Origin of the sequence: Gluconobacter cerinus, assembly GCF_025961355.1 — a bacterium.
In the GTDB taxonomy this organism is placed as follows: domain Bacteria; phylum Pseudomonadota; class Alphaproteobacteria; order Acetobacterales; family Acetobacteraceae; genus Gluconobacter; species Gluconobacter cerinus.
Map to the genome: position 1 here is coordinate 1,608,999 of NZ_JAOQNM010000001.1, position 55,195 is coordinate 1,664,193.

Annotated in this window: 58 protein-coding genes and 1 tRNA gene (2 of these 59 only partly in view); 33 read left to right on the forward strand and 26 right to left on the reverse strand. The window is 56.7% G+C overall.

Translation table 11 applies throughout. The features are described 5' to 3' along the window. Positions 1-331, forward strand: partial view of a C1 family peptidase gene (locus M2305_RS07375; protein WP_264648999.1) — the final stretch only. The gene continues 422 nt to the left of window position 1, outside the view; the window shows 331 of its 753 coding nt (coding positions 423-753); the start codon falls outside the window, past its left edge; the stop codon is at positions 329-331. Then, the gene (locus M2305_RS07380) at positions 328-939 is read left to right on the forward strand and encodes a hypothetical protein (RefSeq protein WP_264649000.1); all 612 of its coding nucleotides are present in this window, start codon (positions 328-330) and stop codon (positions 937-939) included. Before M2305_RS07375 ends, M2305_RS07380 begins: the two co-directional genes overlap by 4 nt. Before the next feature lie 2 nt (positions 940-941). Here M2305_RS07380 and M2305_RS07385 read toward each other — a convergent pair whose 3' ends face one another. From M2305_RS07385 to metK, 8 genes are all read right to left on the reverse strand, one after another. Beyond that, positions 942-1,400, reverse strand: coding sequence for an NUDIX hydrolase (locus tag M2305_RS07385; protein WP_264649001.1), 459 nt, complete (start codon positions 1,398-1,400; stop codon positions 942-944). A 115-nt stretch (positions 1,401-1,515) separates the two neighbouring features. Continuing rightward, a tRNA-Pro gene (locus M2305_RS07390) sits at positions 1,516-1,592 on the reverse strand. A gap of 59 nt (positions 1,593-1,651) precedes the next feature. Then, on the reverse strand, positions 1,652-2,353 hold the full coding sequence (gene lepB, locus M2305_RS07395; protein ID WP_264649002.1) for a signal peptidase I: 702 nt from the start codon (positions 2,351-2,353) through the stop codon (positions 1,652-1,654). 119 nt (positions 2,354-2,472) lie between these two features. Continuing rightward, positions 2,473-3,378: an electron transfer flavoprotein subunit alpha/FixB family protein gene (locus tag M2305_RS07400; protein WP_264649003.1), complete on the reverse strand. Its 906-nt coding sequence runs from the start codon at positions 3,376-3,378 to the stop codon at positions 2,473-2,475. After that, positions 3,378-4,127 carry an electron transfer flavoprotein subunit beta/FixA family protein gene (locus tag M2305_RS07405; protein WP_211500430.1) on the reverse strand — a complete coding sequence of 250 codons (750 nt, stop codon included), beginning with the start codon at positions 4,125-4,127 and terminating at the stop codon, positions 3,378-3,380. Before M2305_RS07405 ends, M2305_RS07400 begins: the two co-directional genes overlap by 1 nt. 106 nt (positions 4,128-4,233) lie before the next feature. Next, entirely contained in the window at positions 4,234-5,874 is a 1,641-nt protein-coding gene (locus M2305_RS07410) for an electron transfer flavoprotein-ubiquinone oxidoreductase (protein WP_264649004.1), read from the reverse strand. 41 nt (positions 5,875-5,915) lie between these two features. Beyond that, positions 5,916-6,611 (reverse strand): tRNA (guanine(46)-N(7))-methyltransferase TrmB, encoded by a 696-nt coding sequence (gene trmB, locus M2305_RS07415; RefSeq protein ID WP_080951434.1) that lies wholly within the window; start codon positions 6,609-6,611, stop codon positions 5,916-5,918. Between the two features lie 4 nt (positions 6,612-6,615). Continuing rightward, the gene (gene metK / locus M2305_RS07420; protein WP_064275660.1) at positions 6,616-7,800 is read right to left on the reverse strand and encodes a methionine adenosyltransferase; all 1,185 of its coding nucleotides are present in this window, start codon (positions 7,798-7,800) and stop codon (positions 6,616-6,618) included. A 287-nt stretch (positions 7,801-8,087) separates the two neighbouring features. Here metK and M2305_RS07425 point away from each other — a divergent pair, with 287 nt between their 5' ends. Next, positions 8,088-8,885: an SDR family NAD(P)-dependent oxidoreductase gene (locus tag M2305_RS07425; protein ID WP_064275659.1), complete on the forward strand. Its 798-nt coding sequence runs from the start codon at positions 8,088-8,090 to the stop codon at positions 8,883-8,885. A 24-nt stretch (positions 8,886-8,909) separates the two neighbouring features. On the opposite strand, the gene dapB is transcribed toward M2305_RS07425, so the two are convergent. Next, positions 8,910-9,656 carry a 4-hydroxy-tetrahydrodipicolinate reductase gene (gene dapB / locus M2305_RS07430; protein ID WP_264649005.1) on the reverse strand — a complete coding sequence of 249 codons (747 nt, stop codon included), beginning with the start codon at positions 9,654-9,656 and terminating at the stop codon, positions 8,910-8,912. A 45-nt stretch (positions 9,657-9,701) separates the two neighbouring features. Next, complete coding sequence (locus tag M2305_RS07435) at positions 9,702-10,082, reverse strand: winged helix-turn-helix transcriptional regulator (RefSeq protein ID WP_064275657.1); 381 nt, start codon at positions 10,080-10,082, stop codon at positions 9,702-9,704. Positions 10,083-10,175: 93 nt separating this feature from the next. On the opposite strand from M2305_RS07435, the gene M2305_RS07440 reads away from it, so the two are divergent. After that, on the forward strand, positions 10,176-10,781 hold the full coding sequence (locus tag M2305_RS07440) for an FMN-dependent NADH-azoreductase (RefSeq protein ID WP_046900573.1): 606 nt from the start codon (positions 10,176-10,178) through the stop codon (positions 10,779-10,781). A gap of 3 nt (positions 10,782-10,784) precedes the next feature. Here the strand turns inward: M2305_RS07440 and M2305_RS07445 are convergent, their stop codons facing one another. After that, the gene (locus M2305_RS07445; RefSeq protein ID WP_264649006.1) at positions 10,785-11,963 is read right to left on the reverse strand and encodes a globin domain-containing protein; all 1,179 of its coding nucleotides are present in this window, start codon (positions 11,961-11,963) and stop codon (positions 10,785-10,787) included. Between the two features lie 79 nt (positions 11,964-12,042). On the opposite strand from M2305_RS07445, the gene M2305_RS07450 reads away from it, so the two are divergent. The 5 genes from M2305_RS07450 (at position 12,043) to M2305_RS07470 (ending at position 16,840) form a co-directional block, all read left to right on the forward strand. Beyond that, positions 12,043-12,513, forward strand: coding sequence for an Rrf2 family transcriptional regulator (locus M2305_RS07450; protein WP_264649007.1), 471 nt, complete (start codon positions 12,043-12,045; stop codon positions 12,511-12,513). A 135-nt stretch (positions 12,514-12,648) separates the two neighbouring features. Beyond that, the gene (locus M2305_RS07455) at positions 12,649-13,545 is read left to right on the forward strand and encodes a fructose bisphosphate aldolase (protein ID WP_264649008.1); all 897 of its coding nucleotides are present in this window, start codon (positions 12,649-12,651) and stop codon (positions 13,543-13,545) included. 133 nt (positions 13,546-13,678) lie between these two features. Then, positions 13,679-14,242 carry a histidine phosphatase family protein gene (locus M2305_RS07460; protein ID WP_211498399.1) on the forward strand — a complete coding sequence of 188 codons (564 nt, stop codon included), beginning with the start codon at positions 13,679-13,681 and terminating at the stop codon, positions 14,240-14,242. A 148-nt stretch (positions 14,243-14,390) separates the two neighbouring features. After that, the gene (gene lldD / locus M2305_RS07465; protein ID WP_264649009.1) at positions 14,391-15,542 is read left to right on the forward strand and encodes an FMN-dependent L-lactate dehydrogenase LldD; all 1,152 of its coding nucleotides are present in this window, start codon (positions 14,391-14,393) and stop codon (positions 15,540-15,542) included. Positions 15,543-15,943: 401 nt separating this feature from the next. Next, positions 15,944-16,840, forward strand: coding sequence for a type 1 glutamine amidotransferase domain-containing protein (locus M2305_RS07470; protein WP_264649010.1), 897 nt, complete (start codon positions 15,944-15,946; stop codon positions 16,838-16,840). A gap of 126 nt (positions 16,841-16,966) precedes the next feature. Here M2305_RS07470 and dnaJ read toward each other — a convergent pair whose 3' ends face one another. Both dnaJ and dnaK read right to left on the reverse strand, forming a co-directional pair. Then, a complete protein-coding gene (gene dnaJ / locus M2305_RS07475) occupies positions 16,967-18,109 on the reverse strand; it encodes a molecular chaperone DnaJ (protein WP_064275651.1) in 1,143 nt (380 codons plus the stop codon). A gap of 118 nt (positions 18,110-18,227) precedes the next feature. Further along, positions 18,228-20,129, reverse strand: a complete 1,902-nt coding sequence (gene dnaK / locus M2305_RS07480; protein ID WP_099211549.1) for a molecular chaperone DnaK — start codon at positions 20,127-20,129, stop codon at positions 18,228-18,230. A 231-nt stretch (positions 20,130-20,360) separates the two neighbouring features. Here dnaK and M2305_RS07485 point away from each other — a divergent pair, with 231 nt between their 5' ends. From M2305_RS07485 to M2305_RS07525, 9 genes are all read left to right on the forward strand, one after another. Then, positions 20,361-21,488, forward strand: a complete 1,128-nt coding sequence (locus tag M2305_RS07485) for a hypothetical protein (RefSeq protein ID WP_264649011.1) — start codon at positions 20,361-20,363, stop codon at positions 21,486-21,488. Positions 21,489-21,647: 159 nt separating this feature from the next. Then, positions 21,648-22,028 (forward strand): glycerol dehydrogenase, encoded by a 381-nt coding sequence (locus tag M2305_RS07490; protein ID WP_086633540.1) that lies wholly within the window; start codon positions 21,648-21,650, stop codon positions 22,026-22,028. Then, positions 22,028-24,247 carry a pyrroloquinoline quinone-dependent dehydrogenase gene (locus M2305_RS07495; protein ID WP_099211551.1) on the forward strand — a complete coding sequence of 740 codons (2,220 nt, stop codon included), beginning with the start codon at positions 22,028-22,030 and terminating at the stop codon, positions 24,245-24,247. Before M2305_RS07490 ends, M2305_RS07495 begins: the two co-directional genes overlap by 1 nt. Positions 24,248-24,442: 195 nt before the next feature. After that, the gene (locus tag M2305_RS07500; RefSeq protein WP_264649012.1) at positions 24,443-25,627 is read left to right on the forward strand and encodes a glycosyltransferase family 4 protein; all 1,185 of its coding nucleotides are present in this window, start codon (positions 24,443-24,445) and stop codon (positions 25,625-25,627) included. Next, on the forward strand, positions 25,617-25,793 hold the full coding sequence (locus M2305_RS07505) for a hypothetical protein (protein ID WP_264649013.1): 177 nt from the start codon (positions 25,617-25,619) through the stop codon (positions 25,791-25,793). The genes M2305_RS07500 and M2305_RS07505 overlap by 11 nt, the downstream gene beginning before the upstream one ends. 6 nt (positions 25,794-25,799) lie before the next feature. Beyond that, the gene (locus M2305_RS07510; protein ID WP_264649014.1) at positions 25,800-26,702 is read left to right on the forward strand and encodes a DMT family transporter; all 903 of its coding nucleotides are present in this window, start codon (positions 25,800-25,802) and stop codon (positions 26,700-26,702) included. Between the two features lie 72 nt (positions 26,703-26,774). Continuing rightward, the gene (gene dcd / locus M2305_RS07515) at positions 26,775-27,326 is read left to right on the forward strand and encodes a dCTP deaminase (RefSeq protein ID WP_064275649.1); all 552 of its coding nucleotides are present in this window, start codon (positions 26,775-26,777) and stop codon (positions 27,324-27,326) included. A 14-nt stretch (positions 27,327-27,340) separates the two neighbouring features. Continuing rightward, complete coding sequence (murA, locus tag M2305_RS07520; protein ID WP_046900589.1) at positions 27,341-28,597, forward strand: UDP-N-acetylglucosamine 1-carboxyvinyltransferase; 1,257 nt, start codon at positions 27,341-27,343, stop codon at positions 28,595-28,597. 197 nt (positions 28,598-28,794) lie between these two features. Then, positions 28,795-29,631 (forward strand): aldo/keto reductase, encoded by an 837-nt coding sequence (locus M2305_RS07525; RefSeq protein ID WP_264649015.1) that lies wholly within the window; start codon positions 28,795-28,797, stop codon positions 29,629-29,631. 37 nt (positions 29,632-29,668) lie between these two features. Here M2305_RS07525 and M2305_RS07530 read toward each other — a convergent pair whose 3' ends face one another. The 3 genes from M2305_RS07530 to M2305_RS07540 all read right to left on the reverse strand — a co-directional run bounded on the left by M2305_RS07530 (position 29,669) and on the right by M2305_RS07540 (position 32,766). Continuing rightward, positions 29,669-30,415, reverse strand: a complete 747-nt coding sequence (locus M2305_RS07530; RefSeq protein ID WP_264649016.1) for a dienelactone hydrolase family protein — start codon at positions 30,413-30,415, stop codon at positions 29,669-29,671. A gap of 137 nt (positions 30,416-30,552) precedes the next feature. After that, the gene (locus M2305_RS07535) at positions 30,553-32,031 is read right to left on the reverse strand and encodes a mannitol dehydrogenase family protein (protein WP_264649017.1); all 1,479 of its coding nucleotides are present in this window, start codon (positions 32,029-32,031) and stop codon (positions 30,553-30,555) included. A 132-nt stretch (positions 32,032-32,163) separates the two neighbouring features. Next, positions 32,164-32,766, reverse strand: coding sequence for a glutathione S-transferase family protein (locus tag M2305_RS07540; RefSeq protein ID WP_264649018.1), 603 nt, complete (start codon positions 32,764-32,766; stop codon positions 32,164-32,166). Between the two features lie 105 nt (positions 32,767-32,871). Here M2305_RS07540 and M2305_RS07545 point away from each other — a divergent pair, with 105 nt between their 5' ends. Beyond that, entirely contained in the window at positions 32,872-33,342 is a 471-nt protein-coding gene (locus tag M2305_RS07545) for a GAF domain-containing protein (protein WP_215749913.1), read from the forward strand. Positions 33,343-33,345: 3 nt separating this feature from the next. Here the strand turns inward: M2305_RS07545 and M2305_RS07550 are convergent, their stop codons facing one another. The 4 genes from M2305_RS07550 to dinB all read right to left on the reverse strand — a co-directional run bounded on the left by M2305_RS07550 (position 33,346) and on the right by dinB (position 36,976). After that, entirely contained in the window at positions 33,346-33,900 is a 555-nt protein-coding gene (locus tag M2305_RS07550; protein ID WP_086633532.1) for an LOG family protein, read from the reverse strand. 35 nt (positions 33,901-33,935) lie between these two features. Beyond that, a complete protein-coding gene (locus M2305_RS07555) occupies positions 33,936-35,132 on the reverse strand; it encodes an MFS transporter (protein WP_046900596.1) in 1,197 nt (398 codons plus the stop codon). A gap of 154 nt (positions 35,133-35,286) precedes the next feature. Further along, positions 35,287-35,772: a DUF2501 domain-containing protein gene (locus tag M2305_RS07560; protein ID WP_046900597.1), complete on the reverse strand. Its 486-nt coding sequence runs from the start codon at positions 35,770-35,772 to the stop codon at positions 35,287-35,289. A 64-nt stretch (positions 35,773-35,836) separates the two neighbouring features. Further along, positions 35,837-36,976 carry a DNA polymerase IV gene (dinB, locus tag M2305_RS07565; protein ID WP_264649019.1) on the reverse strand — a complete coding sequence of 380 codons (1,140 nt, stop codon included), beginning with the start codon at positions 36,974-36,976 and terminating at the stop codon, positions 35,837-35,839. 49 nt (positions 36,977-37,025) lie between these two features. Here dinB and M2305_RS07570 point away from each other — a divergent pair, with 49 nt between their 5' ends. Continuing rightward, positions 37,026-37,592, forward strand: coding sequence for an NUDIX domain-containing protein (locus tag M2305_RS07570; RefSeq protein ID WP_264649020.1), 567 nt, complete (start codon positions 37,026-37,028; stop codon positions 37,590-37,592). 7 nt (positions 37,593-37,599) lie between these two features. On the opposite strand, the gene M2305_RS07575 is transcribed toward M2305_RS07570, so the two are convergent. From M2305_RS07575 to M2305_RS07585, 3 genes are all read right to left on the reverse strand, one after another. Further along, on the reverse strand, positions 37,600-37,893 hold the full coding sequence (locus M2305_RS07575; protein ID WP_264649021.1) for a putative quinol monooxygenase: 294 nt from the start codon (positions 37,891-37,893) through the stop codon (positions 37,600-37,602). An 89-nt stretch (positions 37,894-37,982) separates the two neighbouring features. Beyond that, a complete protein-coding gene (locus tag M2305_RS07580; protein WP_046900601.1) occupies positions 37,983-38,360 on the reverse strand; it encodes a hypothetical protein in 378 nt (125 codons plus the stop codon). A 47-nt stretch (positions 38,361-38,407) separates the two neighbouring features. Then, the gene (locus M2305_RS07585; protein WP_264649022.1) at positions 38,408-39,232 is read right to left on the reverse strand and encodes a PadR family transcriptional regulator; all 825 of its coding nucleotides are present in this window, start codon (positions 39,230-39,232) and stop codon (positions 38,408-38,410) included. Between the two features lie 122 nt (positions 39,233-39,354). Here M2305_RS07585 and M2305_RS07590 point away from each other — a divergent pair, with 122 nt between their 5' ends. The 6 genes from M2305_RS07590 to hrpB all read left to right on the forward strand — a co-directional run bounded on the left by M2305_RS07590 (position 39,355) and on the right by hrpB (position 45,835). Then, positions 39,355-40,047: a TVP38/TMEM64 family protein gene (locus tag M2305_RS07590; protein WP_046900603.1), complete on the forward strand. Its 693-nt coding sequence runs from the start codon at positions 39,355-39,357 to the stop codon at positions 40,045-40,047. 103 nt (positions 40,048-40,150) lie between these two features. Continuing rightward, positions 40,151-41,404, forward strand: a complete 1,254-nt coding sequence (locus M2305_RS07595) for a multidrug effflux MFS transporter (RefSeq protein ID WP_086633529.1) — start codon at positions 40,151-40,153, stop codon at positions 41,402-41,404. 14 nt (positions 41,405-41,418) lie between these two features. Next, the gene (locus tag M2305_RS07600; protein ID WP_064275635.1) at positions 41,419-41,769 is read left to right on the forward strand and encodes a response regulator; all 351 of its coding nucleotides are present in this window, start codon (positions 41,419-41,421) and stop codon (positions 41,767-41,769) included. 65 nt (positions 41,770-41,834) lie between these two features. After that, positions 41,835-42,374, forward strand: a complete 540-nt coding sequence (locus M2305_RS07605) for an adenine phosphoribosyltransferase (protein WP_046900606.1) — start codon at positions 41,835-41,837, stop codon at positions 42,372-42,374. Positions 42,375-42,383: 9 nt separating this feature from the next. Continuing rightward, complete coding sequence (locus tag M2305_RS07610) at positions 42,384-43,199, forward strand: NADPH-dependent oxidoreductase (RefSeq protein WP_264649023.1); 816 nt, start codon at positions 42,384-42,386, stop codon at positions 43,197-43,199. A 149-nt stretch (positions 43,200-43,348) separates the two neighbouring features. Then, complete coding sequence (gene hrpB / locus M2305_RS07615) at positions 43,349-45,835, forward strand: ATP-dependent helicase HrpB (RefSeq protein ID WP_264649950.1); 2,487 nt, start codon at positions 43,349-43,351, stop codon at positions 45,833-45,835. A gap of 6 nt (positions 45,836-45,841) precedes the next feature. Here the strand turns inward: hrpB and M2305_RS07620 are convergent, their stop codons facing one another. Together M2305_RS07620 and M2305_RS07625 are read right to left on the reverse strand one after the other, a co-directional pair. Next, positions 45,842-46,885: a nucleoside hydrolase gene (locus M2305_RS07620; protein ID WP_264649024.1), complete on the reverse strand. Its 1,044-nt coding sequence runs from the start codon at positions 46,883-46,885 to the stop codon at positions 45,842-45,844. 68 nt (positions 46,886-46,953) lie between these two features. Continuing rightward, complete coding sequence (locus M2305_RS07625; protein WP_202207047.1) at positions 46,954-47,361, reverse strand: DoxX family protein; 408 nt, start codon at positions 47,359-47,361, stop codon at positions 46,954-46,956. 221 nt (positions 47,362-47,582) lie between these two features. On the opposite strand from M2305_RS07625, the gene M2305_RS07630 reads away from it, so the two are divergent. The 7 genes from M2305_RS07630 to M2305_RS07660 all read left to right on the forward strand — a co-directional run bounded on the left by M2305_RS07630 (position 47,583) and on the right by M2305_RS07660 (position 53,442). Then, positions 47,583-48,827 carry a S1C family serine protease gene (locus tag M2305_RS07630; protein WP_264649025.1) on the forward strand — a complete coding sequence of 415 codons (1,245 nt, stop codon included), beginning with the start codon at positions 47,583-47,585 and terminating at the stop codon, positions 48,825-48,827. Positions 48,828-48,917: 90 nt separating this feature from the next. Next, positions 48,918-49,598: a winged helix-turn-helix domain-containing protein gene (locus M2305_RS07635; RefSeq protein ID WP_046900612.1), complete on the forward strand. Its 681-nt coding sequence runs from the start codon at positions 48,918-48,920 to the stop codon at positions 49,596-49,598. A gap of 3 nt (positions 49,599-49,601) precedes the next feature. Beyond that, positions 49,602-51,014 carry a HAMP domain-containing sensor histidine kinase gene (locus M2305_RS07640; protein ID WP_264649026.1) on the forward strand — a complete coding sequence of 471 codons (1,413 nt, stop codon included), beginning with the start codon at positions 49,602-49,604 and terminating at the stop codon, positions 51,012-51,014. Between the two features lie 58 nt (positions 51,015-51,072). Continuing rightward, entirely contained in the window at positions 51,073-51,423 is a 351-nt protein-coding gene (locus tag M2305_RS07645; protein WP_211498671.1) for a hypothetical protein, read from the forward strand. Next, positions 51,420-52,121, forward strand: coding sequence for an SIMPL domain-containing protein (locus M2305_RS07650; RefSeq protein WP_264649027.1), 702 nt, complete (start codon positions 51,420-51,422; stop codon positions 52,119-52,121). The genes M2305_RS07645 and M2305_RS07650 overlap by 4 nt, the downstream gene beginning before the upstream one ends. 1 nt (position 52,122) lies before the next feature. Continuing rightward, the gene (locus M2305_RS07655; protein ID WP_264649028.1) at positions 52,123-52,479 is read left to right on the forward strand and encodes a thiol-disulfide oxidoreductase DCC family protein; all 357 of its coding nucleotides are present in this window, start codon (positions 52,123-52,125) and stop codon (positions 52,477-52,479) included. A gap of 99 nt (positions 52,480-52,578) precedes the next feature. Further along, a complete protein-coding gene (locus tag M2305_RS07660; RefSeq protein ID WP_249198376.1) occupies positions 52,579-53,442 on the forward strand; it encodes a hypothetical protein in 864 nt (287 codons plus the stop codon). A gap of 7 nt (positions 53,443-53,449) precedes the next feature. Here the strand turns inward: M2305_RS07660 and putA are convergent, their stop codons facing one another. Next, a protein-coding gene (gene putA / locus M2305_RS07665; protein WP_264649029.1) for a bifunctional proline dehydrogenase/L-glutamate gamma-semialdehyde dehydrogenase PutA crosses the window boundary here: on the reverse strand, positions 53,450-55,195 show its end. It continues 1,911 nt past the right edge of the window; the window shows 1,746 of its 3,657 coding nt (coding positions 1,912-3,657); the start codon falls outside the window, past its right edge; it ends in the stop codon at positions 53,450-53,452.

Here is a 55,195-nt window from a genome sequence, read left to right on the forward strand (position 1 = left end):
ACGCGGTATTTCCTATCTGGGCGGCGTCTTGGCAGGGGTGCAGGTTCCGCGCGGGTTCATGAGTCTCCCATTAGGTACCGATTGGGATTGGGATGCTGTGCAGGACCACGTTTTTGTCGGAGGACATGCTATCGCGCTGACGGGGTACACACCGGACGGTGTATTTTTCAATACATGGGGCAGCCGGACCTTCATGCCGTGGAATACGTTCCTGAAGATTTGTGATGAGGCCTATGGGCTCGTTAGCAGACAGAACTGGCTCACAGTGCAAGGTCTTTCGCCAAAATCTGAAGACGTACAGGCCCTTGTTGCTGAAATGAGCGCAGCATGAAGCCGATATATTTTTTGCCTGTATGGTTGCTGCTTTCAGGATGTGTCTTTGGTTCTGGTGATCAGACTTCGGTGAGTGCAGCCCTGGCCGGTGTTCAGAAGGATCTGGCTAAAGCTGGTGTCGTCAGTGTTTCCGAGGTTCAGGACTGGTCCACAGAGCAGTTTCATCGCTTTGATGGGAACGTGCGTGCGCTACAATGTTCGCAGCACACTCTGGACCCGGTTGTTGCGCTTGTTTCCGGGCCAGTGACAATGCAGCTAAATGGTAGTCTGACGCAGTCTGGTTCATTTTCTGTGTCTGCGCTGACAACTGTGCCTGTCATTGGCATTGCCGCAGATGCCAGCCGTTCAAAGACGCAACAGTTGAGTTTGCCTGTTCAGTTCGTGCCATTGTCTGCTCTTCCTGATGCGGAGATGCAGCGTGAAGTTGAATATGCTGGCGCTCTGCTCGGGCAACCTGGCGATGTTCGCGATAAAGAGGCAGGCAGAATTCTCAATGCGCGGCAGGCCTTGTACACGCATATTCACGGCCTTCAGGCTCCAGAAATTCTAGCGGAATGTCAGTCTAACCAACCCGTGCATCCCTTTGTCGGGCTGAAACCTCTTTGAAATCAGGGGAGGTGGCCTGACAGCGCCGTGGTTAAGAGATCGAGCAGACGTTCCGGAAAAATGATTTCGGTTGTCTGTTCTAGTTCACGTCTAGACCACCAGTGATGGCCCTTGAGAACGTTCTTTTCGTTGGGCGTCCAGCCGGAAGAGGAGAGCGTGGTCTCTGGTGCACGAAAGGCAAAAAAGCGCTCGTCAGCTAAAACAGTTTCACCATTGGCGAGCGTCAGGACGAATGTTCTCTGACCAATTTCAGAGCTGAGAAAGGGCGCGTTTAATCCTGTTTCTTCGTGTAGTTCGCGTTTTGCCGCCTGAACAAAATTTTCTCCATCCTTCAGGCTTCCGCCGGGCGTGGACCAATAACTTCGCCCAGCCAATGCGCCTGAGGAGTGAAAAAACCTGAAGAGAAGGACGCGATCCTGCTGATCCAGAACCAGTAATCGGGCAGCGGGGCGTTGACGCATAGCAAGTCTCCCGAGAACTGTTCGGGCCATGATTTTTGTATATGAAATTAGGACACGGTTAGAGCGTCAAGTAACTACGCTCTGATCAGATTTTTCTGATAATCCGCTTATCGGCTGGTCGGAGTGAGAGGATTCGAACCTCCGGCCCCTGCGTCCCGAACACAGTGCTCTACCAGGCTGAGCTACACTCCGGCCGACGGCGCTTCTCCTACCGGGAATTTGCTTTCGTGGCAAGAGGATGGGGTGAAAAATCAGATGGAAACCAATATTCTTTTGATACTTTTCCAAGAGAACAGAACGGTAATCGCACGACCCTGAAGATTCCAGATTGGAAGAAGGCCTACACCGCCTTCTGCGACTGAAACACGGGAGTCAGCCGAATTGTCTCTGTTGTCTCCCATGACGAATAATCTTTCTGCCGGGACCGTAAATTCGGGGACGTTATCCAGAGGACCATGGGTCGTCAGTTTGATAATGTTATGGTGCATTCCGTCTGGAAGCGTTTCTTCATAACGCTCAGCGGAGTAAGTATGCCCGCGACTGTTCTCTTCTTGATCCGGACCCTTATCTTTCCAAGGCAATATTTTCCCGTTCAAGAGAATTCGACCATTCATTAGCGCAATTCTGTCTCCAGGAAGACCGATGACGCGTTTAACCCATGTTTCATGAAGATTTGCGGGAGCCCGAAACACAGCGATGTCGCCCCGGTGTGGCAAATGCCCAAAGATGCGTTTTGGCGTTATTTGGGCGAACGCGTAGCCGAAGGGTAGAGAGGCTGTGCTTAGGCCATAAGAAGGTGCAGAAACGATAATTTCGTCACCGATCTTTAAGGTCGGTTGCATCGACGCCGATGGAACGATGTAGGCCGCGCCAAGCGCTGTATGAATGAATAGTACACCCAAAACAGGTGGCAGCGCAGGCAGCAGTTTTCGGAAAATCTGAAGATGTTTCATTGCGGTCTCTCCAAGATCGGAGAGTGCCATACGGCAGGCGTTCCGCAACTTAAGCCTTGGACAGGCTATGTCAGGAAAATTGCAGGTGACCTGTCATAATGGTCACCTGCAAAGACGTGTTAGAGAGCTTTTTCGAGGGCCGGGAGCACTTCAAACAGGTCGCCCACGATACCATAATCGGCAACGCGGAAGATCGGGGCTTCAGGGTCTGTGTTGATGGCCACGATAACGCGGCTGTCTTTCATGCCGGCCAGATGCTGGATTGCGCCAGACAACCCGACAGCGATGTAGAGTTCTGGTGCCACGATCTTGCCGGTCTGCCCGACCTGCATTTCGTTCGGAGCAAAACCAGAGTCCACGGCCGAACGGGATGCACCAATTGCGGCATTCAGCTTGTCAGCGATCGGCTCAAGCAGCTTGAAGTTGGCTGCATCCTTCATGCCTTTACCGCCTGAAATAACCACCCGGGCAGATTCCAGTTCCGGACGGTCGGACGCTGACAACTCAACCTTCACGAAAACTGAGTTTTCGCTGGCTGGGGCTTCCAGTGTTTCAACCGCTGCAGAACCGCCATCCTTTGGAGCAGGATCAAAGCTGGAACTGCGAATGGTCAGGACCTTGATGCTGTCAGCAGACCGAACCGTTGCCAGTGCATTGCCCGCGTAGATGGGACGCACGAACGTCTCGGCGTCCTTGATCTCCACAACATCCGGGACAGGTTGCACGTCAAGCAGGCCCGCCAAGCGCGGCAGGATATTCTTTCCACTTGCTGAGGCAGACGCCACGATGTGGCTGTAGTCCTTTGCGATGGACGCCAGCAGGTCGGCGGCAGGCTCAGCCAGATCCGTGGCCAGAGCTGGCACGGACAGAACCCGCTTTACCCCAGGAAGGGCTGCGGCGGCGCTGGCGCCTTCACCAAAAACGATGGCGTCTACATCGCCAAAGCGTGCGGCGGCTGTCAGGGCTGAACGTGACGCCTGACGAACTTCACCATTCTCGACTTCGAGCAGAACAAGAGCGGTCATCAGATCACCTTCGCTTCTGTCTTGAGCTTTTCGACCAGTTCGGCCGCACTGCCCAGCTTGATACCTTCCTTGCGTTCCGTCGGCTCGGCGACGGATACGATGGTCAGGCGGGAGGCAAGATCAACGCCGAGATCTGCGGCTTCAAGCGTTTCAAGTGGCTTCTTACGAGCCTTCATGATGTTCGGGAGGGACGCATAGCGCGGCTCGTTGAGGCGCAGATCGGCCGTCACCACGGCAGGAAGCGCCAAAGAGACAACTTCCGTACCACCGTCGATCTCACGAGCGACTTCAATACGACCGTCCGCAACGGTCACTGCGCTAGCGAACGTGCCCTGAGGCCAGCCGAGCTTTGCTGCCAGGATCTGGCCCGTTGCATTCATGTCATCGTCAATGGCCTGCTTGCCCATGCAGACAAGACCCGGCTGTTCGCGTTCGACAATGGCTTTCAGCGCATTGGCGACGGCGCGGGGCTCAAGAGTATCATCTGTTTTGACCAGAATGGCCCGGTCTGCACCCATCGCCATTGAGGTACGCAGGATATCCTGCGCGGCCTGAACACCAATGGTCACCACGACCACTTCGGTTGCCACGCCTTTTTCGCGTAGGCGGATGGCTTCTTCCACCGCAATTTCATCGAACGGATTCAGAGACATTTTCAGTCCCTGCGTTTCGACACCACTACCATCGGCCGCTACACGTACCTTGACGTTGTAATCGACCACCCTTTTGACTGGGACCAGAATTTTCATCGTGATCTTTCGCTGCTGACGCCGCTGGAAAAACGGCCGCCACCGTAGCGGAAATGGATCAGGAAGTCACATTCCGGTCAGGAAGCGGCCCGTCTGTTTAAAGGATTTACATCCCGACAGGGTAGTTCGGGCCGCCGCTACCTTCTGGCGTGCACCATTCAATGTTCTGCGTCGGGTCCTTGATATCGCAGGTTTTGCAATGGACGCAGTTCTGCGCATTGATGCGTAGCGACCAGTCATTGTCTCCACTCTTTTCCTGCTCATACACACCTGCCGGACAGTAACGGCTCTCTGGCGCGTCAAACACGTCATGATTGACGGTGCGCCAGATGGCTTCGTTCCGCAGCTTCAGATGGACAGGCTGGTTTTCTTCGTGATTTGTCGCACTTAGGAAAACCGAGCTGACACGATCGAAGGTCAGGACATTGTCTGGCTTCGGATAGTCGATCTGCTCGCACAACGCCGCTGGACGTAAAGTCTCATTGTCTGCGTGCGGATGATGCAGGGTCCAAGGTGCGCGGCCGCGCAGGATCATGCTGTCGATGCCAGCATAGAGCGCGCCAGCCTTCATGCCCCATTTGGCAAAAGCCGGACGGATATTGCGGACATCGCGCAATTCGGACCAGAGCCAGGAATTGCGGACGCGCTCTGTCAGGCTTGAAGCTTCTGTACGCTCGGTCTGGAGCGCTTCGGCTACAGCCTCGGCGGCCAGCATGCCGGACTTCATCGCGGTATGTGTTCCCTTGATCTTGGGAACGTTCAGGAAGCCTGCCGAATCGCCAGCCAAAACACCGCCTGGGAATGTCAGGCGGGGAATGGACTGAAGCCCACCTTCCGAGAGCGCACGGGCGCCGTAGATCAGGCGCTTTCCGCCTTCAAAATGTTCCCGGAATGCCGGGTGTAGCTTCGTACGCTGCATTTCCTCAAAGGGGGAGAGGTAGGTGTTGCTGTAGTCAAGGCCGGTCACGAAACCGTAGCTGACCAGATTTTCCCCGAAATGATAGAGCCATGCGCCACCGTAGGTGTGGTCGTCCAGTGGCCAGCCAAAGCTGTGTTGGACGAGGCCGGGGCGATGCTTTTCCTTCGGGATTTCCCAGACTTCCTTGATGCCCAGGCCATAAGTCTGCGTATCGACATCTTTGCGCAGGCCGAAACGCTTCATGGCGTGGGCGCTCAGCGAGCCGCGTGCGCCTTCGGTCAGGATTGTCTGTTTGGCACGCAGGATCATGCCGGGCGTGAAGTTGGAACCATGCGTGCCATCGCGTTCGATGCCCATGTCGCCCGTAATGACGCCAGCAACGCGATTGTTTTCGATGAACAGCTCAGCGCCCGCAAAGCCGGGGTAGATCTCAACGCCCAGCGCTTCGGCCTGTTCACCCATCCAGCGGCAGACTTCCCCCAGAGACACCACATAATTTCCGTGGTTCGCCATATGGGGCATGACACGATCCAGATAGGGAATCTGAATGGCGCGCTTTTCCGTCAGGAAAAGCATGCGCTCTTCCGTGACTTCCGTATTCAGGGGCGCACCAAGAGAGCGCCAGTCTGGCAGGAGTTCCTCAAGCGAACGCGGTTCGATGACAGCACCAGACACGATGTGCGCACCGATTTCGCTACCCTTTTCGATCAGGCAGACCGAGGCGTCCGGAGCAATCTGTCGCAGGCGAATTGCCGCGGACAGACCGGCGGGGCCACCACCGACCACCACGACATCGAATTCCATTTCTTCGCGTTCGATCTGGGTCATGATGTCAGGAACTCACTGTAGTCAGATAAAGGGACGGCGCCTCAAGGGCGCCGGGTAAATGTCCAGTAGAAAGGCTGTCGACCTTCCCGGAAGGCTTTGGCCTCATATCGGGTTGGGGACCATCCTTCAGGACGTTCCGTTTCCGGAGGCGGGGCATCAAACAGATCCTGTTTGCCCATCACTTCCGTCACCCATTCCTGATAGACCGGATGATCGCTGGCGACGCGCCAGATTGCTCCAGGTTTCAGAACGCGGTGAACCTCCTTGAGGTTTTCCGGGTGGATGAAACGGCGCTTCGCATGGCGTGATTTGGGCCATGGATCCGGAAACATCAGATAAGCCCGATCCAGGCAATTGTCCGGCATATCCTTCAGGAGTTGCCGAGCGTCTTCTGGCCAGATCCGGAAATGAGGCGGAGGCTCGGCTGTCTCGTCCTGTCCTTCTGGGACAAGACGAGACATAAGCGAGCACAAGCCGTTCTCGAAAACTTCAGAAGCAATGTACCCGACATCAGGGTTCATTTCAGACTGGGCAGCGGCATGCTCGCCGCCACCAAATCCAATTTCGAGAAAAACGCGCGATACAGGCGTGGAAAATCCGGCTGTCGGATTTTCAGCAGACGCAAATGTAAAGCGCGGCAGCACGTCTTCGAGAAGGCGCTGCTGTCTGGCCCGGAGCGGATGGCCGCGTTGGCGGCCGTAAAGCCGCTCCGGCTGGGGTTTGAGAGACTGTGTCAGGGTCTTACCTGTTCAGTGCGTTACGGAGGGTGTCGACCAGATCTGTCTTTTCCCACGTGAAGTTGTCCAGAGCCTCATTCGGCACACGACCGAAGTGACCATAGGCAGACGTCGGAACATAGATCGGGCGGTTCAGGCGCAGGTGCTTGCGGATGCCGCGCGGGGACAGATCCACAACTTCATTGAGGAGCAGGCCAAGGCGTGCTTCGTCAATGTCCTTGCCCGTGCCGTCGAGATCAACATAGACTGACAGCGGCTTGGAGACGCCAATGGCGTAGCTGAGCTGGATTGTGCAGCGATCTGCAAGGCCAGCAGCCACAACGTTCTTGGCAAGGTAGCGCGCAGCATAAGCAGCCGAACGGTCAACCTTCGTGGGGTCCTTGCCGGAGAATGCGCCACCACCATGAGGGGCTGCACCGCCGTAGGTGTCCACGATGATCTTACGGCCGGTCAGGCCAGCATCGCCATCCGGGCCACCGATGACGAAGTTGCCGGTCGGGTTCACATAGAACTCGTCTTCCGGGCAGCTCCAGCCATTCGGCAGAACGTCATTGACCACGCCGCGAAGCGTTTCGCGGATCGTGTTCTGGCTCATGCCTTCAGCGTGCTGCGTGGAAATCACGACAGACGTGACGCCAACCGGCTTGCCATCGACATAACGCAGCGTGACCTGGCTCTTCGCGTCCGGAAGAAGGCCAGCGCCGCGGGCGTCGCCGTTCTTGCGGTAGTCGCGGATACGCTCAAGGATTGTCTGGGCGTAGAATAGCGGAGCCGGCATCAGGTTTTCGGTTTCGCGCGTGGCGAAGCCAAACATGATGCCCTGATCGCCAGCGCCTTCGTCCTTGTCGCTGCCGCTGTCAACGCCCTGGGCGATGTCAGCAGACTGTGCGTGAAGGTAAGACGTGATGTCAGCCGTCTTCCAGGAGAAGCCAGCCTGGTCGTAGCCGATGTCCTTGATGGCCTCACGGACGCGGTCGATCAGCGTGTCTTCGACGGCCTCGGGGCCACGGACTTCACCGGCCAGAATGACACGGTTCGTGGTGACCAGCGTTTCACAGGCAACGCGGGCTTCCGGATCGGCTTCAAGATAAGCGTCCAGAACTGTGTCGGAGATACGGTCTGCCACCTTATCGGGATGGCCCTCGGAAACAGATTCAGAGGTGAACAGGAAATCGCCGTGATTGCGCACTCAGGGACCTCGCAGGGAATGAGTGGTGAGAAGGGCTGCAGACGTCATGACGAACGGATGCAGCATTCAGGAGAGGCACGGCTTGGCGGAATTGAACGCAGGGGTCAAGGGGCTTAGGAAAACTTGGACATTTTTTCTGTGAAATCCAAAGGGAAGTCTTTGGAAAATCAGGAAAACCGACAAGAGTATTCACGTTTTCTCATGGTGCGAAATCAGGGGGAGACGACTGCCTTCGATCGCGATATTGTGGGCCGCAGGTGAAAGCACCGTATTTTCATGAGGCACCAATGGCGTACGTCGTAAGTTTCTTTAGCGGTAAAGTCTGTCTTGTTACGGGTGCCGGGGGCAATATTGGCCTCGCGACTGCACTTCGGCTGGCAGAAATGGGCACGGAAATTGCTCTGCTCGACATGAATCCGGACGCTCTGGCCAAGGCAGAAGCCGCTGTGCGGGAGAAGGGCGTGAAAGCTGCGTCCTATGTCTGTGACGTCACATCCGAGCAGTCAGTGATCGATGTCGTCGGCCGCGTTGTCGAAGAGTTTGGAAAAATCGATTTCCTCTTCAACAATGCCGGATATCAGGGTGCCTTTGCCCCGGTTCAGGATTATCCGTCCGAAGATTTCCCGCGTGTTCTGAACATCAATGTCACAGGCGCCTTCCATGTGATGAAGGCTGTCTCACGGCACATGATCGAGAACGGTTACGGTAGCATCGTGAATACTGCCAGCATGGCCGGTGTAAAAGGACCGCCGAACATGGCGGCTTACGGGGCATCCAAAGGTGCCATCATCGCCCTGACGGAAACTGCAGCCCAGGATCTGGCGCCCTACAACATCCGCGTTAACGCCATCAGCCCAGGTTATATGGGCCCTGGTTTCATGTGGGATCGACAGGTGGAACTGCAGGCCAAGGCCAACACGCAGTACTTCTCCACCAATCCTGAAGAAGTTTCCAAGCAGATGATCGGTAGTGTGCCGATGCGTCGTTATGGCGATATCAGCGAAATCCCAGGTGTGGTGGCGTTCCTTCTGGGCGACGACTCCAGCTTTATGACGGGTGTGAACCTCGAAATCTCGGGCGGCTAACCGCCTGGTTCTCCGCCGGAAAGATCAGTCTTTCCGGCGAAGAACATCTGCCATGCCGTAAAGGCCGGGAGGCTGATGGGCCAGCCAGCGTGCAGCCATTAGTGCACCGCGGGCGAAAACCCGTCGATCCAGCGCACGATGAGACAGGGTGATTTGTTCATCTGCGGCCATGAAGAGAAGATCGTGCTCGCCAATAATCTGCCCCCCGCGCAGTGAGGCAAACCCAATAGCGCTATCCGGTCGCGCGCCGTTCTGATCCAGGCGAGCAACATCCTCGAATGCTACGTTTCGTCCTTCAGCAACTGCGCGTCCAATGGCCAGCGCGGTGCCGGACGGTGCATCAACTTTCTGCCGGTGATGAATCTCTACAATCTCCGCATCATAACCTGGCAGCCCTGCGCCAAGCTGCTTCGCGAGCTCCAGAAAAAGCGTCAACGCCGGAGAAAAATTGGCAGCCTGTAAAACCGGAATATGTTTTGCAGCCTCGCTCACGGCCGCTTGGGCCGTAGCGTCAAGGCCGGTCGTTCCCAGAACCCAAGGGCACTTTGCGGCTGTGAAGGCTTCTGCATGGGTTGCTGCGGTTGAAGCATGGCTGACGTCGATAATGACGTCGCAACGCGTCGCTAGTTCTGCCGGGTTATTGGTGATGCTGCGTGCTGCATCTGCGTGACGGGACAGCCCGCCAGCCAGGGAGGCTCCCGCTTCTTCGGCGCAGAGAGCGCCCAGACGCCCAGTGATGCCAGCAATACCGATGCGGGGAGAAGTCGTCATAATCCGTGCCTGACCGTCAGAAACTATTGGGCGCAACCTAAGGGATTATTGGCGTGCGTCAAAACGGAGGCGAGCATTTTCGATCTGATCCCGGTGTGTGACAGCCCAGCGTCCGAAGGCTTCGGTAATGCTTTGCAGAGAGTGCCCGAGATCCGTCAATTCATAATCCACGCGAGGCGGAGTGGTGGGGGTGACGGTGCGGGCAACCAGCCCATCGCGTTCCAGATTGCGCAATGTCAGCGTGAGCATGCGTTGTGAAATACCTTCGATGGAACGACGGAGTTCACTAAAACGCATGGAGCCGTCTCCCAGCATCCGCACGATCAGGATGCTCCACTTGTCTCCCACGCGCGCCAGAATGGCCCGGACAACGGCGCATGTATCGCTCTCATGAGCTTCTGGAGGGGGGAGGGTACTAACATCCATGTGCCTATGATCCCTGAATGTGCCGTCTTGCGGAGGTGAGGAAAAGGTTTCTTATCATGTGCTGGTTACGATCAGGAACCGAAAGAGATTACAATGAAACTGCTTCATATCGATTCCAGCATTCTTGGCGGGTATTCCGCAACACGCCAGCTGAGTGTGGCGATTGTGGACCGCTACCGTCAGAAGCATCCGGATCTGGACGTTACATCCCTTGATCTGGCAGCGAACCCGCTTCCTCACCTGGATGGCGAAGCTCTGTCTTTTCTGGGCAAGGACCTTACGGAAGACGCTGCCTCCAACAAGGATCTGGTCGCGGGCGCGAAAGCCCTTTCCGATTTTAAGGAGGCCGACATTCTCGTACTCGGTGTGCCGATGTACAACTTCGGCATTCCGAGCCAGCTCAAGGCATGGATTGATCGCATTGCCATTGCCGGACAGACATTCCGCTACGGTGCGAATGGTGTCGAAGGACTTGCTGGCGGTAAGACCGTGATTCTCGCCGTGGCGCGTGGTGGCATTTATTCGGAAGGCACGCCGCAGGCTGCCTTTGAGCATCAGGTCACATATCTCAAGGCCGTTCTTGGCTTCCTTGGCGTCACGGACGTGAAGGTCATTGAAGCAGAAGGCCTGGCAGTCAATGGCGGCAATGATCGCCCTCGCATCCTTGCAGAAGCGGAAAGCGTCATCGCCGCCCTCTGACAATTAGTCAGTCACGCCGGTATCCGGTCCGAACGTCTCATAACGCAGACGGTCGGCCGGAATGCCGGCTTTTGAGAGCCCCTGAATCATGTCACGCATGAACCCTGTTGGGCCGCATAGGTAGCAGGTGGCGTTTTCCGGAATGCGATCGGCGATCCATGCTGCATCCGGGCGCCCGTCAACGGATGTCAGGCGAGTATGAAGCGTAATCGGGCTTTTCGCCTCTTTGGCCAGGCTGTTTAGCTTTCCTGAAAACGGTGCGGCCGTTTCAGAATGGGCAATCTGAATAATACTGACCGCTGGTGAGCCTGCCTGCGCTCCCAAAGACTCGATCATCCCGATCATGGGTGTCATTCCAATGCCCGCACAGATGAAGGCGAGCGGTGTGTCGCTTTTCTGGGGAAGGACAAACTCACCTGCTGGCGGCGACAGGCGAACCTGATGGCCCTTGCATTCCGGGCTATTGAGCCATGTGGAAACCACACCGTTCGGAACATGACGCACGCTGATGGTGTAAAAATCGTGGTTGGGGCGCGATGTGATGCTGTAGTTACGTCGGGTCTGCCCATGTCCCGGAACATTTAGGTCCACACCCAGATATTGGCCGGGGATAGCCTGAATGACGGTTTTGCCGTCTGTAGGCTTCAGGTCCAGCGTCGTGACATTGTCGCATTCGCGCGTTGCATTGATGATCGTGAAGTCGCGCCAGCCGGTCCAGCCACCTTCTGCATGTGTGCTGGCGTCATAAAGCTGGCCTTCCCGGCCCATCAGAATGTCAGCCAAAGCCCAGTAAGCACGGCCCCATGCATCCAGAATTGCAGGTGTCGCGGCGTCTCCCAGAACATGTTGAATCGCGCCGATCAGGGCAGTGGCCACATGTGGGTAATGCTCTGGCAGAATTTCCAGGCTGACATGCTTCTGGGCAATGCGCTCAACCGCTCCACCCATCACTCCGAGATTATCGATGTTCCGGGCATAGGCCAGGACGGCCATGGCGAGCGCGCGTGGCTGCGTTCCTTTGGATTGATGTGTCGGATCAAACATCTCAGCAATGGCCGGATCAGCCAGAAGGCGGCGGTACATCTCACTGGTGATGTCGAGACCATGCGCTTCGAGGGCCGGAATGGTCGCCTGGATGGTGGCAATGACGTCTGGCGTGAGGCTGCGGTCGGAAGAGGACATGATGGGTCTTCTTAAAGGTGTATAATAAATATACCTTTAAGCGCGTGACTTCTGACTGTCAATCTGCCAGAGGACTCGTATGCGCCTGACCCTGCATACCGACTATGCCTTGCGGACCCTGCTCTACATCGGGGCACGCCCGACTGTGCGCGTCTCTATCCGCGAAATTGCCGAGGCGTACGGCATCTCTGAAAACCATCTGGTGAAGGTTGTGCATCGTCTGGGGCAGGGGCGTTTCATCACCACCGTACGAGGTCGTGGCGGTGGCCTGACGTTGGGTCGCCCGGCACAGGACATCGGTGTGGGAGAGGTCGTCCGGTTTACGGAAGACGATATGATGCTCGTGGACTGTGAGGGCCGGGCAACAGGAAGCCGTGCCTGTGTTCTGTCTCCTTCCTGCCGCTTGCGTGGCGTGCTGGGAGAGGCGCTTTCCGCATTTCTGGGCGTGCTCGATCGCTACACTCTGGCAGATCTTCTTCAGCCTGCGGATCTGGCCAGACTGTTTCCAGAATTAGCCGAACCCCCGTCCAACAATATTGAAAAAAACTGATTTCCCTGCCGCTCCAGCAGGGTTGAACCGCGTCCTTTGAATGATCCGTGCAATGTGATTGGAAGAGTCTCCAATCCCGCGCGAAGGTCAGTCGTTACTTCTGGTCATGTGACTGAAGAAAAGGATGTAGTGTTCATGCCTGATGCAAAAATGGCCGAGCAGGTGTCAAAAACTCCCGGATTTATCGCAGCTCTTGATCAAAGCGGCGGATCGACTCCCAAGGCTCTGGCACACTATGGCATCGGGCCGGATGCCTACTCGAACGACGCGGACATGTTTCGTCTGATGCACGAAATGCGCGTTCGCATCATTTCCTCTCCTGCTTTCCAGAGCCACGAGGTCCTTGCTGCAATCCTGTTTGAGAAAACAATGGATGGCACGGTCGAGGGCACGCCGGTGCCGTCCTATCTGTGGAAAACCTGTGGAATCGTCCCGTTTCTGAAGATCGATAAAGGTCTGGAAGACGAAAAGGACGGTGTTCAGCTCATGAAGCCCATTCCGGGCCTGGATGAACTGCTGGAACGAGCGGCGAAGCTTGGCATTTACGGTACCAAGGAACGGTCAGTAATCCGTCTGGCCAATCCTGCTGCCATTAAGAGCATTGTTCAGCAGCAGTTCGATATTGCGGCGCAGGTGGCATCGCACGGACTCGTCCCCATTCTTGAGCCGGAAGTCCTGGTGAAGAGCCCGGAAAAGGCTGAGGCTGAAGCGCTACTCGAAGACGCTGTTCTGAGTGGACTGGAAGCGCTTCCGGGAGATTATCCGGTTATGCTGAAGGTGACGTTGCCTGAAAAGCCGGACCTGTATGCCCGCGTGATGAAGCATCCGCGCATGCAGCGCGTTGTCGCACTTTCAGGCGGTTATCCTCTCGATGAAGCCTGCCAGAAGCTCAAAGCCAATCATGGCATGATCGCCAGCTTCTCGCGGGCTCTCGTGGATGATCTGCGCGTTTCACAGTCCGATCAGGCGTTCAACGAAACCCTGAATAAGGTCGTGGACAAGATTTACGACGCTTCTGTTCACAAGATCTGAACAGCGGCTTGAGAGGCGGGTGAGCATACGAAATCCGCGCGCCATTCGCCTCTGATCCAGAAATTTCAGCAATCCAGCTTCGGGCTGGCAAAGGGCTTTCAGTTACTGAAAGCCCATAGGGAAGGCATGCGTCATGAGCACCACCCTCTGGCTAATTCGCCACGGCGAAACAGAATGGACCATCAGCGGCCAGCACACGGGGCGTACGGATATTGCCCTGACGGAAAACGGACGTAAGCAGGCGCTGTCTCTGAAGAGCCGGTTAGAACATCAGAACTTTGATCGGGTGTTCACCAGTCCGCTTCAGCGGGCGCATGAAACCTGCGTTCTTGCCGGGCTGGGCGAGCAGGCTCAGATCGAGCCTGATCTCATGGAATGGAATTATGGCGTGTACGAAGGGCTCACCACGCCGGAAATTTTGAAAGCCGAGCCCGACTGGTCTTTGTGGACGTCTGACGTGGAAAATGGCGAGACGGCCGCCCAGGTTCAGAAACGGGTCAGTGGCTTGCTGGAGAGGCTGACGGCACAGGGAGGAACGATTGCCCTGTTTGCGCACGGTCATATTCTTCGCAGCTTGATTGGTGTGTGGATTCATAATGATGTGCGACTTGGGGAAAATCTGGCCCTGGATACGGCATCAGTGTCTGTTCTTGATGTTCATCGGGGCGCACGCGTTTTACGCAGGCTGAATGCCTAATCGGCAAGGATGAGGAGCCAGTGCCGCGTTCCTGCCGGGAGTTTTGTGCAACATAACGTCAGGGCAGACGATAGTGCCTTGGTTGTCATCAAACAGGCTGGCAGTCTCCCGTTCATTGAAGACGATGAACACTCATGGGAGCTGCCAGATGATTATTTCCTCAGCCACTGATTATCGTGAGGCAGCCCGACGCCGTCTGCCGCCTTTTCTGTTCCAGTATATTGATGGCGGTTCCTACGCAGAGCAGACAATGCGGCGGAACATCACAGACCTTGCAGATATTTCCCTACGACAACGCATCTTGAAAAATGTGTCTGGTTTGACGACCGGGATAGAATTGTTCGGGCGCAAACTGAATATTCCTGCGGTTCTTGCCCCTGTCGGACTGACGGGCATGTATGCTCGCCGCGGAGAAGTGCAGGCAGCAAGGGCTGCGGCGCGGAAGGGTATTCCTTTCACGTTGTCCACAGTATCGGTGTGCCCCATCGAGGAGGTGCAGGGTAGAAGCCCGGTGCCCATCTGGTTCCAGCTTTATGTTCTCAAAGACAGGGGATTCATGAAGAATGCCCTGGAGCGCGCGAAAGCTGCGGGCATTACGACTCTGGTGTTCACCGTGGATATGCCGACGCCGGGCGCGCGTTATCGCGATGCCCATTCGGGCATGTCCGGCTCCCATGCCAACATCCGGCGTTATCTTCAGGCCGTGACCCATCCTATGTGGGCTTGGGATGTGGGCCTTCGTGGCAGACCGCACGATTTGGGCAATATTTCGCGCTATCGGGGAAATCCAACCAAGCTGGAAGATTATATCGGCTGGCTCGCCAATAATTTTGATCCGTCCATTAGCTGGAAAGATCTGGAATGGATCCGCGAGTACTGGAATGGTCCCATGATTATCAAAGGTATTCTCGATCCTGAAGATGCCAAAGATGCTGTCCGTTTCGGTGCGGATGGCATTGTTGTTTCCAATCACGGCGGTCGCCAGCTTGATGGCGTCCTCTCCAGCGCTCGCGCACTTCCGCCGATTGTGGATGCCGTGAAGGGCGACCTGAAAATCCTGGCAGATTCAGGCATCCGATCCGGCCTCGACATCGCCCGGATGGTTGCGATGGGGGCCGATGCTGTTCTGCTGGGGCGCGCCTTCGTCTACGCGCTTGCTGCCGGGGGCCAGAAAGGTGTGGAGAATGTACTCGACATCATGGAGAAGGAACTCCGTGTTGCCATGACCCTGACAGGGGCGAGTGCCATATCCGATCTGACACCAGAGAGTCTTGCGCGGCTGGCCGTGGAGTGCAGGTGATCTTTGTCGAGCTCTGCCGCATAAACTGAGGCGCTGGTCCAAACGCTATATCGGGGCGTTTTGACCCACCCCGCACCCGTTAAGGGGCAGATTGAATAATTGCGGATTAAAGAAAAAGATCCGCAATTTTAAAAGCTGTAGCAATCAGCCCTGGCATAGGTTTGTCGTGATCAAAGGTCGCTCTATTCGCGAACTCAAAGCATGTGGCTCAATGAATGGACATAGAGGAAATGTTCCCGGTTTCTGCGACACGTCGCCAGGAGAGCAGCTCTAAAACTGGCGACTCTCAGACTTGATACGGTTCTGGACTGAAGCCTGATGATCGGTCAGCATTCAGTAACTGCCGCTCGTCGTATGGCGGCGCTTCACGGGCCTTTCTCCACCCGAAAAGGATGATGTTCATGCTGCGCGGTATTGCTCTCACCCTAGTCCTTGTTGCCATCGCACTCTGTGGGTCCAGTCTCCAGGCCAAGTCACACAGCCAGAGTAAGGGGCGCGTACTGGTCGTTCTTTCCAGCACAAATGAACTCATATTGCGCGACGGTCAAAAATACCTCACGGGCTTCTATCTCAATGAATTCGCAGTTCCGGTAAAAGCCCTGATCCAGGCTGGCTATGAACCCGTATTCGCTGACCCGAAAGGCAATGCTGTGAAGTGGGACGCACACTCTGCATCCCCTCGATATTTTGGAGGCAGTGAGACAGCTCTTCAGGATACGATACAGTTCGTCGAAGGCCTGGACTCACTCAAACATCCCCGCTCTCTCGCTTCGGTCAATGCTGAGGGGATTAATGCCTATGTTGGGATCGTTATTCCCGGTGGCCATGCACCACTAGAGGATCTGATGACCGATCCTGATCTGGGGAAGATCCTGCGTGCTTTCCACTCTGCTGGAAAAACGACCGCTCTTATCTGTCATGGTCCGGTTGCATTGGCGTCCAGCTTGCCAGATGCCAGCGGTTTTCATGACGCACTGATGACCGGCAACAAGAATGACATTCGCCAACTGGCAGCAGGGTGGCCCTACGCAGGCTACCATATGACCGTTTTTTCGATACCAGAAGAGCACTTCGCCGAAACGCATCAACTCAACGGACACGTTTTTTTCTACCCCGCTACCGCGCTGACGGATGCAGGAGCTACTGTTGAGACAGCCAAAGCCTGGACCCCTAACGTCGTGACAGACCGTGAGCTTATCACGGCACAGCAGCCGTTTTCCGATAAGGAATTTAGTGCGGCTTTAATAAAAGCTCTCGATAATCAGACAAAACCACAGGACGTGCCGTCGCTTAAATGACGTCTCCTGACAGCGTTCATGTCTGTGGTTGAATGTGGAAAACAATATCTCTCTGCAAAGATGCGAGCTAGCAGCAGGGATTTTCCAAAAAAATCCCCCTCCGTTTCGGGAGGGGGATTTTTAAAATCAGCGACCTTCGAAGAAATCACGGACCTTGGCAAAGAAGCCGCTGTTTTCGGGGCTTGCCTTGGCGTGATCGTCACCCGCTTCTTTCTCGAACTCTTCAAGAAGTTCGCGCTGGCGCTTGGTCAGGTGATGCGGTGTTTCTACCGAGACTTGAATGTACATGTCGCCACGGGCAGAAGACCGCAATACGGAGAATCCCTTGCCGCGCAGGCGGAAAGTTTCACCTGTCTGCGTCCCTGCAGGAATGCGGACACGGGTGCGGCTTCCGTCAATGACAGGAACCTCAACCTCCGTCCCCAGCGCAGCCTGCGTCATGCGCAGCGGAACGCGGCAGTAGATATTGGCGCCGTCACGCTGGAAGATGTCATGCGACAGGACCGAGACATGCACATACAGATCGCCGGGCTGTACACCTTCTCCCCCGGCTTCACCGCGGCCTGCCATGCGGATGCGCGTGCCATCCTCAACGCCAGCCGGAATTTCGATCTGAAGGGTTTCAGTCTTTGCCTGGGTGCCTGTGCCTTGGCAGACCTTGCACGGATTGCGAACCGTACGCCCTGACCCATGACAGGTGGGGCAGGGACGCTCGACAAGGAAGAAACCCTGCTGCGCGCGGACTTTACCCGCACCGTGGCAGGTAGCGCAGGTCGTGCTGCCACCACCAGCATCCGCGGAGCCAGAACCATGACAGGATTCACAGGCAACGCGCGTGCGGACTTCAACGCTCTTGGTCACGCCCGAGAAGGCTTCGGTCAGACTGATTTCAACCTGAACCTGAACGTCAGCACCTGTACGACGTCCACCGCCACGGCGGCCGCCCATCATGTCTCCGAACATCTGGTCAAAGATGTCCCCAAGACCACCGGCGCCGAAACCACCAAAGCCTCCGCCGCCGCCCATTCCACCCATGCCGCCGTCAAAGGCTGCGTGTCCGTACTGGTCGTAGGCTGCGCGCTTCTGCTCGTCCTTCAGGACGTCATAGGCTTCGTTGATTTCCTTGAATTTCTGCTCGGCTGCATCATCCCCAGGGTTACGATCCGGGTGATAACGCATGGCCTGCTTGCGGAAAGCTTTCTTCAGCTCATCTCCGGAAGCAGTACGCGAAACTTCGAGGCTTTCGTAGTAATCGATCTTCGTGGCCATGATCGGTCCTTGTCTGAGGGCCGGAAACAAGAATGGCGCCCACCCCCTTGCGGGAACGGGCGCCCTTCGGAAAACAGGTCAGGCGGGGCGGGAAGCCCCACCTGGGGAAGTCACCCGATCAGTGCTTCTTGCTGTCGTCAACGTCTTCAAAGTCGGCGTCGACAACGTTTTCGTCCTTGGCTTCCGCACCCGCAGCTTCACCACCCTGCTGGGCCTGATCTGCCTGATACATGGCCTGACCAACCTTCATGGCGGCCTGCGTCAGACGCTCACTTGCGCTCTTCAGCGTTTCGACATTCTCGCCACCCAGAGCTTCACGGGCTGCTGCGATAGCGGCTTCTGCTTCAGACTTATCTGCAGCCGGAACCTTGTCGCCACCTTCCGTGAGGGACTTTTCGGTCTGGTGGATCATGCTCTCGGTGCTGTTGCGCAGCTCGACCAGCTCGCGCTTGGCCTTGTCAGCGGAAGCGTTGGCTTCAGCTTCCTTGACCATGCGATCGATGTCACCGTCGGACAGACCACCAGAAGCCTGGATCTTGATCTGCTGTTCCTTGTTCGTCGCCTTGTCCTTGGCGGACACGTTGACGATACCGTTGGCATCGATGTCGAACGTAACTTCAATCTGCGGAACGCCACGCGGTGCCGGAGCAATGCCCTGCAGGTCGAAGTTGCCAAGCAGCTTGTTGTCCGCTGCCATCTCACGCTCGCCCTGATAGACCTTGATGGTCACGGCGTTCTGGTTGTCTTCCGCCGTGGAGAAGGTCTGGCTCTTTTTGGTCGGGATCGTCGTGTTGCGGTCGATCAGACGGGTGAACACGCCACCCAGCGTTTCGATACCCAGCGACAGCGGCGTCACGTCGAGGAGCAGAACGTCCTTCACGTCACCCTTCAGGACGGCGCCCTGAACGGCTGCACCGATAGCGACCACTTCGTCAGGGTTGACGTTGCGTGCCGGATCCTTGCCGAAGAATTCCTTAACCGTCTCGATGACCTTCGGCATACGGGTCATGCCGCCAACGAGGATGACTTCGTCAATCTCGCTCGTGGACACGCCAGCATCCTTGATAGCGGAACGGCACGGGCCAAGCGTACGCTGAACCAGATCGTCAACCAGGCTTTCCAGCTTGGCACGGGACAGCTTGACCACAAGGTGCTTCGGGCCAGACGCATCAGCCGTGATGAACGGCAGGTTGATCTCGGTTTCCTTGGAGGAGGAAAGCTCGATCTTGGCCTTTTCAGCGGCTTCTTTCAGACGCTGCAGAGCAAGCTTGTCGCCACGCAGGTCGATGCCCTGGTCCTTCTTGAACTCATCGGCCAGGAAGTCGATGACGCGGTTATCAAAGTCTTCACCACCCAGGAACGTATCACCGTTCGTGGACTTCACTTCGATCACGCCGTCGGAGATCTCAAGAATGGAAACGTCGAACGTACCACCACCAAGGTCATACACAGCCACCGTACCGGAATCGCGCTTGCCAAGGCCATAAGCCAGTGCAGCTGCGGTCGGCTCGTTGATGATACGCAGGACTTCGAGGCCGGCAATCTTGCCAGCGTCACGAGTTGCCTGACGCTGTGCGTCGTTGAAGTAAGCCGGAACCGTGATGACGGCCTGTGTAACCGTTTCACCGAGGTAGGACTCGGCCGTTTCCTTCATCTTGCCAAGAACGAATGCAGCGATCTGGGACGGGGCGTAATCTTCGCCACGAGCGCGAACCCACGCATCGCCATTGTCACCCTTGACGATTTCGTAAGGGACCATGCCCTTGTCCTTGGCGACGGTCGGGTCATCGTAACGACGACCGATCAGACGCTTGACGGCATACAGGGTGTTGGTCGGGTTCGTGACAGCCTGACGCTTCGCGGCCTGTCCAACCAGACGCTCACCGTTTTCGGTGAATGCGACCATGGACGGCGTCGTACGTGCGCCTTCGCTGTTTTCAATAACGCGGGTCTCGTCGCCTTCACGCACTGCAACGCAGGAGTTGGTCGTGCCGAGGTCAATACCGATGACTTTGCTCATAATATGTCCTTTCAGCGGCTCGCTTCGGCCCTGTCAGGCACCGGGGCGAGCCCTTGTGACGTAAAATCCGATCCATCAAGGGATCGTGTTTCCGAGACCAGATTTAGGCGGGGCAGCAAAGTGTTTCAAGCCTTGGCAGTAACATCTTTCATGAAAAATATACGTTCGCATCATTCAGGAAACGGTTGTGACTTCCGCTTGGACACGGAATGGTCCACTTTGAGATAAGTCATGAAAATTAATCTGATATTCCGGGCCACGCCCCTGGCTGCACTTATCTGTCTTGCTGCCTGTGGGCCGATAGGGCCATCCAGGCTTCAGCATGACGAGCTTGAATACTCGCGCGCTTTGGGCGAATCCCAGAAGCACGAGATGCTCCTGAATATCGTTCGCCTGCGCTATGCCGATCCGCCGACGTTTCTGGATACGACGCAGGTCATTGCCGGATATAGCGTATCCAAGAGCGTGAGCGGGGGCTTCTATGCCTATCCTGCCACTGCTGTCGGCAATTATCTCTTCGGAACGGGGACGATGACGTCGGGTGAAAGCCCGACCTTCACCTATCAGCCGGTGACGGGGCAGCAATACGCCGAGAATATCGTGCGGCCAATTTCTCCTACCGTTATCATGCCCCTGAGTCTCGGTGGTCTTCCCATTGACACGCTCTTGCGCCTGACAGCGCAGTCGATCGATGGACTGTCCAATGTTCGGGGTTTGGGAGCAGGGCCATTTGGTGGAGGCTCTGTCCGCTTTTATCTCCTGCTGCATGATCTGCGTCAGCTTCAGATCGCAGGCGCGATGACTATCCGCATCACGACCGATGCGCCGCCTCCGACCGATGACAACAATACCAAGAAGAATTCTTCAAAGCCGGAAAATGGCAACGGCCAAGAGCATTCCTATCTGGTGCTGTCTTCGACATCTGATAGCAGCCTTCTTTCGACGCAGGCAGAAGTGCGTCGCCTCCTGCATCTGGATGCCCAGGCTGAAGAAGCGGAAATTGTTTACGGCCCCTATCCCAAGCACCCCGGGCAGATTGCCATTCTGACGCGCTCGATGCTCGCGATGCTCACGCAGCTTGCTTACGAGGTTGAGGTTCCGGAAGAGGACATCAAGGTCGGCCGGACACCGCCAACGATCGGGCAGGTGGGTATTGAGAACCGACCGGAAGTTGTCATTCATTCAGGACACAAGGTTCCCGACCGCCGATATGCGGCTGTTGAATATAATGACATGTGGTTCTGGATTGATGAGAAAGACTTCCAGAGCAAGCTCGCCTTCACAATGGTTCAGGTTCTCAGTGCTCTCGCTGCAACCAACCATACAGGTGGCGCAGTGGTCACGATTCCAGCTGGATAATGCTGATATTTGCTGAAATGATCATTTTTCAAATAGTTCCAAGCACATTTTTGTTACCGCAAACACGCCTTTGTTAAAGGATATTCAGAATAACTCTAATGGACCTCGCTGGATAATCGACATACCGTCCCGGGTATTCAGTCTGGGAGGCATCCGGTTATGCCGAATATTAACGGCACGAAGACTCTGACGGAGTGGCTGACGCTGCTTCTGGGGGTCGTTATTCTTCTTGTGGGCCTGATCTTTGTCATCATGGGGGCTGACCTCGCGATGCTGGGCGGCTCTGTTTACTACGTCATTTGCGGGATCGTGCTGGTTGCCAGCGGGGTGTTCATGGTGATGGGCCGCACGCTCGGCGCATTCCTGTACCTCGGCGCCCTGGCCTACACATGGGTCTGGTCTTTGTGGGAAGTCGGGGTCAGCCCGATTGACCTTCTGCCGCGCGCTTTCGGCCCGACCATTCTCGGCATTCTGGTGGTCCTGACCATTCCGGTCCTTCGCCGCCTGGAATCCCGCCGTACACTCAGAGGAGCCGTCTGATGCGTCGGTCTCACCTTCTCGCAACAGCCGCAGGCCTCGCGCTCGCCTGTTCGCCTCTCGCCGCCCACGCTCAGTTCGCTCCCGCAGGCTCGGGTGGTTCCCCGACCGCCGCAGTTCCTGGTCCAGGCAATGCAAATGAGCCTACTGAGAGCGGTCCTAAAGAGCAGAGCTATTTTGCCGGACCCTCTCCGTATGCCCCGCAGGCTCCGGGCGTAAACGCTGCGAACCTGCCGGATATCGAGTCAATTGATCCGTCAGAAGTGCCTGCCATGGCACCCCAGCAGAGCGCAAACCCGGCTCCTGGAGACTGGGTTGCTTATGGCCGTGATGATCATCAGACGCGTTATTCGCCGCTGTCTGAAATCACGCCTGAGAACGCTGGCAACCTGAAGGTCGCGTTCACCTATCATACGGGCAGCTATCCACGTCCGGGTCAGACCAACAAATGGGCGGCTGAAACCACACCCATCAAGGTGGGTGACGGCCTCTATATGTGTTCGGCCATGAACGACATCATGAAGCTGGACCCGGTCACGGGAAAGCAGATCTGGCGTCGGAATGTGGATGTGAAGTACCACTCCATTCCCTATACGGCAGCCTGTAAGGGCGTGACGTATTTCACGTCGTCCGTCGTGCCTGAAGGGCAGCCCTGTCACAATCGGCTTATCGAAGGCACGCTCGATATGCGCCTGATTGCTGTTGATGCGGCAACGGGTGAGTTCTGTCCGAACTTCGGTCACGGTGGTCAGGTCAACCTGATGCAGGGTCTTGGCGAGTCCGTTCCGGGCTTCGTTTCCATGACCGTGCCGCCACCAGTTGTTGATGGCGTTGTCGTCGTCAATCACGAAGTGCTGGATGGTCAGCGTCGCTGGGCGCCGTCTGGTGTGATCCGTGGTTACGATGCTGAAAGCGGCAAGTTCGTCTGGGCTTGGGACGTCAACAACCCGACAGATCACAGCCAGCCAACGGGCAATCGCCACTATAGCCGCGGTACGCCGAACTCATGGGCCGCACTGACGGGCGATAGCGCTCTTGGTCTGGTTTATGTGCCGACCGGGAACTCCGCTGCCGACTATTACAGCGCCCTTCGTAGCGATGCCGAAAACAAGGTTTCTTCCGCAGTCGTGGCGATTGACGTCAAGACGGGTGAAGAAAAGTGGGTTTTCCAGACCGCCCATAAAGACGTCTGGGATTATGATATTGGCTCTCAGGCAACCCTGATGGATATGCCTGGTCCTGACGGCCAGCCCGTTCCAGCTCTTATCATGCCGACGAAGCGTGGTCAGACGTTCGTTCTGGATCGCCGGACAGGTAAGCCAGTTCTCCCCGTCGTAGAGCGTCCGGCTCCGTCACCAGGCGTCATTCCTGGCGACCCACGGACACCGACGCAGCCCTGGTCTGTCGGGATGCCTGCTCTGCGCGTGCCTGATCTGAAAGAGACGGATATGTGGGGCATGTCTCCCATTGATCAGCTCTTCTGCCGGATCAAGTTCCGTCGTGCGAACTACGTTGGTGAATTCACGCCGCCGAGCGTTGATAAGCCATGGATTGAATACCCGGGCTACAATGGTGGCAGTGACTGGGGTTCCATGTCCTATGACGAGAAGAGCGGAATCCTGATCGCGAACTGGAACATCACCCCGATGTACGACCAGCTCGTCACCCGCAAGAAGGCCGACAAGCTTGGTCTGATGCCGATCGACGATCCTAACTTCAAGCCAGGTGGCGGTGGCGCCGAAGGTAATGGTGCCATGGACGGAACGCCTTATGGCATCGTCGTGACGCCGTTCTGGGATCAGTACACGGGCATGATGTGCAACCGTCCGCCTTACGGCATGATCACGGCCATCGACATGAAGCACGGTCAGAAGGTGCTCTGGCAGCATCCGCTGGGAACGGCTCGTGCTAATGGTCCATGGGGTCTGCCGACAGGCCTTCCCTGGGAGATCGGAACACCGAACAACGGCGGTTCCGTCGTGACAGGTGGTGGTCTTGTGTTCATCGCAGCAGCTACGGATAACCAGATCCGTGCCATTGACGAACACACCGGCAAGGTGGTGTGGAGCGCAGTGCTCCCGGGTGGCGGTCAGGCCAACCCGATGACCTACGAAGCCAACGGCCATCAGTACGTTGCCATCATGGCAGGGGGTCATCACTTCATGATGACGCCAGTCAGCGATCAGCTCGTGGTCTACGCTTTGCCTGACGCCGTTAAGTAAAGCCGAAGACTGTGGCGGATGTGCTGTGCACATTCGCTACACTCCATCGTCAAAGGGGGACTTCTGTGCTAGCAGGGCATGGACGTCTCCCTTTTTCGTTTCTGCCTGTTTTTCATTCTGAAAGCCTCAGGCGCAGACCGATCAGGAAGGCTTCTCGTTCGGATCAAATTTTCAGAATGGCCCGCCGAAACGCTCATGACTGACCGTTCTCCCGTGATCCTCCAGGTCCTTCCTGCACTCAGTACTGGGGGGCTTGAGCGCGGTGCCATCGAAATCGCCGCTGCCATCACTCAGGCAGGCGGGAAAGCCATTGTCGCTTCAAAGCCGGGGCCGCTGCTGATCCAGTTGAGGCACGCTGGCGCAATTCATGTGCCGCTCAACCTGAAATCCAAATCACCTGTTGCTGTACTGCGCCGGGCCCGTGATCTTCAGAAACTGATCCGCCAGCAGGGAGTGGATCTGGTGCATGCCCGCTCCCGTATTCCGGCATGGGCGGCCTGGCTGGCCTGTCGTCGCGAAGGGATCCCGCTGGTCACGACATGGCATGGTGTTCATGGTGCGGGCTGGTGGGGCAAGAAGCTTTATAATTCTGTTCTGGCCCGTGGCACGCGCGTGATTGCCATTTCGAATTTCATCGCCGGCCGTCTGTCCGGGCAATATGGTGTTCAGTCAGACCGCCTGCGGACTATTCCCCGTGGTGCCGACCCCTCTCTTTTTGACCCGCAAAAGGTCTCCGGCGAACGGATCCAGCGGCTTGCCGAAGCTTGGTCAGTCCCTCATGGCGCCCGCGTGATCCTGATGCCTGCACGCCTAACGGCGTGGAAAGGGCAGAAGATCCTGATCGAAGCACTGAAGTTTCTCAAACAGGTCTCTGTTGTACCTTGGATCTGTGTTTTGGTTGGCCCGGAAACAGACCATAAATTCGCGCTTTCTCTTGGGCTGAGAATTCAGGAGCTGGGTCTGGAAGACAGGGTTCGCTTCGCAGGGACATGCCAGGACATGCCAGCAGCCTGCGCTTTGGCGGCCGTTGTCGTCGCGCCGTCTCTGCGGCCTGAACCCTTCGGGCGGACGCTTGTAGAGGCGCAGATGATGGGCAAACCCGTTATCGGAACGGCACAGGGCGCCATGATGGAGACGGTCCTGCCCGGACAGACCGGTCTCGTTATTCCTCCCGATAATCCTCAGGCATTGGCCGAAGCACTTGTCGGCATTCTGTCGGCCGATGATGAGACGCTTGCCTATCTGGCGGAAAATGCCCGTGAGCATGTCTTGCGAAATTATACGATCCGGCAGATGCAGTCGGCGACACTCGGTGTATATGACGAGCTGCTTGGAACGCATCTTCGAGCATCTTTCGACGGACAGACTGATGACAACTGACAAGACGGAAAACGACAAAGCTACGGCCCATCTGACTGATAAGGCGCAGGCTGCCAAAGAGGCACGTGCAGCTCGCGAAGCCAAGGCGCTCCGGGCCAATCTTCTGCGTCGCAAACAGCAGCAGCGCATCAGGCCCACAGCGCCCACACCGTTTTCCGAAAGCTAAGGCGTCGTGAAAATTCGTCTGCCAACGCCAACGCCACAGGAACTGGCGTTGGCGGGCGTTACGGCGCTCTGGGGGGGCACTTTTCTGATCCTGCATCTGGCCATGCAGCATTGCGAACCGATGTTCTTCGTCGGTGTGCGGTTTCTGATGGCAGCAGCCATGGTGGCGTGTCTGGCAGGTCGTCACATGACGGGTCTGACACGGAAAGAAGTGCGATCCGGTATTCTGATCGGGATTGCCCTTTCAATCGGGTATGTTCTGCAAAGTGCAGGGTTGCGTGAGGTGACCAGTAGCCGTTCTGCATTCATCACCGCTCTCTATGTGCCGTTGGTGCCATTATTCCAGTGGGCCATTCTGCGTAAATCGCCGCACATCATGAGCTGGGTCGGAATCGGCCTGGCGTTTGCCGGATTGATTGCGCTGGCAGGGCCGGCAGCCCTGACCCTGACCTTTAGTCATGGCGATTTGCTGACGGTGCTGTCAGCGTGCGCCATCGCTGCCGAAATTGTTTTGATCAGCCTGTTTGCCCAAGGCGTGGACAGTCGTAGAATCACAGTCTGTCAGCTTGTTGGAGGCGGCCTTTTTGCACTTTTGCTTATGTCGGTCGCCGGGGAGCATGTGCCCACATTTTCATGGATCTGGGTTGTTTGTGCTGCGGCTCTCGGAAGCCTGAGTGCTCTGGTACAACTCGTGATGAACTGGGCTCAGAAGTCCGTCCCACCTTCAAAAGCTGCTGTGATTTATGCAGGAGAGCCTGTCTGGGGTGGGCTGGTCGGCTGGCTGGCGGGCGATCAGCTGCAGGCCACCACGCTTCTTGGCGCTGCTTTGATTGTCTGTGGTGTTCTTGCCAGTGAGATGAGACCGCGCTGGCTTGTCAAAAGGCAACAGCACCTCACGGAAAATGGCTAAACCGACACATTGCGTGATCGGGCGGCTGTCGCTAGAGCAGATCGATCCCCCCGTGTAGGAGTTAATGCGTCCATGCCAATCATGCCTGATACCTGGATCCGCCAGATGGCCAAAGAACACGGCATGATTGAACCGTTTGTGGAAAACCAGAAACGGGAAGGCGTTATTTCCTATGGTCTGTCGTCATACGGCTATGACGCGCGTGTCGCGGAAGACTTCAAAATCTTTACCGATGTGGACAGTGCCGTCGTCGATCCGAAGAACTTTGCCGCGAACAGCTTCGTGACACGGACGGGCGACATCACGATTCCCCCGAACAGCTTCGCACTGGCGCACACGATCGAATATTTCCGTATTCCGCGGGATACGTTGGTCGTCTGCCTTGGCAAGTCCACCTATGCGCGCTGCGGTATCATCGTGAATGTGACGCCGCTTGAGCCGGAGTGGGAAGGGCAGGTCACCATCGAAATCAGTAACACGACGCCGCTGCCTGCGCGCATCTATGCGAACGAAGGCATCTGCCAGTTTCTGTTCTTCCAGGGCGCCAGCCCTTGCGAAGTCAGCTACGCGGATCGTGCCGGTAAATACATGCGCCAGTCCGGCGTAACCACGCCTCGGCTGTAAGGAGCGCATCACTCATGGACCGTTTCATTATTCGTGGTGGCCATCGCCTGACGGGCGAAATCGAGATCGGGGGCGCAAAGAACTCCGGCCTCAAGCTCATGGTCGCAGGCCTGCTGACCTCTGATCGTCTGGTGCTGTCCAACGTTCCGCAGATTGCCGACATTAAGACGATGCGCGATCTTCTCAAGGGGCTGGGCATCGCCGTCGAGGCTGTGGGTGAGCGTACCCTTTCTATCGGAGGCGAAATCGGATCGGTGGAAGCCCCGTACGACATCGTTTCCAAGATGCGCGCTTCCATTCTTGTTCTTGGCCCGCTTCTGGCGCGTGCCCGTGAAGCCAAGGTTTCGCTCCCGGGTGGCTGCGCTATTGGCACGCGTCCTGTGGACATGCACCTCAAGGGGCTTGAAGCTCTGGGTGCTGAAATTCGCCTTGAGAACGGATACATCAATGCCCGTGCTCCTGAAGGCCTGAAGGGCGACCGGATTATCCTGCCGTTCGCCAGCGTCGGTGCGACTGAAAATCTGCTGATGGCGTCCACGCTCGCCAAAGGCCGTACCGAAATCGTCAACGCAGCGCGTGAGCCCGAGATCAGCGATCTGGTGCACTGTCTTAACGCGATGGGCGCACAGATTACGGGTGAAGGTTCCGGTACACTGATCATTGAAGGCGTAGAGCGCCTGCATGGTGCCAACTATGCGGTCATGCCAGATCGTATCGAGTGCGGCACCTATGCTTGCGCTGCGGGCATCACGGGCGGTGACCTTCTGCTCGTCGGTGGTCGTGCCGATGATCTGGGGGCGGTAATCCGCACCCTGCAGGAAACCGGTGTTGAAGTTGAGGAAGATCCGCGTGGTCTGCGCGTCCGTCGCACGGGCAAGCTGACAGGCGTGGACATCATGACGGAGCCATATCCGGGTTTCCCGACGGACATGCAGGCCCAGTTCATGGCGATGCTCTCTGTTGCGGATGGTGCATCCATGATTACCGAGACGATTTTCGAAAATCGTTTCATGCATGTTCCTGAGCTGAACCGGATGGGTGCGCGCATCAATCCGCATGGTCGCTCGGCAATTATCCGCGGTGTTCCGAAGCTGTCCGGTGCTCCGGTCATGGCAACTGATCTTCGGGCATCTTTCTCGCTCATCCTGGCTGGACTTGCTGCTGAAGGCGAGACGCAGCTCAGCCGGATTTACCATCTGGATCGTGGGTATGAGGGCGTAGATCGCAAGCTCGCAGCATGTGGTGCTGATATCGAACGCGTTTCAGACTGAAGATTGTTCAGGCTTCTTTTGATGCAAGCGGTGAGCCATTTCGGCTCACCGCTTTTTTTATGTCTCGTGCATCTGAAGCCATCCGTTATGAAACGCTTCCTCTCTGTCGGGCGTAATACGTCAAACCCGAAAGTCTTTCTTAGGCATTTGATAAATCCCCAAGGGATTGAATGCGGCAGAGTCAGGAGAAGCAGAGAATGACGATTCCGACAGTCACGCTGAATGACGGCACAACCATTCCGGCGATCACGTTCGGAACCTATAAGCTGAACGGCGCTGCGGGCGTTGAAGCCATGAACAGTGCCCTCAACGTGGGCTATGATGCGCTGGACAGTGCGTTCAATTATGAGAATGAAGGTGCAGTTGGCCGCGCCGTGCGTGAGAGCGGCCGCCCCCGGGAAGAACTGCGCGTCGCCTCAAAGCTACCAGGCCGCCATCATGACTATGATGCTGCGCTGACAACGATCGAGGAGTCCCTCTATCGCACGCAGCTTGATTACTTTGACCTGTATTACATTCACTGGCCTAACCCGAAGCAGGGCAAGTACGTTGAAGCCTGGAAAGCCTTGATTGAGGCAAAGAGGCGCGGCTATATCCGATCAATTGCCGTATGCAATTTTCTGCCAGAACATCTTGAGCGGCTGAAAGCCGAAACAGGCGTTCTTCCGTCGATCAACCAGATTGAACTGCATCCCTATTTCCCGCAGGACGAGATGCGGAAGTGGAATCATGATCACGGGATCATTACGCAGGCTTGGAGCCCCTTGGGGCGCGCAAGTGACCTTCTGACAAATCCGCTGTTGAAAACAATTGCTGAGCGGTTAGGCAAGGAAGTCGGGCAGGTTATTCTCCGCTGGCATCATCAGCTTGGTTCTGTGCCCATTCCCAAGTCTGCCACGCCTGAGCGTCAGATTAAGAACAGGTCTATTTTCGATTTTGCCCTGACAGAAGACGATATGACGAAAATTGCCTCTCTGGCGCGTGCAGATGGGCGTCTCGCCGATCAAGACCCTGCCACCTACGAGGAATTTTGACGTTTGAAGGGCTTCCTGCAGCGGAAGCCCCCTTTGGTTACTCTCGCGTCAAAGCGCGCTGAAATAGAGCATTCGTCCAGTTCATGGCCTGCAGGAAGAGAGCAGCATCGAAGCGAGGTGCTCCATCACGCAGGAATGCGTGTTGAGCGCTAACTTCATGCCACTCCAGCGTAACGCCCGCGTCCTCAAGTCTGTCCCGGATTATACGCCGTCCCGCATAGGGAACGTGCGGGTCTGACTGGCCCCAGACCATCATCAGTTCACCAGTGATGTCTGTGGCCCGAATGAGCGAGTCATCAGACTTGCCTTCACCAAGCGTCGCTGAATGCAGGTCGGTGGCATAGAAACATGCGGTTGCTTTGACTGCAGGGTGAAGAGCTGCCCGGTAGGCGAGATGTCCTCCTAGACACACACCAAAAGCACCAATGGCGCCTGTGCAGAAACTGCTGTCTTGCAGCCATTCGACAAGGGCTGCCGTGTCAGAGTCAAAGGCTGAGACAGGCTTGGCGTATTTCAGATCATTCCCGCGATCTGTTCCATCCTTGTCATAGGCAAGGACAGTCCCGGCGGGCTCGTACTCATGATACACTTCGGGGATTGCGACGAGATATCCCTGTCCCGCAATCATGGCGCCCAATCGTTCGATAGGTGCCGTGACCTGATAGATTTCCGAAAACAGCATGACAGCTGGGAAACGGCCATCCTGAACCGGCCGAAAGATATGCACACGCATTGAACCAGTAGGCGTTTGAAGATCGATTTTTTCGTCAGTTCTGATGATCATGAGACGATCTATCCTGCGAGAGTTTGCAAGTAACGCATCTGGCTCTGTTTGTAGGCAGCCCACTGGCGCGTCGCAACGTCGTCTGAAGAAAGGGCTTTGTGCCGGTTGTTAATCTCAACCGGCACAGGACACCCTGATCAGCCCTTTGGCGTGATGACGTCCGCAAGTGTCGCAGCGGTTCCACGATCCTGCAGGCTCTGCCGCATGTCAGTGAAAAGCTGGACGAAAGCAGGGTTGTCAGTGAGGCCCCAGCCCGCAAAGACGCCCATATCCAAAGCGCGCGCCGGATCGGTGTCCGTCACCAGGGCACGATCTTCCTTGCTGAGACGTGGCTCTGTGACAGGGAAGTCCGCGTTTGTATCGTCCCGGCCGTTCATGTAGGCGCAGTAGCACGCCAGCAGGAACGCGATCCGGCGCATGTCACCGTTGTCTTTCACCACGATCTCGGCTGTCGGGCGAATAAAGACCGGCAGTTTGGATGTGCTGTCCGACGCAATGCGCAGAAGCTGATCACTGACAGCCTTGTTGCGGAAACGCTGGAGCAGGAGGGCCCCATATTCTGGAAGGCTGATGCCTGGAGGAGCGGTCAGATGTGGTTCTGAATCGAAACCCAGAAACTGCTGAAGCAGGCGGAAAAGGTTCTCGTCTTCCATGGCTTCACTGACGAAGCGGTACCCCATCAGGACGGCGGGGAGGGCCAGCATGGAGTGGGACGCGTTGAGCATGCGCAGCTTGACCTGTTCGTATGGCTCAACATTGTTCGTGAACAGCACACCGGCCTGCTCCCAAGCCGGGCGCCCTTCGGGGAAATTATCTTCCACAACCCACTGGATGAAGTCTTCGCAGAACAGCGGGGCGCGGTCTTCAATGCCGCTTTCACTATTGAGGCGAGCAATGTCTGCCGGTCCAACCGCTGGGGTAATACGATCAACCATGCAGGCCGGGAACGAGACGTTCCGGGAAATCCAGTCTGCCAGTTCGTCGTCTCGCAGGCGTGCGAAGGACAGGACAGCGTGGCGCGCAACCTCTCCGTTCGACGGAACATTGTCGCAGGAGAGAATTGTGAAAGCATTCACACCGGCTTCACGGCGCAGACGAAGGGCCTCGGTGAGGATACCAAAGGCTGTTTCCGGCACTTCACGCTTGAGGTCCGCAACGATGGTTGGATGGTCAGCCATGAAGTGGCCTGCCTCATCCATGTAATATCCACCTTCCGTAATCGTCATGGTGACGATGCGGATTGCTGGATCGGTCAGGCGCTTCAGAGCTGCCAGACGGTCTGTGGGAGCATGGATGTATTCCACCAGGGATTTTACAACTCGTACGACGTCCGGACGGCCCGATGGGCATTCCCGCAAAGTGTAAAGACCGCCCTGAGACTGAAGGGCTTCAGCCTTCTGCACTTCAGACGGCACATCCATCAGCCCAAGGCCAACAATGCCCCAGCTTTCCTGGCCCGGCAGAGCCAGTGTGCGGTCTGTGTACACGGCCTGATGGGCGCGGTGAAAGTTTCCGACACTGAGATGGGCAATCCCCGCAGTCACCTTCTGGCGATCATAAGGGGAGGTGAGGATGGTCTCTGGAAGGTGGGCCAGAGTTTCCGGGGTCAGTTTCATGATGGTTCTTCCGAACGAAAGGCCCGACCCTTTTAAGAAGAAGACGTGATGAGGAAACTGTTTTTATTAAATATAAATTTTTTCTAATATTTCTCGCGCCAACGAGAGGATTCATTAGGGAAACGAAAATATTCATAACCCGAAAGCAGATGCTTCCGGCATGGGAATAAAGTCAGGCAGCGCTTCTATACGCTCCAGCCATTGTTGAACTGCAGAATAAGGCGCTAGAGACACCCCGCCCTCAGGTGCGCGTTTGATGTAAGCGTAACAGGACAGATCGGCGAGCGTGGGCATATCACCTGCGAGAAATGGCCGCTGTTTCAGTTCATCATTCATGAAGGGAAGCAGCTTCGCAGCCTTTGCCTGAGCCGGGGCAATATCATCCGGGCGCTTCCAGAGCGTCGCTGCACGCGCCATAGCCGGTCCATACCGCAATTCGCCAGCGGCAATGGAAAACCATTTCTGAACTCGCGCCGCGCCGAGTGCATCCTCTGGCAGCCATGAACTGTCGGGTGCATAGGTTTTCGCGAGATAGACCAGAATGGCATTGCTGTCTGTCAGGATAATATCGCCGTCTTCCAGAATCGGAATTTGTCCCAGCGGATTAAGCTTCAGCACTTCAGGCGACTGCATTGACGCTTCTACGAAGCTGTAATCCAGCTTCAGGATCGATAGAAATAGCCGGACGCGATGCACATGGCCGGACAGAGAAATTCCATAAAGACGTCTAGCCATGATCTGGTCCGGTAATGGTGAAAAGGACAGAGTGGCCATCGTGACGGAGACACGCAACGGCTTTATAATCCTGTTTCATCTCATTTTAACTCAGGATCATCCGACATGAGTGCGCCTATCCATCGTCTGACCGTGGAAGATCTGGTGGAAACCGTTGAATCGGTTGTCGCGTCTGAAACAGATCAGATTGCGAACATGGCCAATATCGCGGCCCTGCTGTTCGAGGCCTTGCCAGACATTAACTGGGCCGGGTTCTATCTCTTCAAGGATGATCAACTGGTCCTCGGCCCGTTTCAGGGGCGTCTGGCCTGCACGCGCATTCCGCTTGGGAAAGGCGTCTGTGGAACTGTTGCCCAGCAGAAAACCACGCTCGTCGTTCCGGATGTGCATGCGTTTCCAGGGCATATTGCCTGTGATGCTGCCTCGGCTTCCGAAATCGTGGTTCCCATCCTGCATGATGGAAACCTGATCGGAGTTCTGGATATTGATAGCCCTGTGAAGAACCGCTTCGATGCGGAAGATCAGGCCATGATCGAGAAGATTGTCAGCGCCTTTGAAAAGACGCTGACAGGCTGAATTTCAGGCAGGAACGTTTTCGCGCAGATGGTTCATCAGCGCGGGAACGTCTTCCACAACGGTGAACAGCTTAAGCGTGTTGGGGGAGGCAAAGCCCTGCTCAACGGCATCGGTCAGGGTGCGGACAAGGGACTTTGCCCAGCCACCAATATTGACGATGTAAATCGGGTCCTGGTGCAGGCCGAGCTGCTTCCAGGTCAGAATTTCCATCAGTTCATCAAAGGTGCCGAATCCGCCTGGGATGATGGCATAAGCATCTGAAAGCTCGAACATGCGGGCTTTGCGGCTATGCATGTTGGGTGTCACTTCAAGCTCTGTCACGCCTTTATGCATGACTTCGCGATCATGCAGGAACCCGGGAATAACGCCAATAACCTGCCCCCCCGCAGTCAGCGCGGCATCTGCGACGGTTCCCATCAGACCCACATGACCACCGCCGTAAACAAGCGTAATTCCGTTCTGGGCCAGAGCTGTTCCAAGTTCGGATGCACCTTCTGCATACACAGGGGAGTTGCCGAAGCGGGAGCCGCAGAAAACAGCGCAGGAACGAATGGTCATGGGAAGCAGGTCCTGTAAGGAAGCGGGCAGAACGCTTAGACGGCAGGCTTCCGCCCAAGCGAACGGCTGATGAGCACACCGACCAGACAGCACACCGCAGTCGTGCCGAACATGGTCTTGTAGCCAGCAAACTCGATGACCTGCCCGAGCACAAGACCCGAACATGCAATCGCCAGATCAATGAAGATCGAATAGGCGCCCAAAGCGGCCCCACGGTTCTGTGGGCCAGCACTGTTGACGGCCAGCACACCAAGGGCAGGGAACAGCAGGGAGAAACCTGCGCCAGTCAGCGCCGCACCGATCAGAGCGGCCCCTTGTGAGGGAAAAATTGCCAGACAGGCCAGCCCGACAGCTTCGATCAGCAGAGAAACAATTGCCACGAAGACGCCGCCACGCCGGGCAATCTGTGAGGCGAAAAAGAACCGGATGACAACAAATACAATTCCGAAGACGGACAGGGCTGTTGCAGCGCCCTCCCAGTGCAGAACGGCATAATACAAAGCAAGAAAGGACGAGATGGCACCGAATCCGATGGAGCCAGCCGCCAGCGCCATGCCATGCGGCAGAACCAGACGAAGCGCGCGCGTAAATGGAACGGGCTTTTCCGTGGAGGGAAGAGGCTTGATGCCCTTGTAAAAGCCGATCAGGGCAAGGCCAAAAAGCGGAAGAATAACGGACAGGATACCGACCGAGACAATGCCGCCATAAGGATGAGGAAGCTGTGAGAGCTTGGCGCCAATCGGTGCACCAAGAGCAATACCTCCATAAGAACAGATACCGTTCCACGAAATGGCAATAGCTGTGTTTTCAGCTCCGGCCCGGCGAATATTCCAGACAATGACGCCTGTGGCGGCCCAGCTTTCTGCCCAGCCTAGAAATAGACGGCTTAAGAGCAAAATTCCAAGGGAAACGGCGGGTGTTTCGCCCGACCACCCCGCACCGATCATCAGCAGGCCTGAGATGAGGCATGTCACCAATCCGCCTAAAACAACCGGTTTGGGGCCTATGCTATCTACCAGCCGACCAGCAGAAGGGCGCGCTGCGAATGTCGCAAGATATTGCAGGGAGAAGGCCAGACCAGCGATCGTCGTGCTATAGCCCAGCGTATGATGCACGAAGATCGTCAGGACGGCATTGGGAAGCCCGATAACGATGTAAACCAGAAGATTGAACAGAACGACGGTAAGAACCCGCTTCGTCGGTGAACTCACCGGCGTTTCTTCCGCAGTCATGCCTTCAATCTCCTGTTTCTTTAAGTAACTAACTGGTTACGTCCTGTCTGGCATAGGACAGTTTGAACGATCCGTCACGGTCAATGGACCCCTCAGGTCCAAAAAACAACAGTATGTGATCTCTCGGGAATGAACATCCCGAGAGAAGGTGGCCTTAAAGCATGTTCTGCAGGCGGCTTGAAACCGCTGAGCATACTTTCTGGCGCAACGGCTCTGCCAGTGAGGACAGGGAGTATTGCTGGGACGTATTCGTCTGGTTGCTGACGGCCTGAAGGATGCCCTGCTGGCCAGCACTGTATGCCGGGCTATTGGTCACGCCTGCTGCCTGTGTGGCAGTGGAGAGAAGACCCGTAGCATTCGTCCCCGTAGCCAGGTTGTTCGTCACGCAATAGTTCAGCACGCCGGCCAGATTGCTGGTGGAGGTGGAGGAGAGATTTGGCAGCCCAAGGGCGCCCGTCAGGCCACCGGTCAACTGTGAAGCTGTGCTCTGGGCTGCGGCAGTTGCAGCGGATGTTGCCGCTGCCTGCGTTTCCGGATTCTGGGCAGCCGACATCCCGGATGTGCAGCCTCCGAGAGAGAGGGCTGCGATGGCAGCAATTGCGCCAGTCGAGAGCAGGGCTGGCAGGCGGAACGGAACCATAAAATTTCAACTCCTGTAAGGACAACCATGAGACGTGATCTGCCTCTATGCGTCCTAACAACGCTCAAAAGAGAGAAAGTGAGCGAAAAACTTGTCGATTTTCGGGGAGCGTCGTTTCTGGCTGATCGAAAGCAAGCTGCATCTGTGAACTCTCGTCCGGTATCTCCAGCGATGGCGCCGCGAGAGCCGATAACGTGAGGCCGAGAAGGCGCACGCCAGGCACTAAAGGGAAAAGCGGCGTCAGGAGAGACTGGCCAACTTCCGCCAGAACTGCTTCGGACCCAACAGAGATAGGCAGACTGCGGGCACGGGTAATTTGACGAAAATCTGAGTATTTGACCTTGAGCGTTATGGTTCGGCCTGTGATCTGTTTACGCTGGGCCTGTAGCCAGAGTTTGGTGGCAATCATTCCAAGAGCATTGCGTGCAGCGGCTTCATCGCGCAGGTCTGTCAGATAGGTCTGTTCCGTTCCCAAAGACTTGCGCTCGCGATTAACCACGACGGGACGCTCATCAATCCCGCGGGAAATGCCATGATAAAAGGAAGCGGCCTTTCCAAAGTGGCGTGTGAGCGTGAGCAGATCCATTTTCCGGAGGTCCGCGCCGGTTTTAATGCCCAGAGCATTCATTTTTCGAGCGGTCGCCGGGCCAATTCCATGGAACTGGTCTACGGACAAATTCAGCACAAAATCCGGTCCCATTCGCGGCGTGATGACAAAAAGCCCATCAGGTTTGCGGTAATCGGATGCCAGTTTGGCCAGAAACCGGTTGTAAGAGACCCCAGCGGAAGCTGTAAGGCCAGTTTCTTTGCGGATATCTGCACGAATGCGTTCCGCAACCAACGTGGCCGAACCATAGGCGCCCAGATAATCCGTGAGATCCAGATAGGCCTCATCAAGGGAAAGAGGCTGGATGAGGGGCGTATATCGGGCAAAGATCTCGTGGATCTGCATGGAAACAGCGCGATAGACGTCAAACCTGGCGGGTACGAATACAAGGTCCGGACAGAGGCGCTTGGCTTTCAGGGACGGCATCGCAGAGCGCACACCAAAAGGACGCGCTTCATAACTGGCAGCGGCGACAACACCACGGGCCTCGCCTCGTCCAACCGCGAGGGGGCGGCCACGTAAGGACGGGTTATCTCGCTGTTCGACAGACGCATAAAAAGCGTCCATGTCGATATGCACGATCCGGCGGGACTCCATCTGTACAGTGTCGCCGATCACCAGGAACGAAACAAGATCGGATCAGTCCATGAGCATCGAAGACGCCCGTCGCGCCGCTGGTTTCCAGACAGTCTCAACCCGTCTGGCTTACAGCAATCCGTGGACGGCCTTGCGAGAGGACATCATCATTCATCCCAACGGCAAGAAAGGCCTTTATGGCATTGTCGAGCGTGGAGAGTTTGTGGTGATCCTGCCCACGCATGCTGATGGCCGCGTGACCCTGATCCAGCAGTTTCGGTACCCGGTTGGGGAGCGTTTGCTCGAACTGCCAATGGGAATGTGGGAGACGAAGGAGAACGTAGATCCTGTCGAACTGGCTCTCGGTGAACTCCGCGAGGAAACGGGCCTGCGCGCTGGCGAGATGATTCATGTGGGAACGATGTATCAGGGGGCCGGATATTCGAACCAGAAAGGACACGTCTTTCTGGCGCGTAACCTCACGCGTGGGGAAACCGAGCTGGAAGACACCGAGCAGGACATCACGACGCAGGACATGACGCTGGGCGAATTTGAAGATCTGATCGCGCGTGGCGAACTTAAATGCATGGTGTCTCTGGCTGCCTTTGCGCTGATTCGCGCAAAGGGCCTGATCTGACGTTTGTTCAGATTACCGTATCAAGAAACACAACTTTCGAGCCACCGTCTTCAACCAGTGTTTCGATGGCCTGGTTGAAGACGCGGCCGTGGTCTGTGCCCATGTGAGCCTTGAAGGAGTCTTCGTCGCGGTAAGTTTCTTCGACATGAAAGAAGTCAGGATCAGTCGCCAGTGTGTGAACGACAAACCGTTCACAGCCGGGCTCGGCCCGAACGTCGGCTGCCAGGCCTATGAGAAGGTCGCGAACTTTTTCACGGCAGCCGGGAAGGGCTTTCATCGTGGCATAAAGGGATTTCGGCATAGGTCTTGATCCGCTTGAAAAGACTGAGATGCGTCTGAGCGCCGATCATCAATGGGCCGCTTGGGAACTTCCTTCAAGGGGAGAACCGTTCAACCTTTCCCGATGAGTTCCTGACATCGCATGAATGACAGTTTTTCGCGAAAGATGAACAGAACATAGTAGTCCAGCTCACGGCTGCGGGTCTTTGTCGTGCGGGTATAGAATGGATAAATATCCAGCGGTCCCTGCAACCCTGCAGGGCGCGGCTCTGACTTTAAAATACAGTCCACCCGGAACAGCGGCATATAAACCGCATCTTCCCCAGGATTGCGCCGGACGTGCCATAGATTCCGACGGAATTTCTTGAGCCGGTCAGGAAGCGCAAAGATCATTGATTTTTCAATGAAGCCGGCTGGAAAGACTTCAGGCCGATAGTACTGCATGTCTTCGGGCATATTGCAGAAGTAAGGGTGGTCCTGAACAATCATGACCACCCTTTACTCCATACATTCGCTCAGACGAAGAGGCGGGATCTTCAGTCGGCGGATGGCTTGTCTTCTGGGGTTTCACTGCTGATGTCGGCTGCAGCCTGCCGCAGGATCTGCACCACCCGGCGCAGTTCCTCTGCATTTGCTTCGCGACGGGATTTCAGTGCCAGCTTCAGAGCAAGACGTGCTTCATGCAGGTCCTGACCCAGGCTTGGATCAAGATCATTCACTCCACTGAAGGCATCCCGAACTTCCGACATCCGGGCACCAATCCGGGCGAGGACCTCGAGAATACGATTCGCCGTCTCCCGGTTCGCTTCGTAATGGGTGCGCCCCGCATCCGTGAGGCTGTAAAGCTTACGGTTGCCTTCCTGCGTGACGGCGGTGAGGCCAGCCTCTTCAAGATAGGTGAGGGAAGGGTAAATGACGCCAGGACTTGGCTTGTAGAAGCCACCGGAGTGCTCTTCGAGGCGGCGGATCAGCTCGTAACCATGCGCAGGCTGATCATGGAGAAGGGCTTCAATGACAATCTGAAGTTCCTCAGCTGTCAGTTTACGACCACGTCCGAAAGTGTCGTCACCAAAGCCGCCGCCGCCAAACCGGCCGCCACCGCGTGATCCCCGGCCCCCAAAGCCGCGTCTGCCACGGCCTTCTCCACCCCGGCCACCAAATCGGCGCCCTGCGTGTTCGCCACGCTCTGAAGGAAATCCGCCTTCGCGGAAGTCCGGACCATCCCGCATTTTTTCTCCTTCGCTGGTTGATGCGTCGCTGAGGCGTCGACCACCCTTGCGATGCTTGTGTCCGCCGAAGCCAAAACCCCGGGAGAACCTTGAGAAACCGCGCTCAGCGCGATCGGTATCATGTTTGAACATTCTGTTTTCCTTCATTCGATATGTCGTACGATATAGTATCTTAAGATATATCTGCAAGAGTTTCTTTTTCAAAATCTGCGCGTGCCATAGCCGCGTGCCGTTTCCGCTGGTATCCGGCGGAGATGGGTAGCCCGATCTCTTCCCCTCCTGATCCCGAACTGCGGCGCACATTTCGTCAGCTTGTGCCCTGGCGTGCTGCTTTGACGATTGGGGCGATGCTGTTGTGTGTGGCGCTGTTGCAGCGGTTGCCCTTCATTCATCGTCTGCTGGAAAATGCGCCGCATTGGCACGAGACTCCCTATGCAGCAGTCTGGTTCCTGCTACTGGCCATTCCGTATTGTGCCTGCGGTCTGCCTCGTCAGGCGTTGTGCATTGCCGCGGGGCTGGCGTTCGGAGTCTGGGGTGGGCTGGGCCTGTGTTCTCTGGCGTATATGCTGGGGGCGATGGCGGCTTATGGCTGGGCCAGAGTGCTTGCACCGGTAAAATTTCGACAAAGGTTGCATGACCGCCTGCAAAGGAATTATGCAGCGCTGGCAAGAATCCTTCATCGCAAACCCTTCCGTGCTGTTCTGACCTTGCGGCTTATGCCTGTTGGGTCTGCTCTGCTGGTCTCCATGGCAGCCGGATTATTTGAACTTCCGCTTCCAGCCTTTGCGTTGGCAACCTGCCTTGGCGGTTTGCCTCAGAACCTGGTGTTTGTTCTGGTAGGGGCTGGCACACGTATTGGTCATATGATCCAGCTTGGTCTCGCGGGTGGCCTGTTTGTGGTTTCTGGCGTTCTGGGAGCATTGCTCCTGCGTCAGGCAGATGAATAACCGTTCGAACATCTCGTTCTGAACGATTCACTGGTTTGATCCGTTCGTGAGGGACGGATCCTTTCTCATCTTCTGAACATTGCTTTTTCACAGGCAGAAACGAATGACAGAACAGAGCATGGCGTTCCGGCGTGGAGATACCATTCCGGGATGGTTGCCGCTTATGCTGGGTATCTTCACGGCAGTTGGACCTGTCTCCACAGATATCTATCTTCCGGCCCTCCCTGAAATGGAACGCCAGCTTCATTCTGCTCCCGGTTCAGGCAGTATCACCATGGCTGCCTGGGTTATCGGACTGGCCATTGGTCAGATCACGATTGGCCCGGTTTCAGACAGGTTCGGCCGACGGCTGCCGCTGCTGATTGGCATGATCGGATACACAATCGGCGAGATCGGCTGTGCACTGGCCCCGACCATGACCATCATGTGCATCTGTCGGGTTTTTTCAGCTCTGATGGCCTCGGCTGGACTGGTGATTCCCAATGCATGTCTTCGGGATCTGACGGAGGGTGATGAAGCGTCCCGACTCATGTCGCGCCTGATCGTTGTACAAGGTGTTGTCCCGATTCTCGCGCCCATGCTGGGTGGCTTTGCGCTGAAGTTTGTGGACTGGCGGGTCATTTTCTGGGCCACGGCCGTGTATGGGGGGCTCTGTACCCTGATGCTCCTGACCGTATTCCCGGAAACGCTCCCTACGCAGGAGCGCCGGGACATGCGGCCTCTCTCCATCATCGAACGCTATATCTATATTCTGCGGACCCGCAGCTTCATCACGAACGGCCTCGTCTGGAGCTTTCTGGGCTTCGTAACCTTCACCTATCTGACAGGCGCTCCCACGCTGTTCGAAGAGCGTTTCGGCATGTCTCCGTTCCATTACGGAATGCTGTTTGGTCTGTTCGCTGTCTGCATGATCGGGGCCTCTGCCATTAATGGGCTTGTGGTGGGGAAGGTCAGTACGACGCACATGCTTTTCAGTGCGCTGGGGATCAGTCTGACAGGCAGTATCCTTTTCCTGGCGCTGGCCGTCATTTCCGCTGTTGATCTGACATCGGGCGGACAGCTTCGATCCTTCTTTCTCTGGCCGCTTATCATCTCGCTTGTCATCACAATGGCGCCAACAGGCATCATTGGACCCAATTCAATGGTTGGCATTCTGTCCGAACAGTCCGAACGTGCAGGCTCGGCTTCTGCTCTGGCAGGAACAATGCAGTACCTGTTCGGAGCGGTAGCAAGTGCGCTGTTCGGTCTGATGTCCCCCGGGACGGCCATTCCATTTGCGGGCTTTCTGGTGTTCGCCTTCTGCGCGGCAACCGTGTTTGCTCTGCTGAGGCCCAGACTGCCATCATCAGCGCCCTGAAGGAGTTGAGAGTGATGCAGGTACTTCTTGTTGAAGACGATGTGGCCGTGGCCCTCGTGGTGAAGACGGTTCTGACGCGGGAAGGATGGGACGTTCATCTGGTTGAGGATGCTGAAAGTGCTCTGGCATGGGACGGGTCCGCAGACCTGCTGGTGACCGACTACAATCTCCCTGGTGTGCTCAATGGTCTGCTGCTGGCCCGGAAACTGCGGGAACAGAATGCCAGCCTTGCCGTGGTTCTCATGTCAGGAGACTTCGAGGAGGGGCAACTGATGGGGGAAAGCGTGGCTGTTCTGCCCAAGCCGTTTCGCAGGAACGCGCTGCTTGAAGCCATCGATCAGGCCCGGAACGCAATCCGGGCTTGAGTTGTAGGGGAAGAGTCCCCTACATGGCCCGCTGTTTGCCACGCCCAGAAGAAAGCAGTGCCGCCATGTCGTTTCAGGAACCCCAGCCGCTCAACCTCAAGGACTACATCCGTGAGGTTCCCGATTTTCCGAAGCCGGGTATCCTGTTTTACGATATTTCCACGCTGATCCGCTCTGCCGAAGCCTGGCAGGTTGCTACGGGCCGTCTGGCACGTATCATCTCTGCCTGGCAGCCGGACCTGCTGGCTGGCATCGAAAGCCGCGGCTTCCTGACAGCAGCGCCTCTGGCACAGCGCCTCGGCTGCGGCTTCACCATGTTGCGCAAGCCGGGCAAGCTGCCAGGTGAGACAATCTCCCTGAAATATGGTCTCGAATATGGCGAGGACGAACTCCATATTCAGGCTGACGCCATCAAGCCGGGTCAGCGCGTTGTCGTTCTTGATGATCTGTTGGCCACCGGTGGCACGCTCGCTGCCTCCATCGACCTCCTGCGCAAGGTTGGCGCAGAAGTTGTGGGTGCCAGTGTGTTGATCGAGCTTGCAGGTCTCAAGGGACGTGACAAACTGGATGTCCCGCTGAATTCGCTCATCACTTACGAAGACTGAGGAACCACCATGTCCGGCATTTCTTCCCTGTGGCAGACCCGCTATCGCACTGACGCCCCGAAAGACCTGCCGGATAATCCGGTTCTTCAGACTCTCCTGAAACACCATTCCGTCCGGGCATATCTGCCGGACGCGTTGCCCGCCGGGACGCTGGAAGCTGGGATCGCAGCATCCTCTTCTGCGGCAACGTCCAGTAATCTGCAGGTCTGGTCCGTTGTTGCGGTCGAAAATCCGGAGATACGGGCAAAGCTTGCCGAGCTTTGCGGTAATCAGAAGCACATCGAAGTTGCACCGTTGTTTCTGGCGTGGATCGTCGATCTGGCGCGTCTGGAACGGATTGCGGAACGGGCAGGCAAGGGGAGTGAAGCGCTGGATTATGAGGAGATCTTCCTCATGAGCACGCTGGATGTCGGTATCGCTGCTCAGAATGCTGTGACGGCGTTTGAGTCCATGGGGCTTGGGACCGTTTATATCGGTGGCTTGCGGAATCATCCGGAAGACGTTGCCAGGCTGCTAAACCTTCCGCCCAAAACCGTTGCGGTTGTTGGCCTCTGTGTGGGACGCCCTGATCCGTCGGCTCAGAACGGTTACAAGCCGCGTCTGGGGCAGGATGTCGTTGTGCACCGTGAACGCTACACTTCCGCAAATGAAGCCAAAAGTGTTGCCGCTTATGACCGCGTTGCTGATGCCTATCAGCAGGAGCAAGGCCTTGCACCGCGAGCATGGTCTGAAACCGTGGCAAGTCGTGTGGATAGCTACCACGGGTTGAGCGGCCGCCATGTCATGAAGGCTGTGCTCAACCGGCTTGGGTTTGCGCTGAAATAAGATGGTGGTGACGGAAGCTGGACGTGGATGCTCGAACCTCTAAGCACCCATTGAAGAGAGCCGGGTCCTGAAATCGCTTTGAGACATCTGCCTCCAACCACGCTCAGTGTTGCTGTTCTACGTCGAGCCCCTAATTCCGGAGTTTTGTCCTGAGCGATTTCCTTTCTTCGGATCTTCCGGTTGCAGCTGTTCTTCCTGATCTTCTGAAAACATTAGAGCAGCAGCCGAATGCTGTTCTCGTTGCTCCTCCCGGTGCCGGTAAGACAACCCTGACGCCGCTGGCACTGCTTGAGGCGGCATGGCTTGCTGGACAGAAAATCATTCTGGTCGAACCTCGCCGTGTTGCTGTGCGAGGGGCCGCGGTACGGATGGCCTCCACGCTGGGAGAGCGACCGGGTGAAACGGTAGGCTTTCGTACGCGCACTGACAGCGCCGTATCGGGCCGAACGCGTATTGAAGTTGTGACGGAAGGGTTGCTTGTGCGGCGCCTTCTGGCAGACCCAACGTTGGATGGGGTTGGCGCTGTCCTGTTTGATGAGGTGCATGAGCGCTCGCTGGATTTGGATGCGGCTTTGGCGTTCTGTCTGGACCTTCAGCGTGAACTCAGGCCGGATCTCCGCATTCTGGCCATGTCCGCAACGCCTGATGGGCGTGCGTTTACAGATCTTATGAATGCCGCCCTGATCGAGAGTGAAGGCCGACAATATCCCATCGATATACGCCACACCCGAGATGTAATGCACCCGCGTGACCTTCCAGAGGCTTGCGCACGCGCTATCCGGCAGGCTTTTACAGAGGAAGAGGGCGATATTCTTGCGTTTCTTCCCGGGGTTGGGGAAATTCGCCGAACACAGGCTCTGCTTGGAGATGCTGTTCCTGTGTTTCTTCTTCATGGAGAACAGACGACAGAAGACCAAGACCGCGCGATTGCGCCATCCGACAGACGGCGTGTTGTGCTAGCAACCTCCATTGCCGAAACTTCCGTGACGGTTTCCGGCGTTCGGATTGTCGTCGATGGTGGTCTGCGCCGGGCACCGCGTCTGGATTCCAACACAGGGCTGTCCCGGCTGGAAACACTGAAGATTTCGCGTGCGACGGCCACTCAGCGCGCGGGGCGTGCAGGGCGTCAGTCTCCGGGTATCGCTATTCGTCTGTGGTCCGAGGCGATGCAACGCTCTCTGCGGCCACAGGATGCGCCCGAAATCCTTGTTGCGGATTTAACGGACTTCGCTCTCGTGACGGCAGCCTGGCAGGACGTCATGGGAACAGCGCCCGACATGTTGCCACTCCTTGATGCGCCCCCTGCCGGAGTGCTTGCGGGTGGGCGTGAGTTGTTGCGTGCGTTGGGTGCCCTGAATGAAGCCGGCCAGATTACCGCTCTTGGAAAACGGATGGTAGGGCTCGGAACTCACCCGCGTCTTGCGGCCATGCTCTGTGCGGCGAAAACCATCCCCGAGCGTGTGACGGCTGCCTGCCTTGCCGCTCTTCTGGAAGAGCGTGATCCTTTACGCCCCAAATCGAATATGCCTTCCGGGGCATCTGCGGGAGCGGACATCCGCACACGTCTGGCTTTGTTTGAGCGGGATGATCCACGAGCGGACAGGGCCAGCCTGTTCCATATGCGTCAGGCGGCAAAACGCTTTCTGCGTCGCATGGGTGGCAAAGACCTTCCACTAAGTCCGATGCCGTCTCATGCAGGGCCACTTCTGGCCGCCGGTTTTCCTGATCGTGTGGCGCAGGCTGCGGGAGAAATTGGACGATTTCGGCTTGCAGGCGGCGGGAGTGCCCGTGTGCAGGCCAATGATGATCTTGCACGGGAAAAGCTTTTGGCTGCCGCAGCTTTTCACACGCGGACTTCGACGGAAATCACGCTTGCAGCGCCTTTGGACGTAGAAAATTTACCCCAGACGCTTCTGGATCGGACAACCGAGCAGGTTGAAACCAGTCTGGACGGGTCTTCTGGTCGGATTATCGCGCGACGCAGGCTGCGTCTAGGCGCGTTGATCCTGCGTGATCGCAATACAGAAGTAACGCCTGAGGAGGCGCAGGCACTTCTTCTACAGCAAATTGCGGCTGATCTTGCGCGTGCTCTGAACTGGTCTGACGCAGCCTTTCAGTTCCAGGCCCGTGTGGCGCATGCACGCGCGACCTACGCGCCTCATCTGCCGGACCTGTCGATGGTTGCTCTTGCTGACGATCTGGCATGGCTGGAGCCATATCTGGCAGGCTGCGACCGTCTGACCCAGGTGAAAGCTCTTGATCTTCTGTCCATTCTTCGCGCCCGTCTGGACTACAGCGACCTTTCCGCACTGGATCGAAAGCTGCCGCCTCGTCTGACGCTCAAAGCCAGCACCCACGACATTGATTATACAGGGGCCGTGCCAACAGTGTCTGCGCGAGCACAGGCATTCTATGGCACGGCCGGAACGCCGTTGCTCGCTGATGGTGCCGTGCCGCTTCAGTGTGCGTTGCTGTCGCCGGCGGGCCGCCCACAGGCCATTACTGCTGATCTTGCCGGTTTCTGGAAAGGGAGCTGGTCAGATATGCGCAAGGACATGCGAGGGCGCTACCCAAGGCATGACTGGCCCGAAGATCCGGCAACGGCTGAACCGCCAAAGCCACGTCCCAAACGCTAGGTTTCATCAGGCCATGTGGAAAACGGCCTTACGGAACAGGGAACGCACGCCCTCGACGTCCACGTCCGTGCAGATCTGAACAGATGGGCGATTGTCCCAATCTCCGGGTGGATAAACCCGGCCGTCTGCTTTTTGAACTGATTCACCAAGGGTAACGCCTTCCGTCGAGACGCGAACGGCACCTTTCTGGGTTTCGAACAATTCCGGCGCAATCACGTATGCTGCGGCAGAGGCATCATTGACATAAATGCCGTCCAGACCCAGCCCCCGATGAAACGTCATGTAGACCCGCGTGATATCCCACAGGAAACGACCTGACTGGCCCCCATGCTGGCGCAGGTTTTCGAAGTAGGCGTCTGTCATCAGGGTTTGTGTCGTGACATCGAGCCCTACGATTGTCACCGGCCAAGGAGCGGCACAGATCTCATCGGCAGCTCGTGGATCGCCATGGAAATTGGCTTCTGCCGCGGGTGTCACATTTCCCCGTGCCTCGTGATGCCCGAATGCGCCGCCCATCAGCACGACATCCTTCACCAGACTGGCAATGTCTGGCGCCTTGCGCAGAGCAAGCGCGAGGTTTGTCATGTGTCCTGTCGCGACGAGAGTGATCTCGTGTGGGTTGGCGCGCACCAGATCAATGATGAGATCATGCGCGGGGCGAGGATCGAGTTTTTTGTGGACGGCCGAGAGACGAATATCTCCCAGAGCGTTTCGTCCATGAATGGTCACAGGAGGGGATGATGTCACACCATCCAGAGACGCGCCCTGGCCTTTTGAAACCGGGACATCGATCCGGAAGCGTTCGGCCAGATAGAGCGCATTGCGTGTTGTGGTGTCGATCAATCCATTACCGGCCGCAGTCGTAATGCCCATCAGCTCGATGTTTGGCGTGCCATGCAGCAAAAGAAGCGCCATTGCGTCATCGATGCCAGGATCTGTATCGAAAATGACTTTTCGTTGCGCAGGTGCAGCGCGGGTCATATTCGGGAGCAGAGACAAGGATGCAAACCCGGCGGACTGAGCGAGCAGGGAGCGACGGGACAGGCGCATGACGGGTCATTCCTTGAGAAAACGAAGTTACCGTTACCATCAAGGAATGACCTGTCTGCGGCAAGCTTTTAGCGGAGCCTGATTGCGAAGCGTCCTGCGCCAGCGGCGGCAAGAGCGAGCAGGCCACCTGCAATGCTGATGTTCTTATAGAAATGGATCATCATGTCGTAGCGGAGCATTCCGGACATCGTCCAGAAATGATGGCCGATCAGTCCTGTCACGATGGTGTAGAGGGCAAGAACAATCGCAATGGGTTCCACTAAAATGCCGCCAAGCAAAGCTAGTCCTGCTCCGAGCTCCACGACGATAGCGAGGATGGCTGACAGGGTGGGAACAGGCGCGCCGGTCTGAATCATGTAAGACACTGCTGCGGGGAAGTCTGCGAGTTTGCCCCATCCCATCACGAGGAAAAGACCGGCAAGCAATACGCGACCTGTGAGGAGAAGGGCATCGCGAGGTAGAAGATTGGTGAGCATCGGGAAAATCTTTCGAAGCAGAAGAACTGCCTTGAAAGTATGAAAAGTAGATATTTTAAAAAATAGAAATGATGGAATGGTATGATTTCCAAAATGCTCATTATCGGGTTTTTACATCTCCCTCCGGCCTGGCAGGAAACCCCTGTCTGCGGCTTCTTTTAGGAGCTTTGACGGTTTTGTGTTAGCAGCTGAAACATGACGATGTTCGTGACCTGTTTCCCATGAATCGCTCTCTTCAGGCCGCTGCAATCGGGGCCGGAACAGCGACTGTCGTGACAGTAGGCCTGATGCTGGCATTGCGTCTGCACAGCCACGGAGAGCAACACGCTCCCACAGCTCAGCCTGCTACAACGACCATTCAACAGCAGGCCGTCAAACCGCTTTCGTCCGTTAGTCCGGACAGCCCTCTGGCAGGAGAAAGCACGGACGCACACGGGATTCCGACGCAGCCTCCGGTTCCCGCCGCAGCACCGGCACTGCCTCCCTTGTTGGTTAAATACGGTCCTCTGAGTTTTGCGCCGCTTGTGCGTCAGGTCATTCCGGCCGTTGTGAACATTGCCATTACCCAGAGCAGCCCGGACGGGCATGATCACGTTCCACCGCAAATCAAGGGAACCCCGCTGGAGAAGCGCTATCATGACCGCATGAAGCGCCAGCAGGACGAAATGGTTGGAGCGGGCTCGGGCTTCATCGTGGATGCGACCGGAATCATTGTGACCAACCGGCACGTTGTCGGTGGAGCGGACAAGGTAGTCGTCTCTCTTTCCAACGGTCATGAAATGCCGGCACGCCTTCTGGGAGCTGATCCGCTGACGGATATTGCCGTCATCAAGGTCGATAGTCCTGAGCCGCTGCCGCACGTCACCTGGGGCGACAGCCGCCAGACGGATATCGGAGACTGGATTCTGGTCGCAGGGAATCCGTTCGGGTTTGGCTCGTCTGTGACGGCGGGCATTGTTTCCGCCGTAGGGCGGGACCTGGGTATCGGCTCCCTGGACGATTTCATTCAGCTCGATGCCCCCATTAATCCGGGAAATTCTGGCGGTCCGGCATTCAATATGCGGGGACAGGTCGTGGCGGTGAATGCTGCCATCGTGACGCCTGCTGGGGGCTCCGTAGGCATTGGCTTTGGTATTCCATCTGAAATCGTCGCCCCGATCGTCGCTGAAATCGAAGCAACCGGGCATGTCGAGCATGGTTGGCTCGGTATTACCCTTGATGACGGGGACACGGACGTCGGTATTGCGGGTGTCGATAACGGTGGACCGGCCCAGAAAAGCGGTCTGCGCCGTGGCGACATCGTACGGCAGGTAGATGGGGCGCCCGTCATCAGCGCCCGTATGCTGTTGCGAAGCATCGCCGCGGCCAGACCGGGCATGGTTCTGAACTTTGGCGTAAGGCGTGGCGGCACGGACCTGACGCTTCCCGTTCATATCGGACCACGCCCCAAGAACGCGGATAACTGATCGAGCCTCCACTTTGACCCGTGGACACAAGCCGGTATTCTGAGGCCCTGATACGGCGCTCAGTCGCCCGGAAGGAAGAGAGTAAAATCAATGCGTATCCTGCTCGTTGAGGACGATTCCACAGTCCGCGCCTTTGTGCTCAAGGGATTGCGTGAAGCCGGGCACGTCGTGGATGAGGCGGATAACGGCAAGGATGGTCTGTTTTTGGCTGTCAGTGAAAATTATGACGTTGTGATCCTGGACCGCATGCTGCCCGGCGGGATTGACGGCCTGCGCATTCTGGAAACGCTGCGTGGACAGCAGAATGCGACGCCGGTTCTGTTGCTGTCCGCTCTCGCAGATGTCGATGAACGCGTGGCTGGCCTGAAGGCCGGTGGCGATGACTACATGACGAAGCCATTTGCCTTCTCAGAGCTTCTGGCCCGGATTGAGGCGCTCGGCCGCCGTGGTCGTCCTGAGTCTGCCCCTCAGACACGTCTGACTGTGGGCGATCTGGAGATGGATCTGCTTTCCCGGACTGTGAAGCGTGGGAACGAGAAGATTGATCTTCAGCCCCGCGAATTTCGTCTGCTGGAATTTTTGATTCGTCATGCGGGGCAGGTTGTCACGCGGACCATGCTGCTGGAGCGCGTGTGGGACTATCATTTTGACCCACAGACCAACGTGATTGACGTGCACGTTTCACGCCTGCGCCAGAAAGTGGACAAGCCGTTTGCAACGCCCCTCATCCATACGATCCGCAACGCCGGATACATCCTGCGCGCGGACTGACCCGTGAAAATCTGGCGCGGGTTCCGCCGTCTGGGGAAGCGCTTGCGCTGGCCGATCCGGTCTGCAGGGCTGAATTTTGCCCTCGCCTACGGGTTGGTGTTCATCATTTCTGCGGGCGTGTTCCTGTCGTTCATCTGGTGGAACACCACTGGCCAGCTTGACCGCCAGGTCGAAGCTGCCGTGCAGGTGGATGCCCACGATCTGGCACAACGCTGGGTTCATGGTGGCCCGGCGGCTCTGGCGCTCGCCATTCAGGACCGATTGGATCAGAACGTCGAGGATGACGAGCTGTATTTGCTCGTCGGGCCTGACGGTCGCAAATATGCTGGAAATCTACCGGGGTGGCCTGTGGTCATCACCCAGATGGATGAGTTTTATGAGCTCTCCATCCGCCGGGATGGTTTTCGCACCCAAGCCAAGATGCACGCCTTTCCGCTGTCGGAAGGCTTTCGCCTGATTGTTGGGCGGGATGTTCGGGGCCGGCAGGTCGTCCGGCACGTTCTGACCGATACGCTCATCTGGGCCTGGGTCATGGTGTCGCTGCTGGCAGCGGGTGGGACGCTCGCCATTCGGCGAATTTTCCGACAGGTCGTGCGCTCCATTGCCCGCACGACGTCTGCTGTAGCGCAGGGAGACCTCAGTCGTCGCATACCGCTGACCGGCAATGAAACCGATCTGGTCGCTCAGACGGTCAACACCATGCTCGAACGTATCAACCGTTTGATGGATGGCGTGCGGCAGGTCTCGAATGCCATTGCCCATGACCTGAGGACGCCCATTGCACGAGCGCGCGCGCGTCTGGAAGATGCGAGCCTGACTGCCACGTCTGAAGACGAGCTCCGCGCGGCTATTGATCGTGCCGTTCTGGATCTGGACCACGTGACCTCCATTTTCGAAGCTCTTCTGCGTATCGCCCAGCTTGAAGCTGGCGCGCAGCGGGCGGCGTTTACAGTGCTGGACATTCCACCTTTGCTGGAAGGTCTGAGCGAGCTTTATGAAGCATCCATGGAAGACGCTGGCCTGAAACTCGATTTCCGGATCGGGGCACTGGCACGGGTCAATGGAGACCCGCATCTTCTTCAGCAGGCTGTTGCCAATCTTCTCGATAATGCCATCAAGTTCGCGCCGGAAAATACGACGATCACCCTCTCTGCCGTCATGCAGAAAGGGCGTGTTGCCGTCAGTGTTTCGGATCAGGGCCCTGGCATGAGTGAACAGGACATGGCCCGTGCGTCAGAGCGATTTTTCCGTGCAGAAACAGCGCGGAATACCCCCGGCGCAGGGCTTGGTCTTTCTCTGGTTCAGGCCGTTGTTCAACTGCACGGTGGAACCATGGAACTCTCGGACGGAAAGCCAGGGCTGCGAGTAACACTGCTTTTGCCAGCTCTTCATAATGCAAAGACTCTCCCTGCATGACGGAAGTTTCATTCCTCCCTCACCCGTGGCTTAGGTGAGACTGTGTAAAGAGGGCGGAATGCGCCTTCTGCCTCCAATGTCTGTCTGTCTTCTGGGTCTGGTGGGAAGCCTTGCGGCTGCCCCAGTTGGACATGCGCCACCGCAGAATGCGCCTGCCCGACCTGTCGCCGGGAAAGAAGAAGGCGTAATTTCCGTGACGTCTGACAGCGCGGAATACTGCACCCAGCTGACACAGAACGTGGATCATCTTCTGGCGACACCCCATGGAATCCCTGTTGGGGCTATGGATGATGCGCACCGCCTCCGGATTGAAGGCGATACACTCTGCAAGCACCATCACCTGCGGGCAGGGATCGCGAGGCTGCGTCGTGCGTTGGTCCTTTTGGAACATAGTCAGGAGCACTCATGAAGCGTCTTTTCCGTCTGGCCACCCCACTCGCTGTCTTGTCTCTGGCAATTTGCTGTCAGGCCCGGGCAACAGAACCCCAGACGACCGGGACAGAGCTGGATTTCACAGTCACAGGTGAAGCCCATGCCGCGCCAACGCTTTTGACGGTGCGTCTTTTCGGGCGAGCGGACAGTGCCTCTGCCATCGAAGCGCAGAAAACCCTGAACGCCCATATGGCTGAAGCCATGAAAATGGCATCCGGGGTGTCAGGAATTGAGGCGCAAGCCGGCAGTTATTCCCTGTCGGATCAGACGCCAGAGCATGGCCCGACGCGCTGGACCGCCCGTCAGGATTTGAGTCTGAGCGGGAAGGACGCCGTGTCTCTTCTGGATTTGTCAGGCAAGCTGCAAAGTCACGGTTTGATGATGGATGGCCTGGACTGGTCTCTGGACTCCGAAACGCGGGAGACCTTACTGCGCCAGGCCCGTACCCAGGCACTCAAGAAAGTCCGGCAGGAAGCCGATGAAAGTGCCAGAACGCTGGGGCTACATGTTGTGCGACTGAAGCAGGTTCGTGTGTCTTCGATGGAACCGGGCCCGCGGCCGGTCATGTTGATGGCGGCTCGTGCGGCTAGCGATTCGTTCACACCGCCGCAAGGTACCCCGCAGGAACAAACCCTTCGCGTTACAGTGAGTGTTGAAGCCGAACTGGCTCCATGACATGTCACGTCTGACAGTCTGGCATGATGGAAACTGTCCTTTATGCCAACGTGAAATCGCCTTGATGCGTCGGCTGGACCGGCGTGGAAACATCGACTTCATTGATGCTTCCGGAGAAATTGCGGATTGCCCGTTAGACCATGCAGCCTTGCTGGCCCGGTTTCATGCACGTGAGGGCGAGCAGCTCTATGACGGCGCGGCTGCTTTTGCGGCCATGTGGCGTGCCATTCCGGTTCTCCGGCCTTTGGGCGAAGTCGCCCGTTATCCGCTGGTGCTTAAAGGCCTTGAGGCCCTGTATGGGCAGTTTTTAAAAGTACGGCCCATCCTTCAACGGCTGGTTCGCAAGGCCGGTCAATAAGGCATCCTTCATTTTTTATTCGGAATAGTTGTACAAGCTGTAAAATTCAGACATAGTTTGACATGAAATGTCGTAAAGGGCTGTGTCATGAAAGTCTGGATGCCTCTTGTTGCCGCATTGCTTGCCTTAGCGCCTTCTCTTCACGCACAGGAGAAACTGGTCGTGCAGGGTTACTCTGCCGATCAGACCCGACATGCCGTGGAAGAAATCGTTCAGCCTGCCAGTGGTCGTCAAATTGCTCGTTGGGACCGAACGGTCTGTTCGCAGTTCATTGGTTTTCCAGCCGGGGTGGAAGAAAATTTTCAGACCCATCTGACGGAGCGTTTTGCGAAATATGGTGTTCACCTGCGGGCGAATTGCAGGATACCCCGGCTTTTCATTCTCGCGACTGTCCATGAAGACGATCTCATCTCCCATATTCTGGCTCGTGATCCCTATCTCATGCAGGGTCTCGACACATCGCCCGTCTTTAATGACAACATTCGTCTTCCGTCTCCACGCGTGAAGAAAGCCTTGCAGGAAAGTTATCCTGTTCGCTGGTTTGCGGATGTCGGGATTGAGGACACTTACCACATGCCCATGCATGTTGGTCCCACACTTATGGCCCCAGCTTATGTGCATGAGCCGTTAATGACGTCTTTCCTCGGATCACAGACGGTCGAAACGATCAAGTATATGGCTGTGACGGTAGATCTTTCGAAGATGGATGGCGTCTCATGGCCTTCTCTTTACGAGTATGTCTCCATGATCGCTCTCACAAATCCGGCGCTTAAGGATTACGACACCACCGAGAGCATTCTGGGCAGCTTTGTGCAGAATAAGCAGCCACAGCAGGGTAGTTTTTCCATGACTAACCTGGATGACGCGATTGTTCATCAGGTCTATTCCCTGGACCCTGCTGAAGATGGCCGCTCAGAGACGCAGAAAATTACGTGGGACGTTACGGCCAGTCTTCATCACTGAAGTGCTTTCAGGACAGAGCCATCGTGGTCAGATCGCCGCAAAGGGCAGCGGTATTAACGGTCACGACGTGCTCTTCCAGAAGCCATTCGGGGCGCAGACAATCCAACACATGAATGGGAACAATGCGCCCTTCGCGTGCTGTCAGGGTTGAGGCAGCCTGCAGCGCGCGGGGGGAGTGTCGTTCCATGATCATGACGGCACATTCCGGCAAAGCCCCTGGATCAACGCGCTGGATACGGTCGGCCAAACCAGGTGAAAGACGTTGCATCCAGTCCAGTGCGTGATCTGGGCCAAGAACCAGGGCAGGGTTTCCGGTTCCCAGAGCCATACCGACGGCCCTGAGAATGGCAGGCCAGCTTTCACCTGCGCAGAGTACCGGGCCACAGGGCTTGAGTGTCAGTGTGTTGGTCTCTCCAGCGGGGCCGGGCAGTGTCATTGAGAAGCCCGTCATGGCATGCGCAATATCCTGTCGGATCTGGCGGGCTGAGACGGCATCCCGGCTTTCAAGAAACGTCACCAAACTTTGCGCATGGCGCGGGATACTACCCGGATTTGCATCTTTAGGCGCAAACCATGGGGATGTGCGGGCACTCATGCGGCGGAGGGCAAAAGGCCCCCCTGCCTTGGGGCCACAACCGGAAAGTCCGGACCCACCAAAAGGTTGTGAGCCAATAACTGCCCCTGTTATGGCCCGATTGACGTAGATGTTCCCCGCCTGAATGCGGTTAGTCGTGCGATCTACTGTCATGGCGACACGCGAATGAACGCCAAAAGTCAGGCCGTACCCCATGGAATTTACAGCGTCGATCACGCCGTCCATTTCGTTGCGGTTGAAGCGACGCACATGCAGGACCGGCCCGAACACTTCATGCGGAATATCGGCAACACGGCCGATTTCAATCAGCGTCGGGGGAAGAAAATGGCCGTATCGACAGTTTTCACCCAGTTCGGGGGACCAGACAGTTCGGCCAGCCCGACGCATCATTTCAATATGATCCATCGCTTCTGTCCGGGCTTCCGGAGAGATAATTGGCCCGATATCCGTTGAAAGACGCGCCGGGTTCCCAATAGCCAGATCCTGAATCGCGCCCTTCAGAAGCTCAAGAACATGGTCTGCACAGTCTTCTTGGATCAACATGATACGAAGAGACGAACAGCGTTGCCCCGCACTGTCAAAAGCAGAGCTCAGAATATCCTGCACGACCTGTTCTGCATGCGCGGAGCTATCGACCAGCATTGCATTCTGTCCGCCCGTGCGCGCCACGAGAGGAACAGGTGTGCCCGTGCGCCCCTGCCGATCAAAGATCTGGCGTGAAACGGCTTTGCCAACTGGCGTTGAGCCAGTGAACATCACGGCATCGACCCGGTGATCAGCTACCAGACGCTCTCCCACCGATCCGTCGCCGGGTAAAAGGTGCAGAACTTCAGGTGGAATCCCAGCGTCATGCAGAAGCTGAATGGTGCGGCTTGCAATAAACGGGGTTTGCTCGGCTGGCTTGGCCAAAACAACGTTTCCCGCTGCAAGAGAGACGGAAATCTGTTGCACGAACGCCGCCAGCGGGCTGCTCCAGGGACTGATACACGCAACAAGGCCGAGCGGTGAGGCCTGCAAATGATAATCCCGCCCTTGCAGACGTTCCGCATCATGGCGAAGAATACTGACGGCCTCACGGACTTCATCCTGAGCAGCCGGAAGGGTCTTTCCAGCTTCCCGTACCAGAAGCGCCATGAGCTCAATCCGGTGGGCCTCAAT

What these genes read in the sequence shown, in the direction of transcription:
- M2305_RS07660 (WP_249198376.1), top strand. Translation starts at nt 52,579, where the DNA reads ATGCCTCTTGTTGCCGCATTGCTTGCCTTAGCGCCTTCTCTTCACGCA.
- M2305_RS07495 (WP_099211551.1), top strand. Translation starts at nt 22,028, where the DNA reads ATGCGTCGGTCTCACCTTCTCGCAACAGCCGCAGGCCTCGCGCTCGCC.
- M2305_RS07625 (WP_202207047.1), bottom strand. Translation starts at nt 47,361, where the DNA reads ATGCTCACCAATCTTCTACCTCGCGATGCCCTTCTCCTCACAGGTCGC.
- lepB (WP_264649002.1), bottom strand. Translation starts at nt 2,353, where the DNA reads ATGAAACATCTTCAGATTTTCCGAAAACTGCTGCCTGCGCTGCCACCT.
- M2305_RS07595 (WP_086633529.1), top strand. Translation starts at nt 40,151, where the DNA reads ATGACAGAACAGAGCATGGCGTTCCGGCGTGGAGATACCATTCCGGGA.
- M2305_RS07590 (WP_046900603.1), top strand. Translation starts at nt 39,355, where the DNA reads ATGGGTAGCCCGATCTCTTCCCCTCCTGATCCCGAACTGCGGCGCACA.
- M2305_RS07585 (WP_264649022.1), bottom strand. Translation starts at nt 39,232, where the DNA reads ATGTTCAAACATGATACCGATCGCGCTGAGCGCGGTTTCTCAAGGTTC.
- M2305_RS07610 (WP_264649023.1), top strand. Translation starts at nt 42,384, where the DNA reads ATGTCCGGCATTTCTTCCCTGTGGCAGACCCGCTATCGCACTGACGCC.
- M2305_RS07655 (WP_264649028.1), top strand. Translation starts at nt 52,123, where the DNA reads ATGTCACGTCTGACAGTCTGGCATGATGGAAACTGTCCTTTATGCCAA.
- M2305_RS07460 (WP_211498399.1), top strand. Translation starts at nt 13,679, where the DNA reads ATGAGCACCACCCTCTGGCTAATTCGCCACGGCGAAACAGAATGGACC.
- M2305_RS07535 (WP_264649017.1), bottom strand. Translation starts at nt 32,031, where the DNA reads ATGAAACTGACCCCGGAAACTCTGGCCCACCTTCCAGAGACCATCCTC.
- M2305_RS07470 (WP_264649010.1), top strand. Translation starts at nt 15,944, where the DNA reads ATGCTGCGCGGTATTGCTCTCACCCTAGTCCTTGTTGCCATCGCACTC.
- M2305_RS07410 (WP_264649004.1), bottom strand. Translation starts at nt 5,874, where the DNA reads ATGACCCAGATCGAACGCGAAGAAATGGAATTCGATGTCGTGGTGGTC.
- M2305_RS07385 (WP_264649001.1), bottom strand. Translation starts at nt 1,400, where the DNA reads ATGCGTCAACGCCCCGCTGCCCGATTACTGGTTCTGGATCAGCAGGAT.
- lldD (WP_264649009.1), top strand. Translation starts at nt 14,391, where the DNA reads ATGATTATTTCCTCAGCCACTGATTATCGTGAGGCAGCCCGACGCCGT.
- M2305_RS07605 (WP_046900606.1), top strand. Translation starts at nt 41,835, where the DNA reads ATGTCGTTTCAGGAACCCCAGCCGCTCAACCTCAAGGACTACATCCGT.
- M2305_RS07635 (WP_046900612.1), top strand. Translation starts at nt 48,918, where the DNA reads ATGCGTATCCTGCTCGTTGAGGACGATTCCACAGTCCGCGCCTTTGTG.
- dnaK (WP_099211549.1), bottom strand. Translation starts at nt 20,129, where the DNA reads ATGAGCAAAGTCATCGGTATTGACCTCGGCACGACCAACTCCTGCGTT.
- dapB (WP_264649005.1), bottom strand. Translation starts at nt 9,656, where the DNA reads ATGACGACTTCTCCCCGCATCGGTATTGCTGGCATCACTGGGCGTCTG.
- M2305_RS07570 (WP_264649020.1), top strand. Translation starts at nt 37,026, where the DNA reads ATGAGCATCGAAGACGCCCGTCGCGCCGCTGGTTTCCAGACAGTCTCA.
- M2305_RS07580 (WP_046900601.1), bottom strand. Translation starts at nt 38,360, where the DNA reads ATGATTGTTCAGGACCACCCTTACTTCTGCAATATGCCCGAAGACATG.
- dcd (WP_064275649.1), top strand. Translation starts at nt 26,775, where the DNA reads ATGCCAATCATGCCTGATACCTGGATCCGCCAGATGGCCAAAGAACAC.
- M2305_RS07440 (WP_046900573.1), top strand. Translation starts at nt 10,176, where the DNA reads ATGAAACTGCTTCATATCGATTCCAGCATTCTTGGCGGGTATTCCGCA.
- M2305_RS07530 (WP_264649016.1), bottom strand. Translation starts at nt 30,415, where the DNA reads ATGATCATCAGAACTGACGAAAAAATCGATCTTCAAACGCCTACTGGT.
- M2305_RS07435 (WP_064275657.1), bottom strand. Translation starts at nt 10,082, where the DNA reads ATGGATGTTAGTACCCTCCCCCCTCCAGAAGCTCATGAGAGCGATACA.
- M2305_RS07425 (WP_064275659.1), top strand. Translation starts at nt 8,088, where the DNA reads ATGGCGTACGTCGTAAGTTTCTTTAGCGGTAAAGTCTGTCTTGTTACG.
- M2305_RS07650 (WP_264649027.1), top strand. Translation starts at nt 51,420, where the DNA reads ATGAAGCGTCTTTTCCGTCTGGCCACCCCACTCGCTGTCTTGTCTCTG.
- M2305_RS07525 (WP_264649015.1), top strand. Translation starts at nt 28,795, where the DNA reads ATGACGATTCCGACAGTCACGCTGAATGACGGCACAACCATTCCGGCG.
- M2305_RS07575 (WP_264649021.1), bottom strand. Translation starts at nt 37,893, where the DNA reads ATGCCGAAATCCCTTTATGCCACGATGAAAGCCCTTCCCGGCTGCCGT.
- M2305_RS07645 (WP_211498671.1), top strand. Translation starts at nt 51,073, where the DNA reads ATGCGCCTTCTGCCTCCAATGTCTGTCTGTCTTCTGGGTCTGGTGGGA.
- M2305_RS07455 (WP_264649008.1), top strand. Translation starts at nt 12,649, where the DNA reads ATGCCTGATGCAAAAATGGCCGAGCAGGTGTCAAAAACTCCCGGATTT.
- M2305_RS07405 (WP_211500430.1), bottom strand. Translation starts at nt 4,127, where the DNA reads ATGAAAATTCTGGTCCCAGTCAAAAGGGTGGTCGATTACAACGTCAAG.
- M2305_RS07560 (WP_046900597.1), bottom strand. Translation starts at nt 35,772, where the DNA reads ATGGTTCCGTTCCGCCTGCCAGCCCTGCTCTCGACTGGCGCAATTGCT.
- M2305_RS07500 (WP_264649012.1), top strand. Translation starts at nt 24,443, where the DNA reads ATGACTGACCGTTCTCCCGTGATCCTCCAGGTCCTTCCTGCACTCAGT.
- M2305_RS07380 (WP_264649000.1), top strand. Translation starts at nt 328, where the DNA reads ATGAAGCCGATATATTTTTTGCCTGTATGGTTGCTGCTTTCAGGATGT.
- M2305_RS07630 (WP_264649025.1), top strand. Translation starts at nt 47,583, where the DNA reads ATGAATCGCTCTCTTCAGGCCGCTGCAATCGGGGCCGGAACAGCGACT.
- M2305_RS07490 (WP_086633540.1), top strand. Translation starts at nt 21,648, where the DNA reads ATGCCGAATATTAACGGCACGAAGACTCTGACGGAGTGGCTGACGCTG.
- M2305_RS07600 (WP_064275635.1), top strand. Translation starts at nt 41,419, where the DNA reads ATGCAGGTACTTCTTGTTGAAGACGATGTGGCCGTGGCCCTCGTGGTG.
- M2305_RS07485 (WP_264649011.1), top strand. Translation starts at nt 20,361, where the DNA reads ATGAAAATTAATCTGATATTCCGGGCCACGCCCCTGGCTGCACTTATC.
- M2305_RS07545 (WP_215749913.1), top strand. Translation starts at nt 32,872, where the DNA reads ATGAGTGCGCCTATCCATCGTCTGACCGTGGAAGATCTGGTGGAAACC.
- M2305_RS07450 (WP_264649007.1), top strand. Translation starts at nt 12,043, where the DNA reads ATGCGCCTGACCCTGCATACCGACTATGCCTTGCGGACCCTGCTCTAC.
- dinB (WP_264649019.1), bottom strand. Translation starts at nt 36,976, where the DNA reads ATGGAGTCCCGCCGGATCGTGCATATCGACATGGACGCTTTTTATGCG.
- M2305_RS07505 (WP_264649013.1), top strand. Translation starts at nt 25,617, where the DNA reads ATGACAACTGACAAGACGGAAAACGACAAAGCTACGGCCCATCTGACT.
- M2305_RS07540 (WP_264649018.1), bottom strand. Translation starts at nt 32,766, where the DNA reads ATGGCTAGACGTCTTTATGGAATTTCTCTGTCCGGCCATGTGCATCGC.
- dnaJ (WP_064275651.1), bottom strand. Translation starts at nt 18,109, where the DNA reads ATGGCCACGAAGATCGATTACTACGAAAGCCTCGAAGTTTCGCGTACT.
- M2305_RS07400 (WP_264649003.1), bottom strand. Translation starts at nt 3,378, where the DNA reads ATGACCGCTCTTGTTCTGCTCGAAGTCGAGAATGGTGAAGTTCGTCAG.
- M2305_RS07620 (WP_264649024.1), bottom strand. Translation starts at nt 46,885, where the DNA reads ATGCGCCTGTCCCGTCGCTCCCTGCTCGCTCAGTCCGCCGGGTTTGCA.
- M2305_RS07445 (WP_264649006.1), bottom strand. Translation starts at nt 11,963, where the DNA reads ATGTCCTCTTCCGACCGCAGCCTCACGCCAGACGTCATTGCCACCATC.
- murA (WP_046900589.1), top strand. Translation starts at nt 27,341, where the DNA reads ATGGACCGTTTCATTATTCGTGGTGGCCATCGCCTGACGGGCGAAATC.
- M2305_RS07550 (WP_086633532.1), bottom strand. Translation starts at nt 33,900, where the DNA reads ATGACCATTCGTTCCTGCGCTGTTTTCTGCGGCTCCCGCTTCGGCAAC.
- M2305_RS07555 (WP_046900596.1), bottom strand. Translation starts at nt 35,132, where the DNA reads ATGACTGCGGAAGAAACGCCGGTGAGTTCACCGACGAAGCGGGTTCTT.